Genomic DNA, 51,198 nt, shown 5'->3' with positions numbered 1-51,198 from the left:
CTATCTTTTTCTTCTATAATACTATCTTTTTCTTCCTTTAAATAAGTTAATAAAAACCTAATAGAGTCTAATTGATCACTATTGTAAGTTATAAAATCATACTCTATAAATATAAAATCTACATTATTATTAAATAAATTTATATCTAGTTGAGGATCATCTGTTAAAAATACATACTTTTCTCCATATTGTATAAAACAATTGCTTTCTTTCACTTCTATATCTACAGGACATCCTTTATAAAGCCCATATAAACTATGTAATTCTATAACACATGCACAATCCAATGGATCTATTCTTATTTTTTTCAAATTCTTATACTTTCTAAAATCAATTTTTATTGATACACTATTATCAAGTAATATTTTTCTTATTGTACATTTTTCTGAATAACTATCCATAGTATTATCTTGTATATAACAAACAAATTCATTACCCTTTATATCCTTAAAGAAATCAGATAAATTATAATTTGTATATCCTAAATAATTATGTATCAAATCTATATCTAAAGCATTTCCTTTTACATACTTTTGAAAATTTGACTCCATATCTTCATATATTTTAATTTCAACTTCCTTTATTCCTAAAAATCCATATATTTTGTTATCAATTTTAATCTCATGATTGATATTATAATTGAATATTGACCTATAAATGATATAATTTATTGGTATTGGAAAATTAAAGAACCACTCATAATCAATAATATTTAATTTATCATTTACAATTGTGTTACTAAAAATAAAATCTATATTAGATACTTTATAAGATTTAAGATTTTCTATAAATTTATGTCTTCCAAATATATTAATAAATTCTTCTGTAATATAAAAATCATATAGATTTTCTTCATTAAATATACTATTAAAAAAAAATTTTATTATATTAAATGTTTTATTCACATTTTTTGAAATTAAATGTTCAGTAATTATTTCATCTAAAGTTTTTCCCTTTATATATTCAAATTCCACTCTATCATGTATTTTTTTAATGCATTTTATTATTCTAATTGAATTATTATCTTTATAACAATTAAATAGCTTTAAATAATTAGTTTCTATGTTATTTATATGATTTAAAGCATCTTTTGTTAAAGCTACTTTTTCAACCTTTTTAATATTTTCATTTTCAATTATACTAGTTCTTATTTGAAACTTCTTATCTCTTTCATTCGAATATTTAGAATAAATAGTTCTATTCATTATGTTCTCCATCCTTTTGTAATATAATCAAATATGAATTTGAAAATATACTAAATAAATTGCTTTCTATAATAGAATCAAATACTTTATTCTCATCAAAAGTAACTAATCTATCACTATTAAAATTTCTAATATTTTTAGTAAGTTCGCCTTTTTTAGGTAGATAATTATCAGAATATATTACATATGGTAGTTTGTAATCTGGGTAAGGATAATAAAAATCATATTTATGAAATCCTGACTCTTTAAATAACTTTTTTAGTTCAGGCTTAGAAAAAGTTTTTACACCACTACTTTGACTGTAACCTTCTATCCCTTCAAAATATCTATCCACATGATCTTCTTTACAACCAGCCCAATACTTCAATCCAAACTTATTTTCTATCGCAATAATAACACAACCATTATCAGTAAGATGCGTTTTTATTTTTTTAAGAAAATCTTCATATGGTTTTTGAGATGCTATATAACTTTCTGCATATTCTAAAACTCCTATTAAAACTATAAAATCATATTTTTTATCTATTTCTTTTTCTATATCACTAAAATTTCCAATTAAGATTTCTATATTACTTCTATTCTTATTTCTATATGCATTAATTAAACTTCTTTTTTTTGATAGCTCTATACATGTAACACTTTTAGCCATTTCTGAAAGTTTTCCTGTAATTGCTCCACAACCTGACCCGATTTCTAAGATATTCTTTTCTTTATCAATTGGTAACCATTCTATTATGTTAGTTCTAATGTTAGATAAATGATATAAAAATGGCCAACTTTTATGTTCTTTTATTAAATCATCAAAGTTCTCATTATCAAATTCTTTCACACTATCCAATATTTCTTCCTCTATGCTACCATCAGAATATTTATCTTCACCTTTATAAAAACTTAAATCTAATATAACATTACCAATATGCTTTCTATTCAAAATAAAATCACCTCAATCCTAAAAATATATCAACTTTACTGTAGAGTTCATATCATAATATCCAACACTATTTTTTGATGAAATTACATCTATATTACAAACATCATATAATCTATTATATACTGTAAAATCATTATTTCTTTCATATCCTGTACATCCTAAAGATAATAAATAGGAACCTCCTTGTAAATTCATTATTTGCTTGAAAGAGACTATAACTTCTTTTTTATTTGAATAATTATCTGTATCTATATGCTCCATAAATGTATTCGTACCTGTTATTTCTGTTCCTTTTAAATCTTTTATTGTAAATGCATAAATAGGATTTTTAACTTTTTCATTTATTTTTATTTTTATTTTTATTGTAAATTCTTCACCTTTATTTATCTTATTATTTATTTTATTTTCACTGTCAAATATAGCAAAATCTATAATCTCAAGTTTTTTATTTCCATATTCTAATTTATTAGGATTTAAGATTAAATTTTCATTCCAATAATTTGAATTATTGTGTTCAAAATTACTTATAGTAAAATCTTCTTCCTTCTTATCTGGATTGTACTGATTTACTAAAATTTTTTTATATATATCAACTATTTCAGAAGACTTTCCCTCTTTAATAAATTTTCCTTGGTTTATTAAAACACATCTATCACAATATTTTACTATACTTCCCATATCATGACTCACAAATATTATTGTTTTTCCAATCTTTTTAAACTCATTAAATTTATCATAACACTTTGCTTGGAAAAAGACGTCTCCAACACTCAAAGCTTCATCAACTATTAATATATCTGGATCTACATTTATAGATACAGCAAATGCTAATCTAGCGAACATACCACTTGAGTAAGTTTTTACTGGTTGATTGACAAAATCTCCAATGTCAGCAAAATTTAATATATTATCTATTCTTTTTTCTATTTCATATTTTGTATATCCCATCATTGTACCATTCAAATATATATTTTCTATACCAGTATACTCAGGATTAAATCCAGCTCCTAGTTCTAACAATGCAGACACTTTGCCATTAACAGCTATATCTCCATATGTTGGTGTTAATACACCAGTTATCATTTTTAATAATGTAGACTTTCCAGAACCATTTGTCCCAATAATTCCGATAGTTTCACCTTGTTTTACATCAAATGATATACAATCTAAAGCATAATGTTTTCTATGATAATTTTTTTTTGATATACTTAAAGTCTCTTTTAGTCTATCTATTGGTTTATCATACAATTTATATATTTTGCTAACTTTATCAATTTTTACAGCTATATCTGCCATTTTGTCACCTCTTTTATAGAACATCAGAAAAATGTATCTTTAATTTTTTAAATAAATGTATTCCAAAAACAAAAATTATTGTAGAAATAAGCCAAAAATATATGGTTTGATTATATCTCTCCCAAAACCAGACTTTATTTATAAATGAATCTCTATATCCTTCTACAATATAGTACATAGGATTCAATTTCAAAATCCATTGGTATTTTTCTGGTAACATACTATAATTCCACATTATAGGAGTCATCCACATACCTATTTGAAGAAATATATTTATTATTTCTCTGATATCCTTAAAAAATGGTATTACTGAAGATGTTATATATGAAATTCCTAACGACAAATAAAATGTACAAATCGAATAATAAACTATTTGAAAAATATATATACCAGAAAATTCTTTATAGACAATATAAAGTAACACAGTAAAAGTGATAAAGAATATATGTACAAACAAAGAAGATATTGTCTTAACCAAAGGAAGTATACTTATTTTAAATAAAACTTTTTTTACAAGATAACTATACTCTATTAAACTTCCAGTAGAATTCATTAATGACTCTGAGAAAAAAAACCATGGAACTATACCGGATATTAGCCATAGTACAAATGGGAAATTTTCTATTGGAGCTGAACGAAATCCAACCTGAAATACAAACCAATATACAAGTATAGTCACTATAGGTTGAATAAATGCCCAAAATATTCCTAAATATGAACCTGCATATCGTGTTTTAAAATCATTTCTTGCTAAATCAAAAATTAATTTCTTATTTTTATATAATTCTTTTATAAAAAACATCTTTGTACTCCAATCAAATTTCCTTATTATAATATATTTCTAACAAATTTTTAATCTTCTCTTCTAAGGATTATTTTTTTCCACCATTCTTCATTATTAAGATACCAATCTATTACATCCTTTATCCCTGAACAGAATGTGTATTTAGGTTTCCATCCAAGATCATTTTTTAGTTTTTCAGCGTTAATAGCATATCTTAAATCATGTCCTGGTCTATCATCAATATATTTTATTAAATTTTCAGATTTACTAAGTTCTTTAAGAATAATTTTAACAACTTCTAAATTTGTTTTCTCATTATTTCCACCAACATTATATACTTGACCATTAATTCCATTATGTAAAATTAAGTCTATAGCACTACAATGATCATATACATGTAACCAATCTCTCACATTTTTACCATCCCCATAAATAGGAAGCCTTTCATTATTTAGAGCTTTAGAAATCATAAGTGGTATCAATTTTTCTGGGAAATGATATGGCCCATAATTATTAGAACACCTTGAGATAGTTATTGGTAGTCCATATGTTTTATAATATGAACTAACTAAAAAATCTGCTGCTGCCTTAGAAGCTGAATATGGGGAACTTGGATTTAAAGGAGTTTCTTCTGTAAAAAACAAGTCTTTTCTATCCAGTGGCAAGTCTCCATAAACCTCGTCAGTAGAAACTTGGTGATATCTTTTCACATTATATTTCCTAGATGCCTCAAGTAAAACTTGAGTTCCAACTACATTTGTTTGTATAAATATTGCTGGATTTAAAACAGACCTATCCACATGAGATTCTGCTGCAAAATTTATAACTGCATCAAATCTCTCAGTTTCAAATAAATTAAATATAAAGTTTTTATCTGAAATATCTCCTCTAACAAACTTATATTTAGCTTCTTTTTCTATATCTTTTAAAGATTCTAAATTACCTGCATAAGTTAACAAATCTAAATTTACTATTTCATAATCTTTATATTTATTAATCATATAACGAACAAAATTACATCCAATAAATCCTGCTCCTCCTGTTATTAAAATTTTCATAGTCATTCTCCTAAATATTTTTAATATATAAATGTTGTATCAAAATCTTTCAATCTTTTTTGTTGTTTATCTTTATCTGATAATAATATTTCATCTATATTCTCTAAAGGCCATTCTATTCCTATATCTTTATCATTCCATAATAAACCACCTTCAGATGTTGGATCATAAAAATTAGTACATTTATAGCTGAATTTTGCAACTTCAGATAACACTAAAAATCCATGTGCAAAGCCTTCTGGAATGTAAAATTGTTTTTTATTTTCTTCTGATAATAATACACCCTCCCATTTCCCATAGGTTTCTGAATTTTTTCTCAAATCAACAGCTACATCATAAACCTGTCCTTCTGTTACACGAACTAATTTACCTTGAGGATTTTTTATTTGAAAATGTAAACCCCTTAAAACACCCTTTTTTGATTTTGATTCATTATCTTGAACGAATTCCATTTTAAGATTAGCATCAAAAAAATCTTTTTTATTATAACTTTCCATAAAATAACCTCTTGAATCTCCAAATAAGGTTGGTTCTATTATATATAAATCTTTTATACTAGTTTTTATAAAGTTAAATTTTTCCACTATTTTCTCCTTATATTAAATACTTTTATTAATTTCTTCCATATTTAACTCTCCTGACACTTTCAATAAATATTTACCATATTCAGTTTTCATGAGAGGTTTTGCTAACTCAAGTAATTGACATTTATCTATGTATCCTTTACTATAAGCAATTTCTTCTAAACATGCAATATATAGCCCTTGTCGAGTTTGTACAACTTCCACGTAATTAGCAGCATCTAATAAACCTCTATGAGTACCTGTATCTAACCAAGCCATACCTCTTCCAAATAACTCTACTTTCAATTTTCCTCTTCTCAAATATTCATTATTTATAGAAGTAATCTCAAGCTCTCCTCTTTCAGAAGGTTTAATTTTTTTAGCTATTTCAACTACATTATTATCATAAAAATAAAGTCCAGGTACTGCATAATTAGATTTTGGAATTTTGGGTTTTTCTTCTATTGATAATACATTAAAAGCACTGTCAAATTCAACTACACCAAATGACTTTGGATCACTAACATGATATCCAAATATAGTTGATTCTTCTCTTTCTACTGCATTATTTAATCTTTCAGTAAATCCATAACCATAAAATATGTTATCACCTAATACAAGTGCTACCTTACTTTTGCCTATAAACTTTTCTCCTATTATAAATGCTTCTGCAATCCCATTAGGTTCATGTTGAATTTCATACTTTATATCTAATCCAAGTTGCTGTCCATTTCCAAATAACTCCTTAAATAAGTTTATATCTCTTTTAGTTGATATAATAAGAATTTCCCTTATTCCAGCTAACATAAGAACTGACATTGGATAATATATCATAGGTTTATCATATATAGGTAACACTTGTTTTGAAACACATTTAGTTATAGGATATAATCTAGTTCCAGATCCTCCTGCCAATATAATTCCTTTCATTATAATTTATCTCCTATTACTTTTATTTTTTCAAATATTCAATCAATGCATCTTCCCAATTTCTGAAAGTATCCATTCCAATTAAATCTAACATAAAATTATCTAAAACTGAATACATAGGTCTTTGTGCAATGCTTTTAAACTCATTACTACTTATGGGATTAAGTATTACATTTTTTAAACCAATTGTATCAAAAATTTTATATGCAAAGTCATACCAACTACACTGTCCTTTACATGTTCCATGATAAATTCCATAATACTCAGTTTCAATTAAATTAATTATAACTCTTGCTAAATCAACAGTACTTGTAGGAGTTCCAAATTGATCATTTATAACATTAATTTTGTTATTATTTTTTGCTAAATTAATCATAGTTCTAACAAAATTATTACCTTCACCATAAAGCCATGCAGTTCTAATTATAAAATACTTAGAAGAAAATTGTTTTACAAAATTTTCCCCCATCAATTTACTCTTACCATAAATAGAATTAGGACAAGTAATGCTATCTTCTCTATATGGAACAGAACTATCTCCATTAAATACATAATCAGTAGATACTTGAACAAGCTTAGCACCTATCTTTTCACAAGTTATAGCTAAATTTCTAACACCTAATGCATTTATTTTATATGCATTTTCTATATCACTTTCACATAAATCTACTTTAGTATGAGCTGCACAATTTATAACTACATCAGGTCTTTCATTTAAAATAATTCTTTTTACATCTTCCAAATTAGTTATATTTAAACTACTACTAGTAGTTGAATTTATATCATATTTTTTTCTCATAAATTTACTATTTATCTTCTCTAATTGATTTATGATCTCAAGACCAAGTTGTCCTTTACTTCCAGTTATTATTACTTTCACTGTAAACATCCTCCATTACATCTTTTCTGTCAAAGTAAAATGAATGCATACTAATTCTTTTGACAATACTTTTCGGCATTTTATTATGATATGTTCCCATTCTATATCCAATAAACTTAAATCCACTTTCTAAAATTAAGCTAGGTATTAAATAAAATTTATTGTTTTTTAACAAAAATTTAATTGCCTCTTTTATAAATTTTAATCCTTCTGATTCTGAACTTACTTCTTTTAAATACATTCTATTTTCCATGAATGCAACTCCAATATCAAAATTTCTTTTAAATTGCTGTAAATATGTATATTCATGAGAATGTATTACTTTAGCTTTTGATGCATAATATATTTTCTTATCATTATATATAAATTTAGATGCTATTATCATATCTTCATTCATTATTATATTTTCAGGAAATCCATCAAGTTCAAAAAAACAATCCTTAATAAAAGAAGAGCAAACATTACTGAAGAAAAAAGTTTTTATCCCAAGTTTAGGAATATCTACTTTAGATTTTATTATATCTTTATCTCCATAATTAAAGTTTCTAGAAAATGTTTCTAAAAGTTTTGCATTTTCTTTTGCCAACTGTCTTCCATATGTACATACAACATCATTTTTTCCTAACGGCTTTATTAGTTCTTCTATGAATTTATCATCTTTAGGATATGCATCTTGTGTCATAAAAACTATTACCTCTCCAATAGCTAATTTAGCAGCTGTGTTTCTTGTTTTTCCATGGTTAAATTCATTTTGTTCTATTTGTATATATTCTACATTTTTATATTTCTTACAAATTTCTTTAGTCTTATCGCCAGATACAGTATCTATTATTATTATTTCGCAGGGCTTTACAGTTTGATTAAATAGTCTCTCTATAAGATTATCTATATATTTTTCTGCACACCTAGTTGGTATTATTACGCTTACATCCAATGTTCTACTCCCTTCAAATCAAATAATTTTCACTTTATAATAGACTTATACTTTACATAATATAAATATATATTTATTATTTTATCTTATTTACAAATATATTAAAATACTAACTTCCAATAATTTTGATTCTTTTCAAAATAAAATGACATAGTTTGCTATACTTAAACTACTACACCATTTTATTTTAAAATCTATTCAGATTTTATTGTGAAAATTCTATTAGCAGTTAAACCTGCAAATATCCAACATATAACAGAAGTACCTGCTAAACTGTCATTAAAAACTCCTTGAATAGAATATGATAAAAAACCAATAAAAAATATGTATAAAAATTTATCATTATTTTTATCTACACAAATATAGAAAGTTTGTTTTATTAAGTATAATATTACTCCTATTAAGCCAATTATACCAATTACACCACTTCCATATGCAACGCTCATATACCAACTATGTGGTTTATCTATGACTTCTCCATATGTACTTAAAGCACCATTCTTGTCAGTACTAATAAATTTATATGGAAAAGTATCAAACCCATTCCCAAGTATAGGATTTTCATTTATAAAATGCATTACCTTACTCCAAATATTTAAACGGTCTGTGCTCATGACATTTATCACTTGAAACACTTTAGAATCTTCAATCTTAACAATATTTGCACTTGGATTATTCTCTAAAATACTATTTTCTTTATTTAATCTATATGAGAAAAATAATAATCCAATTGACACTATAACAACTGAACATATCATTACAAAGTTAAAAAATTTCTTTTTATTTATAAACTTCATTATAACAATCAATAATATAAATACTACTATTAACATAGGTAGTATTAGCACTGATACTTGATTTAATTTACCAAATACAGAGAATGTTTCTTGATATACATTATGATTATATTTGTTTAATATAGTGTATATAATAAAATTAATTACAGCTACAATAATTGACCATATACTTAATTCTTTTTTATCTACAAATCTCCATGCTAGAACTAATATAATTGGAAATAATAATATAGATGTCAAAAACCCACTTATAGAATTTGATACTAGAACTATTGTAAATGACATAATTGACCCAAGCAATGGTATCATTTTTTTCTTAATATCTTTTTCAAATAACATATACACAAAACTAGCACTAAAAATAACAGATGCTATTCCACTCATAAGGTTAAAATGGTATAAAGTTGTCCAAAAAGTTCCAGATAAATTATCTCCACCAATAAGAAAAGTTAAAATTTTAGAGTTTAAAACATTAATTCCAAAAAATTGAGCTAACCCTAAAAATAAATTTATGATTAAAAAAGGAAATAATCCAAAATAGAATAATTTAAAATCCTTTATATTAATTTTAATGTTATATAGAATAAAAAATATAACTATATAGCAAAACCAAGCTAGAGCACCCTCAAATCTATCAGGATTTCCAAACAAGGCTATATCTTTATAGTCAGAAAAAATAGCTGATAATATTACTCCTATTGCTAATATAAATAATATTATATTTATTTTCCTTTGTATTAACTCTTCTTTAAGAATTAATATTTTATATATGAAAAGCCCAAAAACTACTAATGTTCCTAAATATAATATTGTTGTTTTATAAAAATTAAAAATCTCCACTCTTTCTCCTGAAGAATACAATGTTAATGTAAAGATTGGACTATAGTTTGTAGAAGTGTATCCATGAGTTATTATAGGTATAATACACATCATAAATAATAATATAAATAAAATAATCTTATCTACTTGTTCGATTTTTCCTCTGTTATAATACTTATCTAACATATATTTCTCCTTTTAATTTAATTGTAATAATACTTTATCTACTCTTTCTTTATAATTATTTTGTGCTCCTAGTCTAATTGCTTCATCAATCATTTTTTTTGCCAATTCTTTATTACCATTTTTCAAAGCAGCTTCAGAATATAAAAGTACTAATGAAACAGTATTCCTTGTTTGAGGATATCTATTATAAATTTTTTCAATTTCATATTGTAAACTTTTGTAATCATCCATCTTTTCGTACAAATTAATCTTAGATACACCTAATGCATCACTTTCTCCATATTTTTTTTCTAATTTAGAAATATCATCCAAAGAAGCTTTTACATTATCTTTGTCAGAATTAGCATCAAGATATATATTATAATCCTTTTTTCTCTCAGCAATTTGAGCATTGCCTTGAAATGCAGAAAATCCAAAACTCAAAATTGCTAAAACAGACATTCCTAAAACACATTTATTAGTTATATTCAACTTACCATTTCCTCCTTATTAATTCTTATTTCACTAAGATTCTCCATAAAATGAGTATACACTACTTTTCAAATTATTAAAACTTTATTGAGCAATAATTTTAAAAATTTAATATTAAAAATAGTATATTTATTTTAGGCTTAGTATTATACTTTTTCATAAAAATAAGCTATATAGTGACCTTACAATAATTAAAATAATTTATTGCAACAAGTTTATATAACTTATTTTTTATGTTATTTATTTTGACTTATCTCACATAAACTTTCATATTTTAATAAACATACATAAACATAATATAATCCTACACCATGTAGTATGTATTCTATTTATAGCTTCTTAATATTGCTGACGAAGTTGTATTATTATATCCATCATCTATACTTCCTGATCTCCCCCACTTACTTACCTTTCTATCAGAATCATAGATTTCTGCAGCTTCTACATAATATCCATCTGGTGCACTAATCATAAATGAATCTCTAGTAGTTACTTTAGTCCAACTACTTTTCGATATAGTATCTCCTACATCCATTGCAGATGGTCTAGATTTAACGATTCTGTAGTATATGTTATAACTAGAATTTCTAGGCTCTTTTGGTATTCTTAACATTACCTTTCCTTCTTTTGGAGGAGAACATGGATCCACATATACAGAGATTCCTCCTGCTTCTTTACCATCATTATCTTTTATATTTTCATCAATAGCTTGATTGCCACTTACTGCTGGAGACTTAGTCCCACTTATTAAATCAATCTTTCCTGAATTTTTTATAGTTGTATTTGATGCATCACTAACTATTTTAGTTATAGTTCCACTATTATTTATATAGGTATTCTTAGATGTATCCAGTAATGTTATTTTCCAAATATCAGCATCTTTTTCATTTTCTATTTTACAACCATTTGGGTCATATATTGTTATCTCATTAATTGACCCTTCATTTACCAAGGTGTCAGCTTTTATATCTTTAATATCCATCTGACCTGTCATATCTCCATAATTATGTATATCTCCATTTGGTATATTTATATTTACTTTTCCACTATACAATCCATTGAATTCAATTGTTATCGCTTTTTTTGTACTTATATCAATTGATCCAGTTATTTTATCATCATTTTTAAATCTTATAATATCATTAGCATCTGATTTTTTTATAGCAGTATCAAGTTCAGAAATTGTTTCAACTATGTATTTAGTTTCTTCTTGAGTATCTTGCATTGACTTAAATACATCTTCATTTCCATTTCCACCAACTTGTGTAATCTTATCAAAAATTTTGGTATCTAATATATCCTTTTGAACAGAGTCCAATTTATTCCCTGCCAAAAGAACAGGTGAACTATTTTTAGCAGCTAAAACACCAACAGCTAACGAATCAATTAAGTCACCCTGTTTTTTCATACCATCTTTAGTTATATATAAATTTTTTAAATTTGTGCCCTTGTAAAATTCCTCTATAACTTTTGCATTAGTTTGGTTTCTATTTTCTCCAGAAAGTCTTTTAGCATTAGGAAGTGAATTTTTAACATCTTCAGATACAGAATTAGTACCACCAATTACATAAGATGTCGTTATATTATGTTTACTTATAAAATCTTTTGAAGTACTAGTTCCATTAGTAGTATCTGAAAGTATTATAGGAATATTTCCTTGAGCTGCTGCTGCTCCAACACTTACAGCATCAGCTAGACCTTTTTGACCATTTACAACAACAATTTTAGAAATAGTGTTTATACTATCTATCTTTTTAGCTAATTCTAACGAAGTAGAATATCTACTATCTCCAGATATTCTTTCTGAGTTAATGTTTATACTTTTCAACTCATCTTCTAAATTAGAACTTAGTGTAACATTTCCTCCTACTAAATAAACTTTTGATACATTTAATCTTTTTAATTCAGCTTTAGTCCTTGCATCCAGACTATTACTTTGTGTTAATAAAATTGGAGCATTTTTAGCTTTTGCAAATGGTGTTGCTGATAATGCATCTGCTATTGAACTATCATTGACTAATACTGCTTCTTTTGAACTTTCCCAACCATTTTTACTTATTTGTATAGCAGTCTCCCATCTTCCAGTACCAACTAAAGATTCTTTTGTTGAAGCATTTACTGTATTTAAAGATAATCCACTTAACATTATTGTTATTGTCAATAACGATATAATTTTTTTTGGTATATTCATAACTTGTACTCCCCTCAATTTCTAATATATTTCCTTTGATGCTCTTACTTGTTAAACAACTTAATTGTCAATATAAATTGTAATTATAAAAATTTCAATACTCCAGAATTATCATACACAACATTAAAATATTTGATACTTCATAGTATAGATAAACTTTATTTAGATTATGAATTATATACATTTCTATTTTTAAAATTACTTATTATCTATAAATTATAATATAAATATAATATTATTTCAATGTGTATGATAACTCTAGCTTTATTATAATCTTTATTTCATTATACAAAAATTAATCATTTTTTTCCATGTAAAATATTGGCATGTATTTATGTATACATAAAAGTAACAATTTTGTAATTTTATTTGATTTTACCACTTATAACTAATAGACTTTTAATACTCTTTATAGTATAATATTAAAAGGAAGAAAGAAATTTCAATCATCTCTTTTTTCCGTATTTCTCACACAAAAAGAAGCTATATTTTAAAGTAATTATTATTTTAAATATAGCTTCTTTTTTCTAAGTTAAATAATTAGGTCATATATTATTACCTAATACAATTCAAAATAATTCTAAAAACTATTTTGAATTGTATTTTTAATTAATCAAACTTGTACAAATATTGAACTGTTGTTGTTCTTATTTTTCTATTTAGTTCTTCAAACATATCATATCCTTCTAAAGCATATTCCTTAAATGGATCTTTTTGTGCATATGACTTAAGACCTATATATTGTCTTAGTTGATCCATTGCATCTATATGGTCCATCCAATAAGTATCAACTACTTGCAATAAAACTCTCTTCTCTAATTCTTCTATTTTGTCTATACCAACTTCCATTTTTTTAATATCATAAACTCTTTTGGATATTTCATATGTGTGTTGTACAACTTCATCTACACTTTTTTTATCTACACCTGGAATCAACAATGTATTTGGAGGCATAAAAGCATTGTACAAAGATTTAAAGTAACCATAATAATCTCTTTGATTAGATAAATATTTATTAGCTGCATCTTCTATTATTTCTCTAACCATTTTTTGTATATCCTCAGATATATTTAAATCATTTAAAACTCTGTTTCTTTCCTCATATATAACTTTTCTTTGCTCATTAATAGTATCATCATATTTAAGTACATTTTTTCTTTGCTCAAAATTCTTACCTTCTATTCCTCTTTGAGCTCTTTCTATAGCTTTAGATAATGATTTACTCTCAATTGCATCTTCATCTTTAGCATTCATCCTTTTTAAAATCTTTTCAATTCCTTTTCCACCATATAACTTTATCATTTCATCTTCTAAACTGACAAAGAATCTAGACGTCCCTGGGTCTCCTTGACGCCCAGAACGACCTCTAAGTTGATTATCTATTCTTCTCGATTCATGTCTTTCAGTTCCTATAACATATAATCCACCAATATCCCTTACTTTTTCTTCTTCAATTTTATCTCCTGCACCCAAGGCTATATCTGTTCCTCTACCTGCCATATTAGTTGCAATAGTAACAGAGCCTAATTTCCCAGCCCTTGATATAATTTCAGCTTCTTTATTATGTTGTTTTGCATTTAGAACTTCATGCTTTATTCCTCGCTTTTTTAACATGCTTGAAAGCATTTCTGATTTTTCTATCGAAACAGTACCTACTAATACTGGTTGCTTAGTTTTATTTATCTTAATTACTTCTTCTACAACTGCATAATATTTTGCATCTTCTGTTCTAAATACTTTATCTTGTAAATCAACTCTTATAACAGGCTTATTTGTCGGTATCTGGACAACATTTAGCTTATAAATTGATTCAAATTCGCTTTCTTCTGTTTTTGCAGTACCAGTCATTCCTGAAAGTTTTTTATATAGTCTAAAGAAATTTTGAAAAGTAACTGTTGCTAATGTTTTAGACTCATCTTTAATCTTTACCCCTTCTTTTGCTTCTATCGCTTGGTGAAGACCATCTGTATACCTTCTTCCATCTAATATCCTGCCAGTAAATTCATCTACTATTTGTATTTCTTCATCTTTAACAACATACTCGACATCTCTCTCCATTAATTTATGTGCTCTTAATGCTTGATTTGTATGATGGTAAATCTCTATATTATCTATATGAGTTATATTTTCTATTCCAAAGAAAGACTCTGCTTTGCTTAGACCTGTATGTGTAAGACATACAGTGTTTTCTTTCTTATCTATCTCATAATCTTCATCTTTTAAAGTTTTAATAAAAGCATTTCCAAGTTCATACAGCTTAGTGTCTTCTTTTCCACTACCAGCAATTATAAGTGGAGTTCTTGCTTCATCTATCAAAATTGAATCTACTTCATCCACTATAGAATAATATAACTCTCTTTGAACTTTTTCAGATTTTTTAGTTACCATATTATCTCTTAAATAATCAAATCCAAACTCATTGTTTGTACCATAGGTTATATCACAATTATATTGTTTTTTTCTATCTTCTGGCAATAAATCAGACGTAATAACTCCTACACTTAGCCCTAAGAATTCATAAACTGGTTGCATAGTTTCTTTATCTCTTTGTGCCAGATATTCGTTGACAGTAACTACATGAACGCCTTTTCCTAAGAGAGCATTTAAATATATAGGAGCAACACCAACTAGTGTTTTACCTTCACCAGTTCTCATTTCTGCTATTTTTCCTTGATGCAGTACTATACCTCCAATTAATTGAACTCTGTATTGACGCATTCCAAGTACTCTTTTAGAAACTTCTCGAACCACTGCAAAAGCTTCTTGCAATATATCATCTAAAGTTTCACCTTGTTTTAATCTATCTTTAAATACATTTGTCATATTTTTTAACTCTTCATCACTTAAAGATTCCATTTTGGGTTCTAAAGTATCTATATCATCAACTATATAATTAAGTACTTTAATTTCTAGCTCATCTGACTTATCTACAATTCTATCTAAAACTGTCATTTATAGTTTTCCTCCTTATTTGTTTTTCAAATACTATTATACATTAAAATTATGTATAAGTAGACATTTTTTTTTAAGTATAGTATAATGATTGTACTTAAATAAATAAAACATCTTTCTTATTTAAGTATTTCTCACACAAAGACAAAAGAGAAACTCATATGAGTTTCTCTTTTGTTTTTTTATAAAATAAAAGACTTCTCTTTCGAGAAGCCTTATTATATAAATATATAATAATTAAATTACATATCTAATAAATCTTTTATTTTCTTAACAACAGATGTAGCTATACCTTTACCAACTTGAGTTAAGTCTTTAGATCCAGTTTCTTTTACAACCTTGCTTATAGCAACAGATTGATCAGAAGATAATGAATCAGTAGCTAATATAACTGGAGCTTTTTTAGCACCTGCAACAGCTCCTACTGCTAATGCATCAACTAATTGATCTTCTTTAGTAGATCCATCTTTAGCAACAAAGAAGTTTGTTATTCCAGGATTACCAGCTGCATCAGATATTGCAGTACCTGATTTATAATACTCTTTTATAACTTCAGAGTTAGTATCTTGTCTGTCATCACCTTTAACTCTTGTAACACCCTTACCAGTAGCATCTGCTATAGCTTCTTCCATTTTTTCAGAAACACTTGCAAATCCACCTATTATATCTACATCAGCACTTCCTAAGAAACTATCTAACTCATCAGATACTTTATCAGCTTTTCCATCTACAACTACTATTGGAGTAGCATGTCCATCAGCATCTACAACACCAGCACTATCTAACTTAGTAGATGCTACAGAAGCTATACTCATAGCATCAGCTAATCCAGTACCACCAACTACATATGCTTTATCATTGTCTAAACCAATTTCATCAGCTATTTCTAATGAAGTTTCATATCTATCATCACCTGAGAATCTTTCAACTTTTAATCCCATTGATTCTAACTCTTTTACTACATCTTTAGAAACACTATTTTCTCCACCAGCTATATAAACTTTTTTACCAGTTACTGCTGTTGAAGTTTTTAAATCCAAAACTCTCTTTATTTCAGATTTAACATTTGAGTCTAATTTATCTTTAGAAGTTAATAATAATGGAGCATCTTTTTCAGCAGCTAAAGGTGCAGCTACTAAACCATCAACTATAGCATTAGCTCCTACTAATACGATATTATCAACAGATTTTACAACATCATCTGTCTCATCATTTCCATAGTATTCTTTACTTATTTCTATAGCTGTTTCTATTCTATCATCACCAGCTAAAGTTGTAGTGTTTGAGTAACTTGCATTTAGTTTTTGTAATTCTTCTATAGCAGTTTTCAAATTACTTTTGCTAGTAGATTTAATTGTTAATATTACTGGAGTATTACCATAAGCAACTCCACCATCTAAAGTTTCATTTTTATTGTAGTTTGTTGCTGAATAAGATGAAAATCCTTGTAATCTTTTACCTTCTGGGTAAAGAGTTACTTGATAGTAACTATCTGTTTTACTAAAATCAGCATTACCTATTTTATCTAAAGCTTTTTCTAAATCATCATCATTAAATACATACTTTTCAGCTATAGATTTTGCAGTATCTTTTGCATCACTTGATACAATTTCTGTCTTTTCTGATGCTGCTACAACTCTAATTTTAACTGGATTACCAGAATCATATGTTAATTCTATATCTGCATATTCTCCTGAAGCCAATCCTTTTAAAGTTGTCTTTACATAATCTTCATTACTGTCAGTTAAAGAAGTTTGAGCTGAGTATATAGGTTTATCTTTAGTAGAATCATTAGGATCCTTTTTATTTGCATCAAAAAACTTTATATCTACACCTGTTACTTTTGCACCAGTTGTTGTTTTTTGAGCTGCTATTATATCTTTTACTAAGTCACTTCCCTTAGCACTTGCTACTGTATAGCTTGCGCCTCTTTCTAATTCAAGTACATCTGAAGCTGCTGCAAAAACTGGAGCAGCAGAACCTACTACAGTAACAGCTGCCATAGCCATTGCTAAATTTCTTTTTTTCATTTAAAAATTCCTCCCAACATTATATTAAATTACATCTCTTGTTATGTACATTAAAATTTCATGTTCATATTAATCCAAATATTTCTCACATCTCTATGATAGACTATCTAAAATAAATTTTCAATAAGTTATACAAAATTTTTAGAAGTTTTTTCCAACATTTTTCTTCTTTTTTCCCTAAAATTTTATTTTTTAAAATTATTTTTAATTTTAAATTATTATTCCAATTTTAAATTAACTATTTAAGAACTCCATTGTAGCATGTACTTCATTATTTGATGATACATACATACCAAATCCGAAACTGTAAAATTCACTTTTTAACAGATTATCATTATATTTTGAAGACTTTTTCCATAAACCAAAGATAGAGTTAGCAATTTCTTTTGCTTCTTTATCTCCATATGCAGATTTAGTATTCATAGGTAGATATGCAATATTTTCATCAGTTCTCATTCCAAACCCAGAAAATACTTCAGCTGCATTTTTCCCATCAATTTCATGAGCAAATATCTTCTTCTCATTCATATACTTAGACCATGCATTTGCCATTCCTGCTAGAGAATCTGATTCTCTTAAAACTCTCTTACCTTTTTCTTTCCTATATGAATTAACTAGATTGTACATCTCATTAGAAACCATAGCCTTAAACTCATAACTATTAGGGTCTTTTGTACTTGTATTTACAATTACCTTAACACTTACACTAATCTCACACTTTTGCCCAAAATTATCAAAAGCACTTATATTTAAAACATACGTTCCTGCCTTACTGGTATCCACAGTTCCCTCAATATTAGGCTTCAAATTATTTCCATAATAATCAGTGGCAACTATATTCAACATACTATTATCAAACTTATCCCCTACAGAAATCTCTACATCATTAGCAGTGATTGTAGGCATTGTATTTTTATCAGATGCAGAACTAACACATTGGTCACCAACCTTCTTATCCATTCCTCCTAAAGAAGTAACTTCATCAGCACCTCTAAGCACACTCTTATCACTTCCATCATTAACAAGTACTATAGGCTTGTCCTTAGCTAATGAAGAACCTGCCACAGCATCTACCAATTTATACCCTTGGGACACATAAAACTTCTTTGTTCCCTTATAAAAGCGTTGTATAACCTTCTTGTTAGTCTCAAATCTATCTTTCCCAGCAATCCTAACAGAATTAGTCTTACTCACTAGTTCATTACTCATTATCTCCTCTGAACCAAGAGAATAGCATTGAACTCCATCAACCTTAAATGGTATAATCTTTCCATCAGTAAGTATAACAGGAACTCCATCTCTAGCAGCTACAGAAGATACACTCATTGCATCAGCCTCACCTGTATATCCATTTACAAGAAAAACCTTATCTCCATCATTTACTGGTTTAATAGATGAAATCTCCTTAGCTATAAGATAGCTAGTCTTTATTCTATCATCACCACCAATTCTTTTAACCTCAATCCCCTTATTCTTAAGTTGATTTTCTACAGATTTACCTATTGTATCCTCTGTACCTATAACATAAGCATTCTTAACATCCTTTAATCTTTTTTCAACATCTGTTGGTATCTTATCTCTTTGTACCAACATTATAGGAGCTTTTGCAACTCCAGATAATCCACTTGCACTTAATCCATCTACTATAGAATTATCAGTATTTACTAATATGACTGTATCATATATTTGTCTATCTGCTATCAATGCAGAAGTCTCATATCTATCTTTCCCTTGTATCTTTTCTATACTTGAAAGTGCATTGATATTTGGTGCTCCTGCCATTATTAATGATATTGTCAATCCTATCGATAATACTCTCTTATTTACCTTCATCGAACTCCTCCTACTAATTTTTTTATATAATTCAGCTAATCATAAATTACACCCTCAGTAGTGATTCCCTCAAAATTTACAAACTACTAAAACAAAAAACATCTAAAATACCATAACCTATAAAGCAATAACAAAACAGATTACAAAAAGTACTTTAGATGTGATTTTGATTTTATAATATCAGTAAATTAACAAAAAAACAACATTTATGGAATTTTTTACAAGCTACCTTCATTGCCATTTAAAAACTCTTGAGTAGCATGCACTTGACCATCAGACAATATATAAAGCCCAAATCCAGTACTATAGAACTCATCACTAAGCATATTTGCATTATACTCTGGAGACTTCTTCCACACCTCAAATATAGCCTTTGCCAAGTCTTTTGCATCTTGAGTTGTTTGAACGTTCTTAGAATCTATATAAATATATGCTATATTTTCCTCACTTCTCATTCCAAACTCAGAAAATACTTGTGGAGCATTTTTACCATCTATATAATGTGCAAATACTTTTTTATCCATCATATACTTAGACCATGCATTTGCCATACCTTCTAGCCTACTAGACACTACCAAAGGCTCTTTGCTTTTTTCTTTTCTATAGGAATTGATTAAGTTATACATTTCAGTAGACACCATTCTTTTAAATTCTGGGCTGTTGTAATCATGAGATTTATCATCCAACACTTTTATTTCTACTCTTTTTCCTGTACTTTTTCCCCATTCATCTGTAGCCTTTAATGTCAACATGTATGTACCTACTCTATTTGTATCTATAAATCCATCAACTTCTATTGGCAATACCTTCCCAGTGTTATCTTTAGCCACTATATTTAACTTGCCAGTGTCAAACTTTTCACCCTTATATATCTCTGTACTTCCAACTGTAATTGTTGGGGGTTGTCCATTTGACTTTGAAGCATTTATACATTGTTGTATTACCTTCTCATCTATTTCACCTACAGAAGTTATATTCTTAGCTCCTTCTAATACAGTCTTATCACTTCCATCATTTACTAGTACCATTGGAGAGTTTTTAGTAAGTGGTGCCGCTGCTATTGCATCTACTAATTGGTATCCATCTGATACATAGAATCCATCTGCACTCTTAAAAAAGTAGTCTATTACCTTTTTGTTAGTTTCAAATCGGTCAGTTCCTTCTATTCTTACTGAGTTTGTATTTTTAACTAGAGGCTTACTCATTATCTCCTCTGAGCCTATACAATATGATTGAATATTTTTTACATCAAAAGGCACACTCTTTCCATCTGTAAGTATGATTGGAGCTCCATCTCTAGTAGCTACTGATGATACACTCATTGCATCTGCTTCTCCACTATATGCATTAGTTAATAGTACTTTATCCACTTTTTTTATAGTTGCTATTTCTTTAGCTATTAAATAGCTTGTTTTTAGTCTATCTTCTCCACCAATTCTTTTGACCTCTATATTTTTAGAATCTAGTTCTTTTTCTACTGATTTACTTATAGTATCTTCTGTACCTATTATGTATGCTTTTTTGATATTTTTTAAACATCTACTTGTGTCTGCTGGTATCTTATTTTGTTGTGTAAATAGTATTGGTGCTTTTGTAGCACCTGACAATCCACTTGCACTTAATCCATCTGCAAGTGATTTTTCTGTATTTACTAAAATTACTATTTCATAGTTCTGTCTATCAGCTATCTTTGCTGCTGTTTCATATCTATCTTTACCATATATTTTTTCTACTACTGATGATGCATTTACACTTTTGAAGTTTACTAAGATTAATGATACTGCCAGACCTAATGATAATATTTTTTTGTTCATTTTCATATCCCCCTGATGATTTTTATATTTTATATTGTAATTATTTTCCATTTATTTTCTCTTTATTTTCCATATATTATAGAGTATATATGATATTAATATATCTAGTCTATACATTAATATTTTATTTTATTAAATTTAGAAAATTATTTTTGACTTCAATTTAAAGATGTTCAAAATTTAATTTATATTTATATATGAAAGATACATGATTTATTTAAAATTAAACTTATATACTGCTTAAATTATTATACATTTTAACCTCAATATTATTAAATTATTAAGATAATAAAAATAAAATAAGAATGCACTTTTAGATATATAAATTTATATCTAAATACATTCTTATTTTCGATTTACTTAATATTTATTTTTCAATTAAACTCTTAATCTTATCTACTACAGATGAAGCTATTCCTCCACCTACTTCAAACAACTTTGATGAATTTTTACCTTTTAATGACGATTCTTGTGATTTATCTAACGTATTTGTAGCAAGTATAACTGGTGAATTGTTTTTAGCTGCTAATGGTCCGACTGCTAAAGCGTCTATAAGTTTATCTTGATTTGCAACTACAACTCCATCTAGCTTGGATTGAGAATAGAATTTATCTATTACTTTGGCATTAGTATCTTGTCTAGTTTGACCTGCCACTCTATTGTTTGATATATCTTTGTTTGCTATTTTTCCAACCTGTTCAATAGCCTTGTTAGATATTTTTTCTATTCCACCAATAAAGTATATATTTGACACCTTGTTTGATTTAATAAATTGTTCTACTTCATTATCTACACCATCTTTTTGTGTAAGTACTATTGGAGTTTTTTCTTTACCAGCCAGTGATGCTATTGATAATGAATCAGCTTCTCCATTTCCTGCCCCTATATACAACTTGCTTACATTATTCGTCTTATCTATTTCTTTTGCTATATTAATAGAAGTTTGATACCTTGTATCTCCACCTATTCTTTGTACTAATATTTTTGAATTTATGCCTTTAATAGCTTCAACAACTGAATTTGGCATTGAGTTATTTCCACCTATCACAATTACTTTTGATGGATTTAGTCTTTTCAATTCTTCTACAGTTCTTTGAGGAAGCTTTTCATTTGATGATAAAAGAATTGGTGAATTTTTTACACTAGCAAGTGGTGTAGCTGTAAGTCCATCCACCATACTTTTATCTTCTCCATTTACTATTACAACTGTATCTGATTTTGTCCAACCACTTTGAGATATTTTGGCAGCTGTCTCAAATCTATCAGCACCTTTTAATTTTTTGACTGTGACATTAGATGTAGAATCACTTGAACTTCCACCACTAGATGAACCACCTGAATCATTTCCTCCACCATTATTTCCACCACTACCATTATCTGGTGGTAATTCATCTGGTTTGGATAATTCATTTTCAACTATGTACTCTAAACTTTTAGGAAGTATAACTTCAACATGTTTGTTTATTGTAGCTTTTCTTCCCCTAGTTGTTTTTTGTGATAAGCCAAGTTTTAATATTACATTTGAATCACTTTCTTCTGTTTCTTTACTAACAACAGAATAGTTTATCCTAATATTATTTAATAAATATTCAAGTGCTTCACTTTTCTCTACCTTATACTTTTCAGGGTCATTTTTACTAGAACCAGTTCCACCAATTGGTTTTACTTCACTCTCATTAATAAGGGTAAATATTAATCCTTCATCAGAGTTTATACTTTCATAATCCACTGTTTTATTGTTATATGTTACAATTTTTAAAGCTGGTTTATCACTTGTTCCATTTCCTAAAACTTTATAGCCAGCATTTGAGTTACTACCAGATTTTTTTACAGATATTCTTCCTATATTCAATCTATTTCCATCTAGTAAATCCTCATTTGATGTAACATATATATCTAATGTAGTTGTATTAGTTGATTTGTTGTATTCTGCTCTACAAGTAGCATTCGCATTTCCACTTTTTATCTGAGATTTTATATTATCAGACCAACTAATTTTTTCTTTCTGCTCATTACCTACTACTTCAACCTCACCTTGTACTTTTATACTAGCTTGAAATGAATATACTATGTTTTCTACTGAGTCCACAGATATATCTATAGTATTTACTTTCTCATACGTTTTTGTTCCTTGCAAAACTGGAGCTGCATATGCACATGTAACACTACCAGTTACAGCTACTGCCATAGTTGACATTGCTATGGTTCTTATAAAAGATTTTCTTTTACTCATTAACACCCGTCCTTATCTATCATTAGCTAGATGGATAAAATTACTCATCCACCTAGCTTTTATATTTAATTTATAAATTACCCTAAACTTATAGTTACATTTATATACTTTACTTTTAACATCTACTATTTTTAAACTATTCTAGTACCTAATCATATTAAATATGCAATGTTAGTACTAGTATTTTTTGGTTTTTTAGAGTTCCACCTACTATTTATCTCTAATAATATTACCTTTTACTTTATTACTCACAACTATAACCTTCTTATTACTAACATCAATAGCATTTCTTGTAACTTTTCTAACTTTACTATTACTATCAGTAAGACTTATTGTCTTTAACTCATCATAATTCTTAGCTCCTACAGTTACATACATTGTATCACTTACAAATCTTTGACCTACTGGAGTATCTCCTTGAAGGTCATTATATCTATATAATTCAGCCTTAACCTTATCACTTAAAGAATCAAAGCCTTCTTTTGGCATATAGTAAACCCATGTACCTTTACTTATTTCACCTAATTCACCTTTTTCTGGCACTTCTGCAAATAAGAGTGCTTCTCCAGATATAGTTTTATTATTTTTATCTATAAGTAATGGTAAATTAAACGCTGGATTTCCACTGTATTCTCCTGTAATTACTATTGAACCAGCTGGAATCTTAGCTGTTTCATTTTCACTTGTATTAGGGTCATCACTTTGATATACATAATCTTCTGCTAGTTTTCCAATTCCATTAGTACGAGTTTGGTCTACACTATTTACTGTTCCAATCTCTATATTGTCACCTGGAGGACCAATTATATCCAACTCTGCAACTTCTATATTAGACTTATTGTTTGATATTAGTTTTACATATCTAGCTTGGTATGTCCAAAGTTTACCATCTTTATTAAATGTAACTCTAGCTTCATTATCTTGGTCTTTTCCTCCACCAACTAAATCTTGTCCATATTCAAAAGTTCCTTGGCTAACATCTTCCCAATTCTTTTTATCATTACTTACTTGTATCTTATAATTAGTTAAAGGGCTGTATGTTGTACTAGTGTCCTTTCTAAAGTTAAATAATCCTTTTAATGATAATTTTCTAGCTTCAGTTTTTGGCTTTGTATATTTTAACCCTACTATAGGCAATGTTTCCTTCATATCTACTATTATATATGGATTTTCTTCTACATTTATATCTGGGTCTTTTTGTGGGTCTTTATTCCACTCAGCTTTACTTATTCTCTTTCCTTTATATGTAGTACTTGCATCATTATCCTTGATGTTATCAATCTCTGGATTTTGTAATGGTCCATGTGAGTCATTTTCAGTTCTAACATCACCATCAGAAACAGTGTTTGTTATAAATGACCATGCTGATTTGTTTATTTTTCCTTCATCTGATAATTTTACAGTACCAACTTCAAACTCATCTGTTGGATTTAGATGATAATCATATGCAACTACTTTATATGTAAATGCTCTATTATTAAGAGGAGATATATTGTCAGTAAATTTAGCTTGGCTATTTCCTTTTGCATCTACAAATCCCACTGTTCTATATTTTACTTGAGTTCCATTTTCACCATCTAAGTAGTTTCCATCACTTCTTATTATCTCATATCCCAATATCTTATCTTTGTCTTTATCAACATCTAGGTCTATAGATATTTTATTAGATTTAACTAGAGAACCACTTTGTGCCCCATCAGCAAAACCAGCACTTACTTTTGTATCCTCTGCCATGCTTGCTATATTTTCATTTAAAATCTTTCTTCTAGCTTCATCATTTATATATTGTATCTTTCTAGTCTCTTTTGCGTACTTTTTACTATCCATTATACTGTTTAGCTCTGGTGTAATTTCTACTCCCCATGCCTTAAAGTAATCTCTTAAATCTTTTTCAACAACACTTGATGCCATTGCAACTAACATTTGGTCTTTTGGTAAATTATTGATTGGGTCACCACTTGAAAGTGCCCTGTATTTTCTTGAAATTTTAGCGTAGAATGTATCATTGCTTAAATCAGCATCCGAGTTATTCTTTAGCATTGAACCAGTAAAATCATCGTCATAAACTAAATGTAATTGCCACAACATTCCAAGTCTCTCAAATACATTACTTGGTATACCTAAACTGTTTGAAGTTACATGTTCATATATCTTATCCATTGTTGAACCTTCAAGTCTTGAGTGTGTCTTATCATCAAATGTTTGAGCAAGTAAAGCAAGTACATTGTTACTAGTTTCGCTATATGTCATCTTACCAATGTCTGTAACATGTCCTATCTCATGACCTATTCCCCATCCAAATAAACTTCCTCCTGTAGCTTTTCCACTAGCATCTATTTGGAAAGGTACTCCATTCATAAGTCCTGGAACTGAACCATACTCTACTCCTACATGTAAACCAGAAGCATACATAAATGCTCCAATAAACATTCTTTGATATTTTATATTCATACGAGATTTAGGAGCCATATCATTTTTAGTTATGTCAAATTCATTGTCATCTACAGTTCCATTACCATCTAAGTCTTGTGTCTTAAATACTCCTCTTTCAGAATATATTAAGTCCATTATTTGTTCCCATGCAAGCATACTATTGTACAATCTATCTACTTGTGTATTTAAATCAGAATTTCCTTTTGATATTCCTTGATATACAGCTGTTGCAGGAACATTTAATGTAACTTTATCACTTTCAATATCTGTAGTGTTTAATACACCAGTTGCTTCTGAATATCCATATGAATTGCCAATATTCGTTCCTGGATAATATGGTTCTCCATTTATATCATTCTTATATTTAGTTAATTCTTCTATATAGGCTCTTATCTTTTTCTTAGATTCAGAAACTCCTTCAGGACTCTTATCATTTATCATTCCATTTAAGTTAAGATGTGGTATCTTAGTAGCTCCTGCTACACGTACCTTTATATCTCCACCACTTGGAGTATCATAAGGGTATCTTATGTACAAGCTTCCTCCACACTCTACATCTAAACTATGAAGCTTACTTAACTGAATTACATTTTTACCAGTGTTAAGATTTATTTCTCCACTCTTATATGCACCAGACTCTCCATAGTATTGTGTATATATCAGCTTAGGAGTTCTACCACTTTTACTTCCAACATATACTGTGATTTCATCTCCAGCTCTAGCAGCTACACCCAATGCTTGCCAATCATTTCCCATACCTAGATTATTAGACTTAACAGTATAGTTCCCACTCTTATCTTTGTATCTTCCTGAAACATTTATATCTTGATTTACAGTTGTTACATCAGCAAGTGTAGCTCTATCGTTATACAAGTCTTGTGCTAGCTTTAATTCTCTATCAATAACTGTCTTATATGGATGATATTCCCCACTCACTTTATCAGGAGTACTAATTCTATCTTTTAATTCCGTTATTTTTTCTTGAGTTACATCTTCTTTTAATTCAACTTGTAAGTCATCTACAAATAAATTTCTTACATCTTTTTCTATACTGTCATACTCATAGAATTTAAGTTCTGATATATTCGCTTTATATGAATAAGAAGAACAAACACTTACTTGTACTTTAGTAGCATTTATTGGTTCCTTTAATCTGACCATTACATATATATTATTATTTACAGGGTCTGTCTTTGTTTCAAAAGGTACATCACCTAAATTATGTACTTGGCCATTTTCGTCCCAGTATTGTATTTCAAAATCATTAATTGTCTTATCAGAAACATCAAAGCGAGGTGTAGCCATAAAAGTATCCATAGTATAAGCTTTATCAAAAGTTATTATTGGCCCTCTATTCGTTCCCTCGGCTGCATTATATGTTGGGAATGTCCAGTGTGTTGTAAAGTCTCCATCTACTATATTGAATCTATCAAATGGATTTTTATCATTATATTCACTTTTGTCATATCCATCTGGATAAGCAACATCTACAATGTGATTTGTTGGTATTCCAAAGCCTGCATCTAACTTAGTAGTATTAATTAGTCTATAGTTAGGTGTTGTTGGAGCATCCATACTTTCAGTTGTACCTATATATGTTTTAGACATTCCACTAGTTCCCAAGTGGTTAGTAGCTGTCATTTTAACTTCATATGTTGTATTATCCTTAAGACCTTCTATCTTTGAACTTGTCCCACGAATAAGCTTATCATTGTATTTTATCCAGGATCCATTAGAGCCTTTTTCTTTATAGTACAAATCAAAGTCTTTAGCTTGTTTATGATTTTTCCAACTTACATCAAGAGATTTAAATTTACCTTTGACATTTATACCTTCTGGTGGTTCTGGTTTTGTATCTGGAACAACTTGAAATTCTATTATACTATCAGGACTAAATTGTATAGGCTTATAGTTTGAGTCTACATTTTCTGGAACTCCATCCAAGTTTTCTGCTGTTGCATCTTTATATCCACTACTCCAATCTCCATTTAAAGACTGTATGCTAACTCTATATAATCCATATGCTTGTATATCTCTAACATCTATAGTATTTTTACTAGTTTGTAATTTTTTAGTTGATAATACCTTTCCGCTACTGTCAATCGTATCTAATATAAGCTCATATGCTGATACATTTACTTCATTATTCCAATAAAAAGATACCTTTTCATTTCCAACAGCAGTACTAGTTGATATTTTATTGATTTTAGGTATATTCATATCTGGCTTTGGTATTTCTTTATAAACATTATTTAAAAACTCAACCTTAGATATTTCTGCAAGATTTCTATCATTTGCTGTTGTAGCTGTTATTTTTATTGTTATCTTTTTTACTGCTACTTGTTTACCAAGATTTATTACTATATCGCTATCTTGAACTTCTGCATATGTTTCTACTGCTGACCTACCGTATGTAGATATTGTAGAACTATCATCTTTGCTGATATTGTCTTCTTGTTTTGATGTATCTTTGTCTGAATTAGACTTATCTGTTGATGAATTTTCTTTATCATTATTTTCTTTATCATTATTTTCTTTATCAGTTGTATTTGAAGTTGAATCTTCTTTATCATTTTTTTCTTCTTGATTACTGTCTAAGTTATTATTATCAGACTGCTCTATATTTTCATCTTTATTATTTGTTTCTTCTTGTTCATTGTTTACTTCCTCTTGCTTCTGTTCCTCTTTTAAAGTTTCCACATATTCTTTATTTTCATAAGGAACCTGCTGAACATTACCATCTTTATCTGTAACTTCAACTATTCCTTTTGCTGGAGCATTCCCTTCAGGTGCTTTTATATTTATGACTTCCATATCAAGTGCTTCTGATAAAGCTATATCCATTACTGATGGTTTTTCTTCTGATATCTTATCACCTGCATTTACTGGAGATATTTTAACTCCACTATTCTCTTCACTGAATAAATCCTCTACAGTACCCTGAATATTTGTATAACTGTTTTTTTCTAATGTTATTTTACTTGTATCTACTATAGGATTAGTAGATACTATACTCTCTAGGCTTTTTGCGTCTTCACTTTGCCCTAAATTTTTCTGAACATAATCTAGGTCAGCAATATCTACCTTTCCATCTCTATTTAAATCATATTCACTTTTATTTGAATTTATATTTTTTAATACATTCTCATAATCACTCTTATCCACTTTTCCATCATTATTTACATCACCCATCAAGAATAGTTCATAGTTTAAAGGTTGATTTTTATCATCTACACTTGCTCTATTGCTTAATAAAACTCTTTGTGAATAACTTGATATATCAATGTCTTTAATTTCCTTACTATTAAAACCACCTCCAGATACCTCTACATTGTATTTTCCAACAGGTAAATTATTAAATACAATATTATAATATGATATATTTTCATCTTTATTTTTTATTTCACTTCTACTTGCAGATAGTTTCTTTATAGTATATTCTATATTATCTGTCCCAACATTTACTGTTCCTGAATCTTTTTCTCCAAGCTTTATTATTCCACTATTGTTACGATTATCTTCTAATCGTAACTGCATATTAGTCATACTTTCTGACTCATTATTTTTTATTGGAAGTGAAAAATTTAAATCTACTTCAAGACTCCCCCTTAACTTTTCTGTAACTGATTTTTCAACTGCTCTTATCTTACCCTCTAATATAGGTTCTGCAAAAACGTTTAGTGGTGCACTACACATCGATACTGCTAGTACACAAGATATTGCCTTTTTCATGAAACAACAATCCTCCCTTAATAAATATCTAACTTTTCATGAATTTAAATACTATAAGTTTCAGACAATAAAAAAGACACTCAAAGAGAATCTTAATTATAAAATAAAAAGACTTTACTCTTTTTAGCAACTGGCTGATATGGCTTTAAAAGCTTTAATCCCTATAGTTTTGCGTCATTAGATTTCCCTAATTTTGCCATTTAATTTTCACTACTTTCTTACCCATTTTATATTATATTTAAACTTTTTAATACAATTTTTTCAAATTAAATTATAAAAAAATAACATTTATATTAATCTATTAATATAAATGTTATTTTTCATTATAATTTAATTATTTATATAATTTTCTCACAAGCATAACTTTTTGTATATTTTCCTTATTCTTTATATCTTCCATAAAACTCATGTGTCGCATATAGATTCTTATCCCCTGTTATAGCTATACCAAATCCCATTATTTCATACCCTTTATGTAACATATTAGTACCTTCTTCTGGATTTGTCTTCCACTCATTAAAAATAAAGTTTCCTATATCATCTGCATCTCTATTTGTATACACAGGTTTATCTGGAATTTTATATTTAATTATATTTTCACCTTGAACTGCAATATATCCAGGCTTAATCTCACTCCAATCCAAGTACTTCAAAAAAGTAGAATATGAATTTTTCCCATTTATTGTATGAGATAAAGTCTTTTTATTTGCCATCAAATTAGACCAGTCATTCGCTAGCCCTTCTAATCTACTTGCTACAGATAAAGCTCTCACTCCATTTTCTTTTCTATATTGCTTTGTAAGAGCATATACTTTACCCTTTATTCTCTCTTTAAATGCTCTATCATTTGGATTGTAATATAACCCTTGTTGATTTGGTGAAGCTTGATTTATACATTGTTTGATAACATTCTGATTTATGCCTCCTAGTACAGTCAATTTGTCTGCACCACTTAAAATGCTCTTATTACTACCATTTTCAACTAAGACTAAAGGAGCATTTTTTGCTATTGTAGATGCTGCCAATGCGTCTGTTAATTGCAATCCTTTACTTAGATAAAATTCTTTACTATTTTTATAAAACTCTTGTATAACCCTCTTATTGGTATCAAATCTATCTGTTCCACCCAATCTAATAGAATTTGTGCTCTTAACTAATTCGTCACTGATTATTTCACTAGAACCAAGTGCATAACTCTTTAATCCTGTTATGTCAAATCCTACACTATTTCCATCTGTAAGTATTATAGGCACTCCATCTTTTGCTGCTACTGGTGATGCACTTATTGCGTCTGCTTCTCCTGTAACTCCATTAGCTATAATTACTTTATCTATTGGCTTAATTTCTTTGATTTTTTCAGCTATTTTTATGCTTGTATCAAACCTATTTTCACCAAATATTCTTTGTACAACCTTCTTTTTAGATAGTAACTGATTCTCAACATTTTTACTTATTGTTGATTCTGAACCTATTATATATACAGTATTTGCTTTGTTTAATCTTTCCATAGTTGTATTTGGAATCTGATTTTGTTTTGTCATTAAAATAGGCGCATTTAAAGCTCCAGCTAAACCACTTGCACTTAAACCATCTGCTAAGCTATTATCTGAATTGATTAGTATTGCTGTATTATAGTTTTGCTTGTCTGCTATTTTTGCTGCTGTTTCATACCTGTCATTCCCTTTTATTTGGTCAACTGATGTCAATGCATTTACTATAGGAGTATTTAGCATTACTAAAGATAGTGTAAGTCCTATAGCTAATATCTTTTTACTATTCTTCATATTATTCTCTACCCCCAATATACTTTTCACATTTTTTATTAGTATTTTTGTTCGTTTTGAATCAAAAGTTACAGTTTTGTTACCATATTTTATATATGATACCATAGTTATCCATACAACTCAAACAATATACTTAAAGTTTTTATTCTTCATAAATTCAAAACATTATAACTTATTTATTTAATTAAGTAATAAATTCAAAATAATATATGTTAATAAGGTATTTAATCATTATAAGCAGTATTATTTATAATAATTTTTTTATAATATGAATTCCATAATATTATAATCAAAAAATAAAATAAGGTATCTCAATCTAATTCTAAATGAGATACCTTATCCTTATTATTTTTATTTCATTATTTGTATATATTTTCTAATATATACACTATGTCTTACATATTGACATATTGTATAACCATATATTACTTAAATAAACTTTTAATATTAATTCCTATATCTTATTAGTTCTTAGTAAATAAGTTTATTTTTTCTGCTATTTTTTCAATAGCATTTTTAGCTATTCCTTCACCTATTTGTACTAACTTAGTAACATTCTTAAGTCTTAACTCAACTACTTCTTCTTGTGATTTAGAAAGTTCTTCTGTAGTTAACACTATTGGAGCTTTTGAACTAGCTGCAAGTGGTGCTGCTGTAAGTGCATCAACTAATTGTCCATTTCCACCTACATAACCATCTTTTGCAACATATGCTTTAGTTGCACCTGCGTAGTACTTATTGATTACTTTAGCATTAGTATCTTTTCTATTTTCTCCAGCCAATCTTTCAACTTTATTATTTAAATCTATATCAACTAATTTGTCTTCAACTTCTTTTGATACAGAATTTTCTCCACCTACTATTTCTAATTCTTTTCCTTTTAATAGTTTTTCAGCATTTGCATCTAATTCGTTACCTGTAATTATTATTGGAGCACCAAATTGAGCAGCTCTAGCTGATATACTCATAGCATCTGCTTCTCCATTTCCACCTACTACAAAAGCAGTCTTAAATGTATCTTTTAATTGTTTTGCTATTTCTAAAGAAGTTTCAAATCTATCTTCTCCAGAAACTCTCTCAACTTTGCTTACACCTAATTTAGAAAGTTTTTCTTCAGTTTCTTTTGATATTTTAGATTCTCCACCTACTATATATATTTTCTTAGAAGATAGATTACTTCCAAGTACTCTTAATATTTCAGCTTCTATTTCTGATGGTAATGAATCTTTTTTAGATAATAATATTGGTGCATTTTTTTGAGATGCAAGCGGTGCTGATGCTAATCCATCAACTATAGCATCTTCTCCAACTAAAATTATAGCTTCTGCTTCTCCATCTTTGAATCTCTCTTTACTAACTTCTACTGCTGTCGTAAATCTTGAATCACCAGATAAAACTTCTACTTTTAATTCTTTTCCGTCTTTTACATCAGTTAATACTTTATGTAAATCTCTAGCTAACTTATGGTTTTTACTTGAAACGCTTATTGTTTCTGGCTTTTCATTTGCCTTACTTAAAACTATATCAAAGCTTGATTTTTCTGGCTTATCTTTATCATCACTATCTTCTTGTTCTTGAGTAAGGATTGCTTCATTTTCAAATGTTAAAGCATATCCATTTTCAACTTTATTAACTAGTTCCCTTCCTAATGTAGTTAATCTAATTCCGTCAAATAATTCTTCTGCTGTTATGTCTTGTAAATCTGCATTTTTAACTGTTATTGTATGTAATTCTTTTGACTCTATGTCACTATAACTCTTTTCATAACCTTCAAAAGTACCATCTTCTGATGTTATTACTTTTGAGAAATCTAAATGTTGGTCTCCTACATTTAATGTAATAACATTTGTTGAGTCTTTTGCTCTTTTTACTTCAACTGTACTTGTAGATTTTATAGTTGCTGTCAACTTGCTATCAGAATCTTGTGCTAAAGTTGCATTGTAAGCATTAACTCCATCTACTATTTCTTGAGCTGTTTTGTAGTTTTCAACTTTATAGTCAACTACTTTTCCACCTAAAACTTGATGCCCTTTATCTTGAATAGTAACTTTTAAACTTTGTCCTTCTGTTAATGAGTTTATTTTATTTTGTAATTGAGTTGCATTAGTTAAGTTTACATTGTCTACTTTTATATCATAAACTCTATCATTTACATTTGCTCCTGCTTTTGTATCTTCAAACTTAACTTCTAATGCTTTTCTAACCTCTTCGATTAATTTAGTGGAATCTTTCGCACTTACTGTGTAATTTTTATCAACATTTTCTGATACAGTATTATCTGCGAATATTGGTGCTGCTGCACTCATAACTGTAGCTCCTGCCATTACTATTGCTATACTTCTCTTTTTGTTGCTCAACATATTTATGTCCTCCGAATATTGTTTTTGATTTTTTATATTCGTATTTCCCACATATAAATAATATTATATATAATATTATTTTTCAATATATTTTATGTGTTTACATAATTTGCTAACACAAACACTACTAATATCTTCCTGAACCACTTATCTATCTATGATTATGTTCAAAGATAGAAATCCCTATTTTATAGTAATTTTCTACTAGACAATCATACAAAAAATAAAAGAGGATACCTCATAATGATAAAAGAATCACTTTGAGATACCCTCTTACAAACAACTAAATCAATAATTTTCTATCTTTCACACTCTTGATTTGCAACTGTACAAGAAGTTTTACAAGCTGATTGACAAGAAGTTTGACACTCTCCACATCCACCTTTTGCAGCACTTTGCTTTAAAGTAGCTTGAGATAAAGTTTTTACATGTTTATTTTCCATTTTCAACGCCTCCATTTCTAATTGTTTCCTATTGATTATATCATAAAACTACCCTAATATAAACTCTATTTAAAGTTGACACCCAATACGCCTCCAATACCTCCTGCTGCTGATATTAGCAATAACTTATAAATCATTCCTACTTCAAATACAAACTTTTCTTGTGCTAAAAACACAGTCAAAAAAATGCATACTATGTACAAAAGTCCTACTAAAAGCCCATACATAAGTCCTTTTTCTTTCATGTGTTTTGAAGTATAAAAACCTCCTATAGCTGCAGAAATAGTAGTTATAAATGATGAAACCATAGTTATATTATCCCCACCAATATCTGTAAATGTCAAAAATAAGTTATACACTAATAAAACAGCCAAAGTTATTATATATGCATATCCAAAACCTTTAAAAATATAATTAGATTTTCCCATAAAAAAACCTCCTCTCAAATTAATATATATTCGAGAAAAGGCTTTTAAATTACTAATTTACTCTACTTCTATTTCTTCTTTTTTAGATTTAACTGTTCCTATAGCCCATTTTTCAAATGGAACTTTAGTTCTATTTGGTCCTAATTCTAATATTACAACATCATCTTCAACTTTAGCTACATTAGCTACTATTCCACCTATTGTAATGACCTTGTCTCCTACACCTAGGCTACTTCTCATTTCTTTTAATTGTTTGTCTTTTTTCTTTTGAGGTCTAATCATTAGGAAATAAAAGATTGCTATTACTACTATCCATAGACCTACACTCATCATTATTTGTTGCTGTGGCATTAAATTTTCACTCCTTTGTAAATTATACTCTTTTGTAAATCATAATAAACATTTGTATAAATAATTTACTTTCTCTATCTTTGAGTACTATTGAATATTATATATTAAAATGATTATAATTAATAGTGCAAAACCTATATTTCATATCCATATTTTGCAAAAAATTCATTTCTAAAATCAAGTAATCTATCTTCCATTATCGCTTGTCTTATTTGCTTCATTAAATTTAATAAAAAGTGAAGATTGTGAGTAGTTATCAATCTTGCACCCAATATTTCATTTGCTTTTATAAGATGTCTTATATAAGCTCTTGAATAGTTTTTACAAGCATAACAATCACACTCAGGGTCAAGTGGAGTAAAGTCTTCAGCGTAAGTTGCATTTCTAACTACTACTTTACCTTGACTAGTCATTGCAGTCCCATTTCTAGCTATACGAGTAGGTAAGACACAATCAAACATATCTACTCCTCTTATAACACCTTCCACTAAATCATCTGGGCTACCAACTCCCATTAGGTATCTCGGTTTATCTTTTGGCATAAGTGGAGTTGTATGTTCTAGCACGTCATACATAAGTGGTTTTGGTTCTCCAACACTAAGCCCACCAATAGCATATCCTGGTAAATCAATACTTGTTATTTCTTTTGCTGATTGCTCTCTTAAGTCTTTATACATCCCACCTTGTATTATACCAAATAAAGCTTGCTTGTCTGTATTATTATGGGCATCTTTACATCTTTTTAACCATCTTGTTGTTCTTTCTAAAGAATTCTTTACATATTCTCTATCTGCTGGATATGGTGCACACTCATCAAATGCCATCATTATGTCTGAACCCAACGCATTTTGTATTTCCATAGCTTTTTCTGGAGTTAGAAAATGTTTTGAACCATCTAAGTGTGACCTAAATTCTACACCTTCTTCTTTTATCTTTCTTAAAGGTCCTAAGCTAAATACTTGGAATCCTCCACTATCTGTAAGTATTGGTTTATCCCAATTCATAAACTTATGAAGACCACCAGCTCTTTTTATAAGTTCATGACCTGGTCTCATATATAAATGGTATGTGTTACTAAGTATTATTTGTGAACCAATCTCTTTTAATTCTTCTGGTGTCATAGATTTTACAGTTGCTTGAGTTCCAACTGGCATAAATATTGGTGTTTCAATAATTCCATGTGGAGTGTGTAATCTTCCTAACCTTGCACCACTCTGCTTGCAAGTTTTTATCAATTCGTATCTTACTGCGTACATAAAGTTCTCCTTAATAATATTTATTTCTCATTATTTTTTAAGATATATTTGTAATGGTATATCCAATATATTGTTTAAACAGATTTATCTTCATCTTCTTTATTCTGCTGTTCTTTAATTGCATCTTCATCATGAATACTCGTTATATTAAGAGCACTCTTGTCTTTTGTTACCAAAAACTTTTTTATAGCAAACAGTCCTGCAATAGCTATAACTCCTATTAAAACATCTATCATACCTTCATTTTTAGGAAGCAACAACATTTTTCTAGCTATAGCATAAAGTAATGCCTCAATAAATGCTCCTGGTATATGAAGTGATAGCATTACTACAAGTTCAACACCTATAACTAAAAGTAATATTTGTGCTAAAAAATCATTAAGCTGACTGTACTGTACAGGATTTTGAAAATCAACAATATATGCTCCCCACATAAGTCTTAACACATCTATAGTTCCTAGAAATACAGCTATTAGAACTACTACTGCTAAAACACGTTCAAATATAAAAGCAATCTTTAATATAGGGTTATTCTTTTTTTGTTTTTGTAAACTATGCATCGATTACCTCCCTACTTTATAATCATAGCATCTCCAAAACTGAAGAATCTATATCTCTCTTTTACTGCCTCATTATATGCATTTAAAACATTATCCTTTCCACAAATAGCACTTACTAGCATTATTAGTGTAGATTCTGGTAAATGAAAATTAGTAATAAGCTTATCTAAAACTTTAAATTTATAACCTGGATATATAAATATCTCCGTCCATCCACTAGTTTCTTTCATCTTTCCATCTTCATTACAGGCTGATTCTATAGTTCTACAACTAGTAGTTCCAACACATATTACATTATTTCCATTCTCTTTTGCTCTATTTATTTTGTCAGCTGCTTCTTGGCTTACCATATAATATTCTGAATGCATCTTATGATTTAAAACATCATCTACTTTTACTGGTCTAAAAGTTCCTAAACCAACATGTAAAGTTATAAAGGCTATATCTACACCTTTTTCCTTTATTTTACTTAACAGCTCTTCTGTAAAATGTAACCCTGCTGTAGGTGCTGCTGCTGAACCGTTATGCTTTGAGTAAACAGTCTGGTATCTTTCTTTTTCATCTAATCTAGCAGTGATATATGGAGGTAGTGGCATATTCCCAAGTTCATCCAAGATTTCTTCAAAAATTCCATCATAATGGAATTTTATAATTCTTGAACCTTCATCTGATAAAGCTACAACTTCTCCAATCAGCTTTCCATTTCCAAAAGAAAATTTAGTACCTACTTTTGCTCTTTTTCCCGGTTTTACTAGAGCTTGCCAAGTATCTTCCTCTGTTCTTTTTAATAATAAAAATTCAATTTTACCTCCAGTTTCAAGCTTTTCTCCTATTAGTCTAGCTGGTATAACTCTAGTATTATTTAAGACTAAACAATCCCCTGGATTTAAATATTCTATTATATCTCTAAATACTTTATGCTCAATCTCTCCTGTTTCTTTATCTAATACCATCAGTCTTGAGCTAGCTCTATCTTCTATAGGAACTTGAGCTATAAGTTCCTGTGGTAAATCAAATTTAAAATCACTTGTTTTCAATGTTAAACTTCCTCTCTTAAAATTTCTCCAGCTACAATAATATCAAAAAAACAACTTATTTTCCACAATATTACCATAATCTATCAAGAAATCGCTATTTTTAACATACACAATATATAGATATTTTTCCACGATATACACGTCTTATCCACAATATATAGATGCAGTACACACAATTTTAAGTGTATTTATCCACAGTATCTACAGATATAATTACCATTTTGTGGATATATTTGAATTTTTAGCCATTTCAGAAATATTTTAATTTAATGACTATTTTATTTTATAAATACTTATATAATCTATTTTTATTTTTCATTAGTATATGGAATTTTTAAGTGTTCATATGCTAATGGCATGGCTACTCTTCCTCTAGGTCCTCTATTTATAAATCCTAATTGAAGCAGATATGGCTCATATACATCTTCTATTGTATTTCTATCTTCTCCAATAGAAGCTGCTAATGTATCTAGACCCACTGGTCCTCCTCTAAATTTTTCTATTATAGTCATGAGAAGCTTCTCATCTACAAAATCTAGCCCCAAACTATCAACTCCTAAGAGTTCTAGAGCATCTTTTGCTACCTCATCAGTTATTTTTCCATCAGCTCTTACTTGTGCAAAATCTCTAACTCTTTTTAGTAATCTATTTGCTATCCTTGGAGTTCCCCTTGAACGTTTTGCAAGTTCTAATGCACCACTAGACTGTATTTCTGCATCTAAAATATTTGATGACCTAAGTACTATTTTTGAAAGCTCATCAACTGTATAATAATCCAATTTACAAATAACACCAAATCTATCTCTAAGTGGATTTGTAAGCATACCAGCTCTTGTAGTAGCTCCTATAAGTGTAAATTTAGGAAGGTCAAGTCTTATGCTTCTTGCAGATGGTCCTTTTCCTATTATTATATCTAGACAAAAATCTTCCATTGCTGGATACAAAACTTCTTCAACACTCCTGTTAATTCTGTGTATCTCGTCTATAAATAAAACATCATTTTCACTTAAATTCGTAAGTATGGCTGCCAAATCTCCAGCTCTTTCTATTGCAGGGCCTGATGTAATTCTTAAATTTACACCCATCTCATTGGCTATTATACTGGCTAATGTAGTTTTTCCAAGACCTGGTGGTCCATATAAAAGCACATGGTCTAACTGCTCATTTCTCGATTTAGCTGCCTCTATAAATACACTAAGTTGCTCTTTGGATTTTTCTTGACCTAAATAATCTTCTAAAGTTTTTGGTCTTAGACTGTTTTCTATATCTATATCTTCCACTTTCATTGTAGAAGTTATTATCCTATTTTCATCTTCAAAACCTTGCATTTATACCCCTCCTCTCGTACTTTTGAAAATCTACTTTATATATTTTCAAATTTACATAAAATCCTTAAAATATTGTTTTAAAATCCAGATATTATTTCAAGGATTTACTCATTATATATGTAAGTGCTTTCTTTATAATAGCTTCTGTATTCATACCATCTTTTTTACATTTTTGAACTGCCTCTTTTGATTCTGCTAAAGTATAGCCTAAAGCTACAAGTGCATCTACAGACTCATCTTGAGATATCAAGGTAGGTTTTTGTGACAATAATGTTGGTTCAAACTCTATGTTATTTTTGTCTACCTTATCCTTAAGTTCTAAGACAATTCTTTCTGCTGTCTTTTTACCAACACCAGGAGCTTTGGATAATTTTCCAATGTCTTCACTTAAAATATATGCCCCTAACTGTGCTGGTGATGCAAATGATAGTATTGAAAGCGCCACCTTAGGTCCTATTTTAGATACGGATGTTAGTAGTTCAAACATCTTAAGTTCTTCTCTACTTACAAAACCACAAAGACTCATATCATCTTCTCTTACAATTAATTTAGTATATATTTTTGTGGCTTCTCCCACTTGTAAATTCATTATTGTATTGGATGATACATTTATTTTATATCCTACCCCATTATTTTCTACAACTATACTGTCTATATAAATCTCTTCTACTGTACCTTTTATATAACTATACATACTTACCACCTATATTCTTTAGAGTTTTTTCAAGTTTGTTTGAATGAGCATGGCAAATAGCCACAGCTAGAGCATCTGCAACATCATCTGGCTTTGGAACTTTTTTTAAACTTAAAAATGAAGTTACCATCTGCTGAACTTGTGCCTTATCTGCTCTTCCATATCCAACTACACCTTGTTTTACTTGAAGTGGAGTGTATTCATATACAGGCTTACCATTATGGGCACACGCAAGCATAGTAACACCTCTAGCTTGTGCTACTGTTATAGCTGTTTTTACATTCTTATTAAAGAATAATTCTTCCATTCCAACTTCATCTATATTGTAGTTCTTTACTATTGTATCAATTCCTTTATATACAAGTTCTAATCTCTTGGATATATTCATATGTGCAGGTGTTGTCACTGCTCCATAATCTATTGCTTTAAATTTACTATTTTTATATTCAATTATACCATATCCAACTATAGCTATACCTGGGTCAATCCCCAATATTATCATTTTTTAAAATTCCCCCTAAAAATAAAAGAAATACCAAAATGTATTTCTCATAAAAACTTATGTTCTAAATTATTATATCATAAATAATATTAACAAATCATAAAATGGTGTATGTAAAATATAAAATCAAATAAAAAAGTTATATTAAAGCAAGCTTTTTACTTCAATATAACTTTTATATTTCTTACAAATAAATTATTGTATTTTTATAGGAATTAAATGTGACTACAATCTTGATACTAATTTATTAATATTAAATTATTTAACATTAACTTACTTAGTATTTAACTTGAACTAGTATTAATTTACTTAATATTAACTTGCAAAATCTTCTAATCTTGAATATGCTTCTTCTTCAGTATCCATAACTACACCTTTTTTGATTTCATCTTGAACTGTTTTAGGAAGTGAATCTACTCTTATTTTTGTTTTTTCTACTAGTGTTTTACTTCCACTATTATCATATTTATATAATGCTATGTTTCCATTATCATTTTCAATAGTATACTTACCTTTTATAGTAGCATTCATTGCCTGTACATCTTTATTATCATTATATTTAGATTCTACAAGTATGATTTCATTTTTATCCATGATTTTTATTTCTTTAGTTGGATACTCTTTTTTAAAATATGATACTATTTCTGATTTTGTCTTATCTAATAATGACTCTGGAACTATCCCAGCCATTGTAAGTGTTCTCTTATAGTTAGTTTCATTTTCGCCTTCACTTTGAAGCCAAACTTCACAATTTTTATTTAATCCAAAAGCTTCTTTTGATTTTTCATTCATATTCGCACTAGTGCTTACAACTTCACCAGTTTGAACTCCATTGTTTTTTAATCTTGTCCCTATATAAGCTCCACTACTTAATACAAATACTCCAACTAGTATTAAGGCAGATATTTTCCAAGGAAATAATTCTTTTTTCTTCTTTTCAAACATTGATTACGCCTCCTTTTTCTATTATTTTCTCCAAGCTGTAAGTTTTTATACAATTTAGGTAAATTTTAGAAGAAAATATATTTATATTTCAAATTGCTCTAAGAATAGATATTTTCTAAAAGGTAGTTTTCTCTTAAAAGTTATATTCTTGTAACTATATGGACATAATTTATAATAAATAATCGTTTAGGAGGTAATAACTTTGGAAAGAATAAACTGTAATGTAATTAACTGTTCACATAACAACAGCCATATATGTTATGCAGATAAAATTTTTATAAATGGTGAAAAAGCTCATAATGACAGACATACTTGTTGTAGTTCATTTTTAGATGAATCTATTTATAGCAATCTATCTAGCAATGTTAATCATAGAAATTGTGAAGAATTAGTTTGTACTGTAAAAAATTGTAAATACAACAAAGATGGTAGCTTATGTACACTTGATAATATATTGGTTGCTCCTGAAACTGATAGAGTAAATCTTTACATTGAAACATGTTGTTCTAGCTTCGAATGTAAATAGTCATAACGTAAATATAAGGGTGTCAAATGTAATTAAACTAACATAGTGTAGAGTATCTACAACTATTAGTTTGATTATACTTGGCACCCTTATTTATTTTAAATAAAACTTCATTATTGTAATTATATATAATATTATAACTGTAATTGAATTTGATAAATTTCTATAAATTGGTATAATCAATATGTAAATTGAATTTTAAGTAAATTAATCATAAAAATAAAATATCGAGTATATAGTATTATATTAACTAGAAATGAGGTGCTTATGAGTACATTTTATATTCAATTTCTTTATTTTGTAATTTATAGTTTTATAGGATGGTGTTGTGAAACTACATATTGTTCAGTTTTACAAAAACAATTTGTAAATAGAGGTTTTTTAAATGGTCCATTTTGTCCTATATATGGATTTGGAGCATTAGCAATAGTTGCTACCTTGACTCCTTTTGTACACAATATTCCATTACTATTTTTGTTTAGTATAATTATAACTAGTATAATGGAGTATTTTACGAGCTTTATTTTAGAAAAAATATTTAATATGACTTGGTGGGATTATTCTAAGCATAGATTTAATATTCATGGAAGAGTTTGTCTAGAAAACTCACTTATGTTTGGTGTATTATCATTAATTGTAATGCTTATAGTACATCCTATTGTAGTTGATTTTATAAACTCTATACCTAAAAATGTACTATTTATACTTGCTATATCTATAGAAGTTTATTTTGTTTTAGATTTAGTGGTTACAGTACATACAATTTTACAATTGAATGGTAAGTTAAAACAAATCAATCTTATAATTAAGGAATTAAAAGATAAGAAAGAGTACTACAAGCTTATTACACAAGAAACTATCGAAAACAAAATTGAATCTTTAGTTGAAAATAGACTTGAGAATTTAGAAGATAGGTTTGAAATACTTAAGGAAAAAGAAAACTATCGCTATGCTAAAAATCGTATTGACGAGCTTAAAAATAAACTTAATACTTTATTGTCTAATCACAAATTACTTCATAGACGTATAATCAAAGCATTCCCCAATATAAGCTCTAATAAGCATACAGATATTTTAAATAAAATCAAAGAAAATATTAAATCAATAAAAAAAGATAAATAGCCCAATAATCACATAAATTCAATAATAAAAACACTAATATATAAGATTAAGGTTTAGAATATTTTTTAAAAGATATTCCAAATACGCGCCGCAATAGAAGAGTTTTGCACTTTTTTAATTACAAGTCAATACAAAGAAACTAGAGCAGTTGAAACTATAAGTAAACTAAAATATCTTTTAGATAAACAAAAATACATTTTACTAGGTGACAAAAATTTAAACTCATTTGCAGAATACGATACATTATTTCACACAACAATAGTTTCATATGCTCAAAATACTGAATTTGACAAGATGTTTAACAATTATATGTACAGAATAAAAAAAATTAGCTCTCGATTCCTTGTCACATGAGGGAAGGCTTGAAATAACATTAAAAGGACATACAGATATTTTTAATAACATTGCAAATGGGTGTGTTGAAGACATTTGCAGAACTACTCTAATTCATATGGAAACTCCTAAATACATTAATTTAGAAGATTTTTGTAACAATAAAATATTTTAGTATTATACTTTCATTTATTAAAAATATATCTATCTCAAATTAATTTCCTAATTTATAAAAAATATTCTATAATTATATTGTAACTAATACTATTCTAAGGAGTGATTTTTTTGAACAAAGATGTTGTAACTAATGAAACTGTCGACAAAGATTATGCTATTGAAGAAGTTCGTATGGCATGCAAGCATTTTGGTGACTTATATTTTTATTTTTCTAAAGTGTTATTTGAGGAGTTTGGTGAAGATAAAACTATCGAAATATTAAAGAAAGTTTTATTTGAAAGGTCTGAAGAAAAAGCTATTGCTATGAGAGAAAGGGCTCATGAAAATGGAGATGAATTAATTGCAGACAATATTATTAGCACAACTGATGTCCCATTCTTAGGCTGGGTTCCTGAATTTGAAGAGTTACATTGTCCTTATGGAGCTTCTTGGCTTTTAAGATTTGAGGAAAATCCTTGGTTTAAAAAATTAGCTTCTCTTTATTGTGATGTTACAGATACTACTGTGGCTGAAGTATTTACAGGAGACACATCTCATAAAATAACAAAAAACATTCTATGGGGAGATAAAAGCTGTGAAAGAATATACTTTCATGATGACAAGGTATCTGAAGGTAAATACACTTATGGAAATAAAAACTGTAAATAAATAATTTAAATTTTCTATATTCTTATACTATATTTTGTACTTTTTCATATAAATATTATAACTAGTCTTTTATTTTACTTTTGTTTAACCTAAAGATAATTTACTTTTAATCTATATGAATTGTTATGTAAGTAATCAGAAGGTTATCTTTATGAATTATAGTTTTAGATTTATAATTTATAAAATATTTATGTTCTTTGTAAAATTTTTTAGAAGCTTCTAATGTTATGCTATAAAACTATCTTGAGAAGGGCTGATTGAATGTTTAATAAAATATATGAAAAGAAAGAATTTATAGTTTTTCAAGTTAAAAAAGGTTATGTAGTTTATAATACTAGAAAGAGTTTTGAAGAAGGTCATACACATTTAAAGCATTTTGAAGCAGCAAAGACAGCTATTGATTTAGCAATAAATAAAAAAATTCCTAGAAGCAAAGATGGATATTATCTGACTAGTTTAATTCGCATAAGCGATGATTGTTATTACATTGATAAGTTAAGCGAATTGTTATATGTTAGAGAACAAAAAGGTAAAAAAGAAAAGTACTGTAATTCTGGTTATCAGATATAGTAAGACTAGTTGCGAATTATAAGTACCAATTATAAATAAGTACCTTTGGTCTTAAAATCAGAGAGTATCAGTAAATATATAAAAAAACAACTTACTGATACTCTTTTTAATTATATGATTAATATTTGAATTTGCTACAAAATTTTATACAAAAGTTTATGTTATCTATTCAGATTCGGTATCTGCAAATTGACTGTTATAAAGCTTCTCATAAAATCCACCTTTTTCCATCAGTTCATCATGATTTCCTTGCTCTATAATACTTCCATTATTCATAACTAAAATTAAGTCAGCATTACGAATTGTAGAAAGTCTATGTGCTATAACAAAGCTAGTTCTACCATTCATAAGATTTCTCATTGCTTTTTGAAGCATAAGCTCTAGTCTAGTATCAACAGAACTAGTAGCTTCATCAAGTATCAATATTGAAGGGTCTGATATAAAAGCTCTAGCTATAGTTAAAAGCTGTTTTTCCCCTAAAGATATATTAGATGCTTCTTCATTTAAGAACATATTGTATCCATCAGGAAGAGTAGTTATAAAGTGATGAACATTTGCTACTTTCGCTGCTTGTACAATTTCTTCCTTAGTAGCTCCAAATCTGCCATATTCTATATTATCAAAAATAGTACCATTAAATAGCCATGTATCTTGAAGTACCATACCAAACATTGAACGCAAATCCTTACGTTTCATATCCCTTATGTCTACTCCATCAATTTTAATAGCACCTTTCTTTACATCATAAAACCTCATCAATAAATTTATTAAAGTTGTTTTACCTGCTCCAGTAGGTCCAACAATAGCTACCATCTGACCACTTTTTATTTCTGCATTTAAATCTTCTATTAAAGTTGAATTTTCTCCATATCCAAAATTAACATGCTCAAATGTAACATTACCTTTTACATTTTCTATCTTAACTGGATTTTCAACATCAGGTATTTCCTCTTCTTCATCTAAAATTTCAAATACACGTTCTATTGCTGCAAAAGAAGATTGTATTACAGTAGATAACTGAGTCATTTGTGAAAGAGGCTGATTTATTTGCCATATGTAACGTACAAAGGCTTGTAAATTTCCAACTGTTATCCCTCCACTTACTGCATATATAGAACCGACAACTGCTACTGCTGCAATTCCAAAATAAGTTACTAATGAAACCATAGGATTCATCATACTTGATATAAATTGTGCTTTAAATCCATTTTCACAAAGTTCTTGATTTACCTTTTTAAACTCTTTTATAGAATCTTCTTCTTTTCCATATAATTTTATCTCATTAAATCCAGTATACATCTCTTGTACTTTTCCATTCAGTTTTCCAAGAGCATTTTGTTGTAATGAAAATCTGTTTTGAGATTTTTTAACTATAAACTTAGATACAAAATAACTAATCGGAATTATAAAAAGAGCTATAATAGCCATATATGTGTTAATCGTAAACATCATTGAAAGTGCCAAAATTATGACTAAAATTGAATTTACAATTTGCATAAAACTCTGTTGCATAGCATTTGATATTGTATCTACATCATTTGATATACGACTTAATACATCTCCAAAACTATTGCTATCAAAATAACTAATTGGCAGTTTTCTTATTTTATTTTCTACTTCATTTCTCAAATCTCTCATTGTATTTTGTATAGCATTTGTAAGTAGAAAACTTGAAGTATACGTAAAAATTGCATTGGCAACATATATCCCTGCTAAAATCATCAATATTTTTATTACATAATTAAAATTTACAGATGCTCCTGGTACTCCTTTTGCTATACGAATTACGTCTTTAGTCAACTGTGTTATTATTAATCCCTCTGTCTTAGGAGCAATTGCATTCATAGTAGCTGCTGAAATTATACATATAATAGCTATAATAAAGGAAAATTTATATTTCTTTACAAATGGAAGAAGTCTACCAATTGTTCTCTTAAAACCTTTAGACTTTTTCATTATTCCAACTCCTCCTTTTTCAACTGAGATGTTGCAATTTCATAGTATATTTCACAATTTTTCAATAATTCTTTATGAGTTCCCATCCCAACAACTTGTCCTTCATTGAGTACTATAATCTTATCAGCATCAATAATTGAACTTATTCTCTGTGCAACAATCAATACAATTGCATCTTTTGTTTCTTTTTTCAATTTAGCACGAAGTATTGCATCAGTTTTAAAGTCAAGTGCAGAAAAACTATCATCAAAAATATATATTTCAGGTCTTCTTATAATAGCCCTTGCAATAGAAAGTCTTTGTTTTTGACCTCCGGACACATTTGCTCCACCTTCACTAATTAGCTCATCAAACTTTCTAGGTTTTTTTGATATAAACTCATATGCTTGTGCAACTTTTGCGGAATATTCTAATTCTGATTCTCCTGCCTTATGTTTACCAAATCTAATATTATTTGCTATGCTACCAGTAAAAAGCAGTGATTTTTGAGGTATGAATCCTATCTTTTTTCTTAAAGATTTCAAATCATAGTCTCTTATATCTACTCCATTTATCCTAATACTACCTTCTGTTACATCATAAAATCTAGGTATTAAGTTAATCAGAGTACTTTTTCCACTACCAGTACTTCCTATAAAGGCAACTGTTTCACCTGTCTTTGCAGTAAATGAAATATCCTTAAGTACAGAAGCTTCTCCATCTGGATAAGTAAAAGTTACATCATCAAATTCTATGATACCCTTATTTTCAGTCTCTTTAATTCCATTTTCAGGATTTTTTATCAATGGTTCTTCATTTAAAAGCTCCTTTATTCTATTTGCAGATACCTCTGCTCTAGGATACATAATAAACACCATTGAAAAAAGCATAATCGAAAACATAGCATGGAAAAGATATTCCAAAAATGCAACCAACTGTCCAACTTGAAGTTCTCCAATATTTATCTTCTCACTTGAAATCCAAAATACAGCCAAAACAGCTATATTCAATAGTAAAAAGAACGCTGGTTGAGTAATTGACATAAGCTTAAATAATTTCTTAGAAACATTAGCATAATATATATTTGTTTTTTCAAATCTTTCAGTTTCATAATCATCATTTCCAAAAGCTCTAATTACTCTTATTCCAGTTAAATTTTCTCTTGATATAAGGTTTAATTTATCTAGTCCTTTTTGTTGTTTTGAAGATATTGCCTGAGAAACTTTCGCTATTATTGCTACTCCAACAATTATAAAAGGTACTGATATAGCCAATACTACAGAAAGTTCCACACTTGTTCTAATTGTCATTATTATACTTACGATAAACATAACTGGAGTTAATAAAGCAGTCCTTAGTAGTATATTCACGAATTGCTGAATTTGAAATGCATCATTTGTCGTTCTTGTAATCATTGAAGAAATTCCAAACTTATTATATTCAGTATGTGAAAATTCTTGAGATTTTTCAAATATATCATTTCTTATATCCCTAGTTACACTTGTTGACACCTTTGCAGAGCAATAACCCAACAATATACTACCTACAACCCCTATAATAGAAATAATAACAATCACTATTCCCATTTGTTTTATGTAAGCTATATTTTGATTTGCAATACCATTATCAATTATTTTAGCTATTATGGTTGGAATACCCAACTCAACTAATGCAAAACTAAATATAGCCAGTATATTTAATACTATTAATAACTTGTAATTCTTTAAATAACTTAAAATTAATTTCATATTTTTCTCCTTTCTTAATTTTTTAGATAGTGTAATTATATAATAATACCAAATTTATAAATACTTGATTTTATAAAAAAAGGAGAAAAGAGTTAACGCACTCTCTTCTCCAGCATATTCTTTTTAATACACCCTCCGATAAGTCGTTTATATGTTAACATATTTGACAAGTAATGTCAATTCATATATCCAAAAGCCTTTTAAATGATTTATTTCATAACGTTGCAACAAATTGTCATATACTCTCTCTTTATTTTTTACTGTATTCCAATTTTACAAGTTCTCCAATATTACTAGTTTTCTTAAAATTCAAATTAGTCTTGTCTATACTAGACTTAAATAGTGGAATTCCTCTCCCCAATATTATTGGCAATATATATATATAATAATCATCAATTAGGTTCTCTTTCATAAATAATTTTACTATATCACCTCCCCCAACTATCCAAATATCTTTTTTATCCTTCTCTTTTCCAATTTGTTCAATTAATTTTTTAGGTTCTAAATTCGTATACTTTACATTTTCAGTTATCCCGCTAACTGTATTTGAGTATACATAACACTCCTTACCTTTGTAGTACCATTCATTTGGGCTTAATTCATTTACAACCTGTGTATATGTAGAGTTTCCCATAATAATAGTATCAACTGTATCATAAAAAGTATTATAATCTTCTTCCTGTTCATTTTTAAAATCTGAAGATATTTCATCTAAAAAACTTACACTACCATTTTCCTCGGCTATATAACCATCTAAACTCATTGAAATGTAAAGTACTACTTTTCTCATGTTTACTACCTCCAATATTTATAGTCTGATTATTCTATTTAAACATCACTTTTTTACTCATTCAATGATACCCTATTAATACATCCTTAAACTAATTAAAATAAAATTCGTATGAAATTAAAAATATATTGTAGAAATAATTTAAAATCACAGTAATTTATTGAAAATTCTAATTAATCTAAATAAACATTGCTCTCAATCCACACTGGTTTTATAATATAATTATAAGCTATTAATATTATAGAGTTGATATTATTAATATAATAACTTTAATACTTATAACTAATTTTACTTTTGTTGAAAGGTGGTAAATGACATGAAAATTTCAGAAATTGCTACTCCAAGTTTTTTGTTAGATTTAGACCAGTTAGAAAAGAATATCGATACAGTTCAACAAATTTGTACAAAGAATAATAAACAACTTTGGCCTATGCTCAAGACACATAAGAGTACATATATCGCAAGACTTCAAAAAAATGCAGGTGCTGACGGATTTCTAGTTGGAACACTTGATGAAGCTGAATCTTTGATAAAAGCAGGCTTTGAAGATATTATGTTGGCTTATCCTTACATGGGAGAGGTAAACATAAATAGAATTGTGGTTATGGCATCAAAAATAAATTTAATCTGTGCTACAGACAATATAGAATGTGCAAAAGCTTACAGTGAAGCTTTTGCTAAAGCTAAAATTGAATGTAAATTGCTTATTATTGTTGATTGTGGCTTACATCGTTTTGGAGTTGAGCCAGAAAAAGTAGTTGAACTTGCTACTGAAATTTCAAAACTGGAAAATATCAAAATTGTTGGTATAAGTTCACATCCAGGTCAAGTGTATGGTTGTAGTTCCCATGAAGGAGTTCCAGATGTTTGTATTCAAGAAGATTCTTCTATGGAAAAAGCATACAAAGTTCTAACTGATAATGGATTCAATATAGAAATAGTAGCTTCTGGTAGTACTCCAACAGTTGAGGCTGAAGCTGCTTCTAAAACAATAACTGCTGTAAGACCTGGAAACTATGTATACTATGATGCTATACAGATAGGTCTAGGTTGTGCTACTGAAGATATGTGTGCTCTTACAGTTGTGTGCACTGTAATCTCAAAAAATAGCAGTGGATACTATTTAATTGATTGTGGAAGTAAATGCCTTGGACTTGATAAAGGTGCACATGGAAATAGTAGTATTATTGGCTATGGTAGAGTTTGTGGACATCCAGAACTTACTATTGATTCACTTTCAGAAGAAGTTGGAAAAATTAAAGTAAATGATGAAACTGATATAAAAATTGGTGATAGAATAAGAATTATACCTAATCATTCTTGTTCCACTGCAAACTTGACGAGTAATTTATTAGGTTTTAGAGGCGATACAATAGAAAAAGTCATAGAAGTAGATATACGTGAAAATTCAAAACAAATCGTGCTTTAAAAACACATTTATTTTGATGTTGGCAGAAAGTATATTTTTCCCAAAATTAATGTTAATGTTGTATAAATAAAAAACATAAATTCTAGAAATATAAATTTAACAGAAGGGGCTGTCTCAAAATAGATAATGTACTGCACCCCAATTGTTGGACCAAAAATCT

Annotated in this window: 39 protein-coding genes and 1 riboswitch; of the genes, 6 read left to right on the top strand and 33 right to left on the bottom strand. The window is 28.3% G+C overall.

Going from position 1 to position 51,198, the window contains the following annotated elements; translation table 11 throughout:
• From KGF39_RS08885 to KGF39_RS08740, 30 genes are all read right to left on the bottom strand, one after another.
• Window positions 1–1,205 (bottom strand): hypothetical protein (locus tag KGF39_RS08885; RefSeq protein ID WP_413927082.1); only part of this gene is annotated, 1,205 nt, incomplete at its 3' end.
• A complete protein-coding gene (locus tag KGF39_RS08880) occupies window positions 1,198–2,136 on the bottom strand; it encodes a class I SAM-dependent methyltransferase (RefSeq protein WP_227822022.1) in 939 nt (312 codons plus the stop codon). The genes KGF39_RS08885 and KGF39_RS08880, both read right to left, overlap by 8 nt.
• An 18-nt stretch (window positions 2,137–2,154) precedes the next feature.
• Window positions 2,155–3,432, bottom strand: a complete 1,278-nt coding sequence (locus tag KGF39_RS08875; protein WP_227822021.1) for an ABC transporter ATP-binding protein — start codon at window positions 3,430–3,432, stop codon at window positions 2,155–2,157.
• A 13-nt stretch (window positions 3,433–3,445) separates the two neighbouring features.
• Entirely contained in the window at window positions 3,446–4,234 is a 789-nt protein-coding gene (locus KGF39_RS08870; RefSeq protein ID WP_227822020.1) for an ABC transporter permease, read from the bottom strand.
• A 50-nt stretch (window positions 4,235–4,284) separates the two neighbouring features.
• Entirely contained in the window at window positions 4,285–5,274 is a 990-nt protein-coding gene (rfbB, locus tag KGF39_RS08865) for a dTDP-glucose 4,6-dehydratase (RefSeq protein ID WP_227822019.1), read from the bottom strand.
• 20 nt (window positions 5,275–5,294) lie between these two features.
• On the bottom strand, window positions 5,295–5,858 hold the full coding sequence (gene rfbC / locus KGF39_RS08860; protein ID WP_227822018.1) for a dTDP-4-dehydrorhamnose 3,5-epimerase: 564 nt from the start codon (window positions 5,856–5,858) through the stop codon (window positions 5,295–5,297).
• A 15-nt stretch (window positions 5,859–5,873) separates the two neighbouring features.
• A complete protein-coding gene (rfbA, locus tag KGF39_RS08855; RefSeq protein ID WP_227822017.1) occupies window positions 5,874–6,767 on the bottom strand; it encodes a glucose-1-phosphate thymidylyltransferase RfbA in 894 nt (297 codons plus the stop codon).
• Between the two features lie 22 nt (window positions 6,768–6,789).
• Entirely contained in the window at window positions 6,790–7,647 is an 858-nt protein-coding gene (gene rfbD, locus KGF39_RS08850) for a dTDP-4-dehydrorhamnose reductase (protein WP_227822016.1), read from the bottom strand.
• Complete coding sequence (locus KGF39_RS08845; protein WP_227822015.1) at window positions 7,622–8,581, bottom strand: glycosyltransferase family 2 protein; 960 nt, start codon at window positions 8,579–8,581, stop codon at window positions 7,622–7,624. Before KGF39_RS08845 ends, rfbD begins: the two co-directional genes overlap by 26 nt.
• 194 nt (window positions 8,582–8,775) lie before the next feature.
• Window positions 8,776–10,383: an O-antigen ligase family protein gene (locus KGF39_RS08840; RefSeq protein WP_227822014.1), complete on the bottom strand. Its 1,608-nt coding sequence runs from the start codon at window positions 10,381–10,383 to the stop codon at window positions 8,776–8,778.
• 12 nt (window positions 10,384–10,395) lie between these two features.
• Window positions 10,396–10,854 (bottom strand): hypothetical protein, encoded by a 459-nt coding sequence (locus KGF39_RS08835; protein WP_227822013.1) that lies wholly within the window; start codon window positions 10,852–10,854, stop codon window positions 10,396–10,398.
• A 325-nt stretch (window positions 10,855–11,179) separates the two neighbouring features.
• Complete coding sequence (locus tag KGF39_RS08830) at window positions 11,180–13,045, bottom strand: cell wall-binding repeat-containing protein (protein WP_227822012.1); 1,866 nt, start codon at window positions 13,043–13,045, stop codon at window positions 11,180–11,182.
• Window positions 13,046–13,654: 609 nt separating this feature from the next.
• A complete protein-coding gene (secA, locus tag KGF39_RS08825; protein WP_227822011.1) occupies window positions 13,655–15,997 on the bottom strand; it encodes a preprotein translocase subunit SecA in 2,343 nt (780 codons plus the stop codon).
• Between the two features lie 242 nt (window positions 15,998–16,239).
• Entirely contained in the window at window positions 16,240–18,027 is a 1,788-nt protein-coding gene (gene slpA / locus KGF39_RS08820) for an S-layer protein SlpA (RefSeq protein WP_227822010.1), read from the bottom strand.
• 234 nt (window positions 18,028–18,261) lie between these two features.
• Window positions 18,262–19,860: a cell wall-binding repeat-containing protein gene (locus KGF39_RS08815; RefSeq protein ID WP_227822009.1), complete on the bottom strand. Its 1,599-nt coding sequence runs from the start codon at window positions 19,858–19,860 to the stop codon at window positions 18,262–18,264.
• A gap of 218 nt (window positions 19,861–20,078) precedes the next feature.
• A complete protein-coding gene (locus tag KGF39_RS08810; protein ID WP_227822008.1) occupies window positions 20,079–21,680 on the bottom strand; it encodes a cell wall-binding protein Cwp11 in 1,602 nt (533 codons plus the stop codon).
• Window positions 21,681–22,041: 361 nt separating this feature from the next.
• On the bottom strand, window positions 22,042–23,907 hold the full coding sequence (locus tag KGF39_RS08805; RefSeq protein ID WP_227822007.1) for a cell wall-binding protein Cwp10: 1,866 nt from the start codon (window positions 23,905–23,907) through the stop codon (window positions 22,042–22,044).
• A gap of 210 nt (window positions 23,908–24,117) precedes the next feature.
• On the bottom strand, window positions 24,118–30,072 hold the full coding sequence (locus KGF39_RS08800) for a M60 family metallopeptidase (protein WP_227822006.1): 5,955 nt from the start codon (window positions 30,070–30,072) through the stop codon (window positions 24,118–24,120).
• A 122-nt stretch (window positions 30,073–30,194) separates the two neighbouring features.
• Window positions 30,195–30,280, bottom strand: a riboswitch (cyclic di-GMP riboswitch).
• Between the two features lie 172 nt (window positions 30,281–30,452).
• A complete protein-coding gene (locus KGF39_RS08795; RefSeq protein WP_227822005.1) occupies window positions 30,453–31,856 on the bottom strand; it encodes a cell wall-binding protein Cwp9 in 1,404 nt (467 codons plus the stop codon).
• Between the two features lie 464 nt (window positions 31,857–32,320).
• The gene (locus KGF39_RS08790; protein WP_227822004.1) at window positions 32,321–34,216 is read right to left on the bottom strand and encodes a cell wall-binding protein Cwp8; all 1,896 of its coding nucleotides are present in this window, start codon (window positions 34,214–34,216) and stop codon (window positions 32,321–32,323) included.
• 299 nt (window positions 34,217–34,515) lie between these two features.
• Window positions 34,516–34,659 carry a six-cysteine ranthipeptide SCIFF gene (gene scfA / locus KGF39_RS08785; RefSeq protein ID WP_009891067.1) on the bottom strand — a complete coding sequence of 48 codons (144 nt, stop codon included), beginning with the start codon at window positions 34,657–34,659 and terminating at the stop codon, window positions 34,516–34,518.
• 65 nt (window positions 34,660–34,724) lie between these two features.
• A complete protein-coding gene (locus KGF39_RS08780; protein ID WP_227822003.1) occupies window positions 34,725–35,087 on the bottom strand; it encodes a TIGR04086 family membrane protein in 363 nt (120 codons plus the stop codon).
• A 57-nt stretch (window positions 35,088–35,144) separates the two neighbouring features.
• Window positions 35,145–35,438 (bottom strand): preprotein translocase subunit YajC, encoded by a 294-nt coding sequence (gene yajC / locus KGF39_RS08775; RefSeq protein ID WP_054274774.1) that lies wholly within the window; start codon window positions 35,436–35,438, stop codon window positions 35,145–35,147.
• Between the two features lie 134 nt (window positions 35,439–35,572).
• The gene (gene tgt / locus KGF39_RS08770; protein WP_054274775.1) at window positions 35,573–36,694 is read right to left on the bottom strand and encodes a tRNA guanosine(34) transglycosylase Tgt; all 1,122 of its coding nucleotides are present in this window, start codon (window positions 36,692–36,694) and stop codon (window positions 35,573–35,575) included.
• Window positions 36,695–36,768: 74 nt separating this feature from the next.
• Window positions 36,769–37,254 carry a phosphate-starvation-inducible PsiE family protein gene (locus KGF39_RS08765; RefSeq protein ID WP_054274776.1) on the bottom strand — a complete coding sequence of 162 codons (486 nt, stop codon included), beginning with the start codon at window positions 37,252–37,254 and terminating at the stop codon, window positions 36,769–36,771.
• A gap of 11 nt (window positions 37,255–37,265) precedes the next feature.
• Window positions 37,266–38,291, bottom strand: a complete 1,026-nt coding sequence (queA, locus tag KGF39_RS08760; protein WP_054274777.1) for a tRNA preQ1(34) S-adenosylmethionine ribosyltransferase-isomerase QueA — start codon at window positions 38,289–38,291, stop codon at window positions 37,266–37,268.
• A 308-nt stretch (window positions 38,292–38,599) separates the two neighbouring features.
• Window positions 38,600–39,619, bottom strand: coding sequence for a Holliday junction branch migration DNA helicase RuvB (gene ruvB / locus KGF39_RS08755; RefSeq protein WP_227822002.1), 1,020 nt, complete (start codon window positions 39,617–39,619; stop codon window positions 38,600–38,602).
• 91 nt (window positions 39,620–39,710) lie between these two features.
• Window positions 39,711–40,313, bottom strand: a complete 603-nt coding sequence (ruvA, locus tag KGF39_RS08750; protein WP_227822001.1) for a Holliday junction branch migration protein RuvA — start codon at window positions 40,311–40,313, stop codon at window positions 39,711–39,713.
• Window positions 40,306–40,815 (bottom strand): crossover junction endodeoxyribonuclease RuvC, encoded by a 510-nt coding sequence (ruvC, locus tag KGF39_RS08745; protein WP_107594742.1) that lies wholly within the window; start codon window positions 40,813–40,815, stop codon window positions 40,306–40,308. The genes ruvA and ruvC overlap by 8 nt, the downstream gene beginning before the upstream one ends.
• 315 nt (window positions 40,816–41,130) lie before the next feature.
• On the bottom strand, window positions 41,131–41,760 hold the full coding sequence (locus KGF39_RS08740) for a hypothetical protein (RefSeq protein WP_227822000.1): 630 nt from the start codon (window positions 41,758–41,760) through the stop codon (window positions 41,131–41,133).
• Window positions 41,761–41,962: 202 nt separating this feature from the next.
• Here KGF39_RS08740 and KGF39_RS08735 point away from each other — a divergent pair, with 202 nt between their 5' ends.
• The 5 genes from KGF39_RS08735 to KGF39_RS08715 all read left to right on the top strand — a co-directional run bounded on the left by KGF39_RS08735 (window position 41,963) and on the right by KGF39_RS08715 (window position 45,136).
• Complete coding sequence (locus tag KGF39_RS08735) at window positions 41,963–42,286, top strand: DUF1540 domain-containing protein (protein ID WP_054274781.1); 324 nt, start codon at window positions 41,963–41,965, stop codon at window positions 42,284–42,286.
• Between the two features lie 267 nt (window positions 42,287–42,553).
• On the top strand, window positions 42,554–43,408 hold the full coding sequence (locus KGF39_RS08730) for a putative ABC transporter permease (protein WP_227821999.1): 855 nt from the start codon (window positions 42,554–42,556) through the stop codon (window positions 43,406–43,408).
• Between the two features lie 72 nt (window positions 43,409–43,480).
• Window positions 43,481–43,762 (top strand): FCD domain-containing protein, encoded by a 282-nt coding sequence (locus tag KGF39_RS08725; RefSeq protein ID WP_227822023.1) that lies wholly within the window; start codon window positions 43,481–43,483, stop codon window positions 43,760–43,762.
• Between the two features lie 255 nt (window positions 43,763–44,017).
• On the top strand, window positions 44,018–44,566 hold the full coding sequence (locus KGF39_RS08720; protein WP_227821998.1) for a hypothetical protein: 549 nt from the start codon (window positions 44,018–44,020) through the stop codon (window positions 44,564–44,566).
• Window positions 44,567–44,827: 261 nt separating this feature from the next.
• Window positions 44,828–45,136, top strand: a complete 309-nt coding sequence (locus tag KGF39_RS08715; protein ID WP_054274787.1) for a hypothetical protein — start codon at window positions 44,828–44,830, stop codon at window positions 45,134–45,136.
• A gap of 165 nt (window positions 45,137–45,301) precedes the next feature.
• Here KGF39_RS08715 and KGF39_RS08710 read toward each other — a convergent pair whose 3' ends face one another.
• From KGF39_RS08710 to KGF39_RS08700, 3 genes are all read right to left on the bottom strand, one after another.
• Window positions 45,302–47,092, bottom strand: coding sequence for an ABC transporter ATP-binding protein (locus KGF39_RS08710; protein ID WP_227821997.1), 1,791 nt, complete (start codon window positions 47,090–47,092; stop codon window positions 45,302–45,304).
• Complete coding sequence (locus KGF39_RS08705) at window positions 47,092–48,819, bottom strand: ABC transporter ATP-binding protein (protein ID WP_227821996.1); 1,728 nt, start codon at window positions 48,817–48,819, stop codon at window positions 47,092–47,094. Before KGF39_RS08705 ends, KGF39_RS08710 begins: the two co-directional genes overlap by 1 nt.
• 250 nt (window positions 48,820–49,069) lie before the next feature.
• Complete coding sequence (locus KGF39_RS08700; protein WP_227821995.1) at window positions 49,070–49,609, bottom strand: dihydrofolate reductase family protein; 540 nt, start codon at window positions 49,607–49,609, stop codon at window positions 49,070–49,072.
• Between the two features lie 316 nt (window positions 49,610–49,925).
• Between KGF39_RS08700 and KGF39_RS08695 the strand changes: the two genes are divergently transcribed.
• Entirely contained in the window at window positions 49,926–51,038 is a 1,113-nt protein-coding gene (locus KGF39_RS08695) for an alanine racemase (protein ID WP_227821994.1), read from the top strand.
• The last annotated feature ends 160 nt before the right edge of the window (window positions 51,039–51,198 follow it).

The organism is Clostridioides sp. ZZV14-6345, assembly GCF_020657775.1.
GTDB lineage: Bacteria > Bacillota > Clostridia > Peptostreptococcales > Peptostreptococcaceae > Clostridioides > Clostridioides difficile_D.
The sequence above is the reverse complement of the archived record's forward strand: the minus strand, read 5'-3'. Positions and strand labels throughout refer to the sequence as shown.

What these genes read in the sequence shown, in the direction of transcription:
- KGF39_RS08875 (WP_227822021.1), bottom strand. Translation starts at nt 3,432, where the DNA reads ATGGCAGATATAGCTGTAAAAATTGATAAAGTTAGCAAAATATATAAA.
- KGF39_RS08870 (WP_227822020.1), bottom strand. Translation starts at nt 4,234, where the DNA reads ATGTTTTTTATAAAAGAATTATATAAAAATAAGAAATTAATTTTTGAT.
- rfbB (WP_227822019.1), bottom strand. Translation starts at nt 5,274, where the DNA reads ATGAAAATTTTAATAACAGGAGGAGCAGGATTTATTGGATGTAATTTT.
- rfbA (WP_227822017.1), bottom strand. Translation starts at nt 6,767, where the DNA reads ATGAAAGGAATTATATTGGCAGGAGGATCTGGAACTAGATTATATCCT.
- KGF39_RS08840 (WP_227822014.1), bottom strand. Translation starts at nt 10,383, where the DNA reads ATGTTAGATAAGTATTATAACAGAGGAAAAATCGAACAAGTAGATAAG.
- KGF39_RS08830 (WP_227822012.1), bottom strand. Translation starts at nt 13,045, where the DNA reads ATGAATATACCAAAAAAAATTATATCGTTATTGACAATAACAATAATG.
- secA (WP_227822011.1), bottom strand. Translation starts at nt 15,997, where the DNA reads ATGACAGTTTTAGATAGAATTGTAGATAAGTCAGATGAGCTAGAAATT.
- slpA (WP_227822010.1), bottom strand. Translation starts at nt 18,027, where the DNA reads ATGAAAAAAAGAAATTTAGCAATGGCTATGGCAGCTGTTACTGTAGTA.
- KGF39_RS08815 (WP_227822009.1), bottom strand. Translation starts at nt 19,860, where the DNA reads ATGAAGGTAAATAAGAGAGTATTATCGATAGGATTGACAATATCATTA.
- KGF39_RS08810 (WP_227822008.1), bottom strand. Translation starts at nt 21,680, where the DNA reads ATGAAAATGAACAAAAAAATATTATCATTAGGTCTGGCAGTATCATTA.
- KGF39_RS08805 (WP_227822007.1), bottom strand. Translation starts at nt 23,907, where the DNA reads ATGAGTAAAAGAAAATCTTTTATAAGAACCATAGCAATGTCAACTATG.
- KGF39_RS08800 (WP_227822006.1), bottom strand. Translation starts at nt 30,072, where the DNA reads ATGAAAAAGGCAATATCTTGTGTACTAGCAGTATCGATGTGTAGTGCA.
- KGF39_RS08795 (WP_227822005.1), bottom strand. Translation starts at nt 31,856, where the DNA reads ATGAAGAATAGTAAAAAGATATTAGCTATAGGACTTACACTATCTTTA.
- KGF39_RS08790 (WP_227822004.1), bottom strand. Translation starts at nt 34,216, where the DNA reads ATGTTGAGCAACAAAAAGAGAAGTATAGCAATAGTAATGGCAGGAGCT.
- scfA (WP_009891067.1), bottom strand. Translation starts at nt 34,659, where the DNA reads ATGGAAAATAAACATGTAAAAACTTTATCTCAAGCTACTTTAAAGCAA.
- KGF39_RS08780 (WP_227822003.1), bottom strand. Translation starts at nt 35,087, where the DNA reads ATGGGAAAATCTAATTATATTTTTAAAGGTTTTGGATATGCATATATA.
- yajC (WP_054274774.1), bottom strand. Translation starts at nt 35,438, where the DNA reads ATGCCACAGCAACAAATAATGATGAGTGTAGGTCTATGGATAGTAGTA.
- tgt (WP_054274775.1), bottom strand. Translation starts at nt 36,694, where the DNA reads ATGTACGCAGTAAGATACGAATTGATAAAAACTTGCAAGCAGAGTGGT.
- KGF39_RS08765 (WP_054274776.1), bottom strand. Translation starts at nt 37,254, where the DNA reads ATGCATAGTTTACAAAAACAAAAAAAGAATAACCCTATATTAAAGATT.
- ruvB (WP_227822002.1), bottom strand. Translation starts at nt 39,619, where the DNA reads ATGCAAGGTTTTGAAGATGAAAATAGGATAATAACTTCTACAATGAAA.
- ruvA (WP_227822001.1), bottom strand. Translation starts at nt 40,313, where the DNA reads ATGTATAGTTATATAAAAGGTACAGTAGAAGAGATTTATATAGACAGT.
- ruvC (WP_107594742.1), bottom strand. Translation starts at nt 40,815, where the DNA reads ATGATAATATTGGGGATTGACCCAGGTATAGCTATAGTTGGATATGGT.
- KGF39_RS08740 (WP_227822000.1), bottom strand. Translation starts at nt 41,760, where the DNA reads ATGTTTGAAAAGAAGAAAAAAGAATTATTTCCTTGGAAAATATCTGCC.
- KGF39_RS08730 (WP_227821999.1), top strand. Translation starts at nt 42,554, where the DNA reads ATGAGTACATTTTATATTCAATTTCTTTATTTTGTAATTTATAGTTTT.
- KGF39_RS08715 (WP_054274787.1), top strand. Translation starts at nt 44,828, where the DNA reads ATGTTTAATAAAATATATGAAAAGAAAGAATTTATAGTTTTTCAAGTT.
- KGF39_RS08710 (WP_227821997.1), bottom strand. Translation starts at nt 47,092, where the DNA reads ATGAAAAAGTCTAAAGGTTTTAAGAGAACAATTGGTAGACTTCTTCCA.
- KGF39_RS08705 (WP_227821996.1), bottom strand. Translation starts at nt 48,819, where the DNA reads ATGAAATTAATTTTAAGTTATTTAAAGAATTACAAGTTATTAATAGTA.
- KGF39_RS08700 (WP_227821995.1), bottom strand. Translation starts at nt 49,609, where the DNA reads ATGAGAAAAGTAGTACTTTACATTTCAATGAGTTTAGATGGTTATATA.
- KGF39_RS08695 (WP_227821994.1), top strand. Translation starts at nt 49,926, where the DNA reads ATGAAAATTTCAGAAATTGCTACTCCAAGTTTTTTGTTAGATTTAGAC.